We start from the raw sequence: 57,671 nt of genomic DNA, 5'->3' as shown, positions 1-57,671 counted from the left end.
ATGGGGATTCATATTTCGTGCACTTTTGTCAAATACAAGGTTACCAAATGGATCTGCCTTTTTCGCATATACAATTGAAACTTCAGCAGTTAATGCTGTTTCAACTAAGTAGGTCTTACCATTCATTTCAACTGTTCGTTTTCCCTCTTCCACAATCGTATCAACACCAACATCAACTAAAACACCACCAAGACCAACGCCACCAGCGCGAATACGCTCTGCTAATGTTCCCTGCGGAGAAAACTCAATTTGTAACCTTCCCTCGTTTAGTTGCCTTCCTGCATTTGGATTGGAGCCAATGTGAGAAGTAATTATTGATTTAACTCTTTCATTTGTAACAAGACGACCGATACCTACATCAGGAAATCCAGTGTCATTTCCAATTAAATTTAAATTTGTAACGCCTTTTTCTAAAATTGCCTGTATTAAAGATGGAGGGGATCCAATCCCTCCAAATCCCCCAAACATCAATGTCATATCATCATGGAACAAAGAAATTACTTCCTCAATTTCTTTTAATTTACCGAATGTATTTGTAATAGTTGTCATGCGATACTATGCCCTCCTTTTTGCATCATCTCTTCCACACTTTTAGAGAAAATTGAAAGTAATTCATCTAACTCGGAATATGTAGTTGTCATTGGCGGTGCTACAAGCAGTGCACTATCTTCTTTTCCTGCTTGCCCTGAAACTGCTTGGTATAACAGCAGACCATTTTTAGCTGCAACTGAAATAAGCTCTGACGCTTTTGTAAACGGTTGCAATTCTACCCCGATTAGCAACCCTTTTCCGCGCACATCAGCAATGATTGTCGATTGTTGCTGAACTTTCTGTAAGCCTTTTATTAAATACTCTCCCTTTTCTGCTGTTTTTTCAGGAAGATTATGTTTCTCCATATATTCAATAACAGCTAAAGCCGTTGCTGCAGACAATGGATTTGCACTTAACGTATGACCACTCATTACTGAACGTGATCCACGTAATATTGGTTCCATAACACGATCACTTACAACTGTCGCTGCCATCGGTGTATATCCCGCTCCTAACCCTTTACCAAGTGTCATAATATCCGGCTCTACGCCCCAATGCTCCATCGCAAACCATGCTCCAGTACGACCAAGCCCAGTCATTACTTCATCCGCAATAAATAAAATATCGTAATGGTCGCAAATCTCTTTAATGACTTTATAATAGTCTTTCGGCGGAACAACCGCGCCTCCAGCTGCTCCGATAATCGGCTCAGCAATAAAAGCAGCAATATGCTCTGCACCAATTCTTTCAATTGATCTTTCTAGTTCAGTCGCACATGCCAGCTGACAAGTTGGATATACTTTTTGAACAGGACATCTGAAACAATATGGAGCTGGTATAGTCGGATAATCTTCCAAAATAGATACGAAACGTTGTCTACGTAGTGGATGCCCAGACATCGATAAAGCACCCATCGTAATACCGTGATAACTCATCCATCTTGATAAAATTTTATGTTTCCCTTGAATACCTCGCTCTTGAAAATGCTGAATTGCAATTTTCATAGCTGTTTCATTCGCTTCCGTGCCACTATTTACAAAAAAACTCCAGTTCAAATCTCCTACACTTAAATCACTTAACTTCTTCGCTAATTTTTCAGCTGGTTCACTCGTAAACTGTGATCTATAAACGAAAGCAATCTCCTCAGCTTGCTTTTTAATAACGTCTGCAATCTCCTTTACGCCATGCCCAATACCTGCCGTAATTGCTCCTGACGAACCATCAAAATATTTATTGCCATTTTGATCATACAAATAAACACCTTTTCCATGTGAAATCATTGGATACGGCTGACCAACAAGTGGTTTAATTAAGTAATCGCGCATAGCGCTCCCCCATTTCTCCAATTTGTATATATATATGAAGAAAATTGACGTTTCTTTCATAAAAAAGAATCCTCTGCAAAAGCAGTGAATTTATCAAAAAACTATTATAAAATATACAAATGAGTGCTTAAAAATTTTTATAAAACAGAAAATTCAGAACTAAAAAACCGAAGACCAACCCTTTTCTATACGCCCAAATAACCCTCCTTTTTATATGAAATGACTACATCACCAAATGTTTTTATAGCATAATGCCAACTGTCCTTAAATGCCGACATTCTGTACACTTCGACGGAACTCCCGTTAAACTCCTTCCTATTATCCTACTTTAAATTGCATATTTTAAAACAAATTTCGACACCCACCTTACTAATCAATTCAGATTCCTATTCATTATGTAAACTTTTCAGTTTTAAACTATAAAAAAAGAACCGATTAACCACACTAATCAGTTCGTCATGACGCTCTCTTATGGGTTAATACTGTCAATTGCTAAAATAAATAGAAAAATGAAGTTTACAAATTCATCCTACAGCCTATAACACAAAACCTTTTCATAACTTCATTCACAATTACTATCGGGATATCCCTATCCCGAAGTGGCACTCCTTTCCTCAGATTCAAAGTATCTTTCCTTTATAATTTATGTAGGACAATTATCACTTTGTATGTGTATTTGCCTATAATTAAAAAAATCCCTAGTTTTCTAGCGATTTTTGGACATGTATTCAATATGTTAATTGAAATGCACTTTCAATTTGGCATTTATTTTACTTTCGTACAGTCATATGTACTGCTTTACTCTGCGAAATTCTCGTAAGCACCAGCACCTCTTTATGAAAACATATTTGTTGTCAATTTTTAATTTTCCCTTTATAAAATCATTTTTTTTGCATAACCGCTTTCTTGCTTCGCATATAGTTTTAATGATGACAAAGGAGGAATGTTCATGTCTCAATCTGAAATCGAAAAATATGGACAAGAAGTTACACAATACGAACAACTCGCACGTTACTATCAGTTTCATAATCCTAAAAAATATATAGAATTATATATGAAATATTACGATGCACTATCAAAACTTGTACAGGCGTATGAAACAAGAGACTCACAAGAAGCTGCTTTACCGTCACATATAAGAATTTTTCATGCCGATCCAAATATACCAGCGGTTGACATTTTAGTAAACGGACAAAAGGTTATTAAAAATATTTCATTTAAGCAATTCAGCCCTTATTTATCATTAGTGCAAGGTAAATACCGTATAGATATTGTTCCTGTCGGAAATGAAACTCCAATCTTTTCAGCGTTGGTACCAATAATGGGAAATCATACTTATACTCTTGCTGCAATAAATAGTGATAATCACCTACAATTACAGCCTATACTTGATAATACACATTTACCAGCTGGTCAAGCCAAAATACGGTTTGCACATTTCTCTCCAGATACCCCTGTTGTAAACGTAGATTTAAAAGATGGGGATCATTTATTTGAAAATGTACTCTTTAAACAAATAACAGATTTTTTGCAAGTTAGCCCTGGTACAGCAGATATTGAAATTTCACTCGCAGATAATAAAAACGTTTTATTGACTATACCGAAATTCAATGTTGAACCAAATGTTATTTATACAATTTCAATAGTAGGTTATTCAACTAAAGATCCTAAATTAGAAGCCGTTATACTCACAAATTAAAACAGTCTACACCATTCATTTGGTGTAGACTGTTTATTTTTGAAATGCAATTTGAAATTCTGTCCAATCGTTATCTGATCGACACATAATGGATCCATTATGTTTTTCCACAATTTGTTTACATACAAATAATCCAATACCAGTTCCTAACTTTTTAGTAGTTACAAATGGTTCAAAAATCGTTTCTACATTTTCAGCTGGAATCATTGGTCCATTATTTTTTATCACAATTCGAATAGCTTGATCTTCTTCAAATACATCAATGATAATTTTTCGTTCTTCTTTCATTGATTCAAGAGCATCAATTGAATTCATTAATATGTTTAAAAATACTTGTCTCACTTCACTCCGATAACCAACAAGCGGAATTGGATACGGTAAATTCTTTTCAATCAAAACATTCGCATTGACCAAACTCGGATATAAGAATTGTATAATGTCTTGAAACAAGTCATTAAGCCAAAACCGTTCCGATTCATTCCACATTTCTTTTTTCGATACGAGTAAAAATTGCGAAATACGAAAATTTAATTGATCTAATTCATGCGAAATAATATCTAAATACGATAAACTCGGATGATCCGCCTTTAATAATTTAACAAACCCCATAATGGAAGTAAGCGGATTACGAAATTCATGTACAAAACTAGCTGACATTTGCCCTAAAATCGTCAGCCTTTCTTTATGTGTTTCGTTAATATATTGCTGTTTTTCCTCTAAATTCTTCGATATAATTTCCGAGTATTTTAAAACGGTATAATAAATTAATTTGTCAAAACAAGTATGTATTTTTGCCATAATTGGTTTCAATTCACGAGCGCTAACATCTAATTCACACATCGCTTCGAAAAGTTCATTTCTTCCCACGTTTGCGTTATAAACAAAATCTCCAATATTCGCATCTGCTCCAGCACGTTCAATAGCAATTTTCTCACATAACGGTTGAAGATAATTTATATCTTTATCTTCCATAGTAAGTTCGATAATTAACTCTAGTAAATCCTCTCCATTTTGAACTACTTCTAGTTTAAATGGATCTTTTTCGGAAATTATCATTTTGTTTTTCCAGTTCTCTACGAATTGGTGCCTATTGTTTTTCAAGTGTGAACAAAATATTTCTTTAATATCCTTATCGATTGGAAAAACCTCCATTCCCTCCATTTCCATACGACGAATACCCTTTATATTTTGAATATTAACACAAAAAATACGATTCGTTAATAGATTTTTGTCACATTTTGTTAATTTCTGTTGATAAAATTATTTTTTCTTTCTTATTTAACTAATTGTATACAAATCCCCTTTTTCCTTCACATATTTTCATTATTTCCGTAGTCAAAACGACTTTTTTTTGCATCATTTTTAATTCTTGCGTACAATAGAAAATGAAAGGTGTGAAAAATATGGTAAATAAAAATGTGGAAGATTATCTCCAAGAAGGCATTTACGGCCAAAAGCAAAACAAACCAGAAGAACGTAATATGTATTTAACTACATTACGTGAGCGTGTGGAAATCGCTTTAACAATCGGTCAAGTAATGCAAAGTAATGTATACTCTGAAGTGGCGGGTAGCATGCGCTCTTCTCAATCATTACAACTCCTCCTAAATGGTGGCATTGCTTACCCACATTTATCAAAATACATTAAATTAGCAAACGAAAAAAATGTTCCTTTTACAATTGTTCAAAATAAAGATACAAAAACACCAATCGGTTTAGTATTAACTCATGCTACTGCTATAGATAAAGAACAAATTTATGTAGAAGATACTATTTTCAAACAAGAAATGAAGTAAAAGTTACACTTAATTAAATAGTTACTAGAAGCGTAAAAAACGAGTATGGAATCGTAAACATTTCCTACTCGTTTTTTAGTGCAAGTTTTAAGTTTTTCCACTTTATTTTTTAATACATACTAATTTCATTTCTGTCATTTCTTCTATTGCATATTTAATTCCTTCGCGTCCCGTGCCACTTTCTTTCACACCACCATAAGGCATATGATCTACTCTGAACGTTGGAATATCATTAATCATGACACCACCAACCTCTAGCTCATCAATTGCACGCATTGCTTTAAATAAATTATTTGTAAATACTCCTGCCTGTAAGCCGTAACGCGAATTATTTACTTGCTCAATCGCTTCATCAAATTCTTTAAATGTATTTACTGTCATGAGTGGACCGAATACTTCTTGGCACTGCACAGATACATGATCTGGAACATTTGTTAATACAGTCGGTTCAAAAATTCTTGCATCCTGCTTCTTACCACCACATAAAACAGTTGCTCCTTCCTTAATTGCTTCTTGAACCCACATATCAATTCGCTCTACATCTTTTTTTGAAATTAAAGCTGATACATCCGTTTCCTCAAGCAATGGATCACCAACAACAACTAATTCCATCGCTTCCTTTAGCTTTGAGAGAAATTCATGTATTTTCGTTTCATGTACAAAAATACGTTGTACTGAAATACAAACTTGCCCATTATTAACAAATGCTCCCCATTTTACACGTTCAATTATTTCATCTGTTAACTCTACATCTTCATCAATAATAACAGCAGCATTTGAGCCTAGTTCTAACGTAACTCGTTTTAGCCCAGCCTTTTGTTTTATTCCGATTCCAACTTTTGGACTTCCGGTAAAAGTAATAGAAGCAACGTAATCATTTTTGACGATTGCCTCACCAACCGTGGGGCCAGGGCCAGAAATGATATTTAAAGCTCCATTTGGCAATCCTGCCTCTTCAAATAACTCAACTAATGCATAAGATGATAATGGCGTTTGATCAGCTGGCTTTAATACAACTGTATTTCCGGCAGCGATTGCTGGTCCAACTTTATGCGCTACTAAATTTAATGGGAAATTAAATGGTGTAATAGCCCCTATAACCCCAATCGGCTTTCGGATTGTATATGCAATACGCCCATCTGCACCAGGTGCGGCGTCTAATGGCAATGTCTCACCATATATACGCTTCGCTTCTTCAGCTGCAAATTTGTACGTTTGAACAGTACGATCTACTTCTCCCCTTGCAGCACGTATTGGTTTTGCAGCTTCTTTTGCAATAATCTCTGCAAATTCTTCTCTTCTTTCATCCATTTTTTGTGCAACTTTCTCTAAAATAGTCGCACGATCATATGCAGATAATGTATTCATTTTTGTCATTGCATTTTTTGCAGCAGTAACAGCCTCTTTTACATCTTCTTCCGTTCCTTGTGCAATTTCCGCTAATGTTTCTTCAGAATATGGTGCGTATAATGGTTTATACGTGTTTACAGATTTCCAATTTCCGTTTATATATAAATGCTTTTTCATACTTCTTCTCCTTCCAAATATATGTATACAACAATACTTCACCTAGTGAAAGGTTCAACTTATGTCATTGTATCATAGCCCCTATCCCTCAAAAAACATTATGCTCAAAAAAACTCTGCTATATAGCAGAGTTTACGAGCTAATTTGCTCTTGTAACGAAATTTGTTTTTCATCTTCTAAAATAACAATCGATTCTACTATCTTTGTAACTTCTAATCTTTTTATATAATGTCCATCTAATTCTTTCACACAAAACTTATAATTTTCAATTTCAATGGAATCCTCTTCAGCAATCTCTATATTCTTCGTTAAAATCCAACCACCGATTGTATCAACACCATCATCATCAATCCCTAAACCAAATAACGTATTCACTTCACTAACAAGTACTTTTCCCTCTAGTATCGTCTTCGTTTCACTAACCTTTTGAATTTCTGGCTGCTCATCCGTATCAAACTCATCCTGAATATCTCCAACAATTTCTTCCAAAATATCTTCAACAGTAACAAGTCCAGATGTCCCACCATATTCATCTATCAATATAGCAATATGTGTTCTTTCTTTTTGCATTTTTAAAAACAAATCATGAATTGGAATAGAATCGATAACTAAAATAATTGGTCTCACATATTGCTCTACTGTCTTCTTATTAACAGCTTTATGTTGTACAAACTCAGTAAAAATATCTTTAAAATTCACAAAACCTATTACGTGGTCTTTGTCGCCATCAACAACTGGATACCTTGTATATTTTTCGCGAGACATTTTTTGCAAAGCTTCTTCAGCAGGCATTTCTTTACTTATAATATTCATTTCAGTTCGAGGTACCATTATTTCTTTTGCAATCCGATCATCAAATTCAAAAATTTTATTTACATATTTATATTCAGATTGATTAATCTCACCATTTTTATAACTTTCTGAAACTAACAACCGTAATTCTTCTTCTGAATGAACCTCATCATGCCCCTTCGGCGGTTTCAGCCCTAGCAGCTTCGTAATGATTCGAGCTGAACCATTTAATAGCCAAATGAATGGGAATGCAATACGATAAAAGAAAATTAACGGCTTAGAAACAAGCAAACTCACTTGTTCAGATTTTTGAATTGCAAATGTTTTTGGGGCCAATTCCCCTATTACAACATGTAAAAAAGTAATTAACAAAAATACTAAAGTTACAGCAAAAATGTCTGCTAGTTGAGTAGAGATATTCCAATTTGCAAAAAGCGTATCAAACATTTGCTTTAACGCAGGTTTACCAAACCACCCAATTCCTAAAGCTGTAACAGTAATTCCTAACTGACAAGCAGATAAATATTCGTCTAAGTTTGTAATGACTGTTTTGACCGATGTTGCACGATTATTTCCTTCTGCAATTAAATAGTCAATTCGTGAACTTCTCACTTTAACAATTGCAAATTCTGCTGCAACGAAAAATGCCGTTAAGGCAATTAAAACAATCACTATACTTATACTATATATGTCCAAATACTTTTCCTTACTTACTTTGTAAGCAAGGAAGCCACCTCCTACTTAATTTTATTCAAGTGAAGTAAGCATTCTAATACTCTAACAAAATTCTACATTAGCAACCACCTTTTTATATATTATATGCATACATAAAAAAGATATTTATCATTATGATAATCTAATTCATTTACACTCGTCAAATTATTCTAAATGTTACGATAAGACATTTTTATTTAAAAGAACTATTCTCCTCAACTCAATTTCGTGAAAAAACACTTTCTTTGCCGATTCCACACTTCTTTTGTCGCACTAGAAGGGAACTTACTTCATAGCTCGAAATCATTCAACAGGATATATATAGGAGGGATTATTTTGGAATATAAAACACCATTTATCGCAAAGAAATTAGGTGTTAGCCCAAAGGCTGTTGTCCGGATCGCGCAACAATTAAATCTTACGATAGAGAAAAACAAATATGGCCACTTTATTTTCACACAAGAGGATGTCGATCAAATGTTAGAACACCATCGATTTCAAATAGAGCAATCTCAAAATTCTCAATCTACTCAAAAGGCTTCCTCAAATGAAGTTGAGGAATTAAAAACTCAAGTTAATACAATTGTTCAAAACATATCATCGAATGATTTTGAGCAATTAGCTAATCAATTAAACACTATTACGAGAAGACTTGATCGAATGGAAGAACAAATGCAAGATAAGGCAAATGATGTCGTCACGTACCAACTTTTACAACACCGTCGTGAAATGGAGGAAATGTTAGAGCGAATTCAAAAGTTAGAAGCTGCCCTAACGAAAGAAGAACCCATTTATATTACTCCGGATTCAAAACCAACATATGAACGAGAAAAGAAACCGAAGCGCCGCAAAATGATTTTTAGTATATTTGGATTATAATTTTTAGACCCTTATTAAAATAATAAGGGTCTTTTTTAATGAAGAGTTATATCCTATACAAATATTATTCTCTTTATTATACATATTCACTTCGCTTTATTTCGTTAACATAATATTTTTACTGTATTCTGTAATTAATGCCTGTGCATGAGCATTCCCTTGAATCACATCACGAAATTCTTTTAAAGAATACAAATGCGTAACCCCTTTTCGAGCATGAATTCTTACTGGTACACCTTGTAAAGTATCATGAAACTGAAAAGGATTATCTATTGGTTCAATTGGAAAACCAAGTGTAAGTAAATACATATACATTCTTTTTGTTACTGCTGCAATGTACCATTCAGCTTTTGTTTCTAACGCATGTATAAATAAAATAGCTGTTAGCCTTTTGAAATGTCCTCTTCCACGAGACGTTTTCGAAATACTTAACTTGCCTATTTCATATACATTCTTCAAATCTTTTACTAAATCATTTTTAGAAAACGGATAGAAAAACTCAGAATTCGATTGTTCAGGTACCGTATACTTAATACATTCTACTGTACCAATAGGATGTTCATCTTCTATTAATAAAAATCGTGATGGATTTAAATTACGTTCTACGAACATTAAGTTTCTTTCTTCACAAAAATCTCCCCATAGTTGCTCGAACCCAAAATGTTCTTCCTTTGTTTGAACACGCTGGAACATATTTAACCGCCTTTCCCATCGCCGCTCTGTTTTTTTGATAACGCTTTCACTATCTATCATATAAGAACAAATCTTCGTATGCAACTAAAAATATTTATGACTTATTATATTCTGCAAAATGAATTAGATTCCAATTTAATCGACTTTTATCCCGCGCTCACATTCCTTTTAATAACACATTTGTAGCACTTTTCAAATCTAAATTACACTACGTTTCTTTTCATACAGCATATAATTCTTCTTAATCTAAAGAAATCCTTTATGAAAAAGGATTTCTTTTACTTCTTAATGCTTTTTAGCCATTTTTCAAAAATTTGTACCATCCCATGTTTTCCAGCTAATTTCTCTTCCCCTTGTTTCGTCTTATATGGATATAACTGCAAGAAAACACCGCATCCAGATTCAATTTTTTTACTATGCATATGGCTTCCTGGATATACACAAATGACTTCATAAATTGACCTTCGATAATAGACTCGCTTTCCATCCTGTTCTTCTACATACTTTATAGACCAGTACTTATACATTTGCTCAGTTGCTTTCGTATTTCCGACGTGCTGAAAAATATTGTACATTGGACTATACTTCACTTCAATAATAATAGAAGATTTATATACGTATTTCCCATCTTCTTTTACATAACAGTCTAAGCGAATATCTGGCTTCTTCGTATCCTCACCATTGTAAAAATTACTACCTTTACTTAATGCAATAAGAGGATGTGTTTCAATTAAGTCATTAAATGCGACATGCACCTTTATATCATCTCGTTCTAAAACTACTGTCGTTCCATCTTGTAATCCATCTACATAAAAATGTTCTTGTATTTGTTCACGGATGGAGTTTCTAGCCTCAAAACCAATTTGCTCTAAAAGTGAAATAACGATAAAAAAAGCGTAATATTCATACACTAAAAACGTTGGCTTATAAACAAATAATAATGATGGAGATTGATCCGTATATTGCGGGAGTACTTCTAAATGATGTAGTAATTGTTGATGTGGTATCGATAAATCATGTAAGTTCATGTTACTTGTTTCAGTAACTTCCCTCCAAAATGAAGAGTGCATTAACATTTGAAAGTATTGTACATTTTCATGCACAATATGCGCCAATATTTTATATTCTTGTATTTTCATTGAGCTCTTTCGTAAATCGGCTTCTTTTAGTAAATGTATATTTTTATATTTTTGCTTCTCTCTATCGGTTACTGATCCATTACGCTCAATTGTTTGTATAATCGTTTTTACAGCTTGAAACTCTTCTGATTTTTTCTTTTTTTCTCTTTCTAATATTTCAATTGTTTGACGTAAAAAACTTTTAGCTTCAATTAAATAATGATAAAATTGCATCGCTTTATATTTAAGAAATGCATTTTCCTTACTATTTTTTTGTTCCATAAACTTACGATTATAATGTTTGGCATAAGGTTTTCGTTCTGCCACTATAGTTCCTTTTCTTGTTGGCTTTCGCTCTTTTCCTTCCCATTTATATTCATTTATAAATTTTGAGCTTGATTCTATTTTCTTAAAGATTTGCTTTATCATTTTCATTTTTTGCGGTAACTTTCTAAGTAACACTAAATAAGAAGAATCCTCAATATCGCTAAGTGCAGAGAAGGTTTTTTTATAGTAACCTCTATCCAAAATCAACTCATTTAAAATTGACTTCACATAGTCTTGAATCATTTCAAATTGATCATCAAAAAAGTTTTTCGGTACGATTTGAAATGCGCCATAATACGTTGTATCTTCTATACGCACTTCAAAATGGTATAGACCACAGCGCCATGGATAAAAGAATTCTGTTTTCCCGTGTTCATATATTAATACTCTTTGTTTTTTTTCATTTATTTCATATTGAGCCTCTTTTATATTTTTCTGTCCCTCATATACTTTATTCCATATAAAAGTAATATTCATTGGGATTTCATAATTGTACTGCAATCTTATTGGTTTTAATTCTTGTACTTTATAAATACATTGAACTAATGCTGTAGTAGATGTACAAAGACGATTTAATAAAATATAATCTCCTTTCCCCTCATTTCCAATGATTAACTTTAATACAAAAGGGAGCGTTTCATTCGTATCAACGATTTTTGTTTCATAACGCCCTTCATTTTGCATATCCATACAACTCCAGTTCTCTACGTTTTTCTCGTATATATGCTAAAGAGTGTTCAAATGTAGATACTCTGTTTGCAAGTGTAGATTGCAAAAGAGGTACTAAGGTCGCCCCCCTTTTTGCTTCTTCAGAAAGTAAAGGCCCAACCATCATTTCGGTCCCTCTGATTTTCGTCAATACACGCTGCTTTATTTGTAAATCAAACCCCTCTTCTCTACTAATCATATAGGTATGGTTATTTTGAAACGGTATGTTTTGCAAATAAGTCGCAATTGCATTTGCACATCGGAAAGAAATCCCCTTAGACGCGTCATGTGATGACAATACGACATGCAACTTATCTAATAGCTCTAATTCTTCTTCAGAAAACACTTCAATCATCGCTTTATTTCTCATCCAATTTATCCGAAATTCTCCCGCCGTTACTTTCAAAGGTGGATGTAATACGACTTTCCCCTGTTCCATGCCCATCTCACAAAACGGAATTTTCTGTAACGTTATTAGGTTCGTTCGGTCTAATAATCGATCAGAGAGCTCTTTCGTTGTTTCATCAAAATTTACAGTACCTACAAATATAATATTTTCTCCAATTTCAATTGTTGATGGAATTGAATTCTCTATGTCCTGTACACCCTCATACAAGTTTAAAATACGATTTTTTGTTTCAAGTTCAAGAACAGATAGAAACGGAGTAAACCAATGCTCAATATGAGACATGTTCATTTCATCAAAAACGATTATATACAGTTGATTTGGATTTTCTTTCGCCTTCATTAACGTCCTAACTAACTTCGCTTCAGATTCAATAAAAGTACCATTTGGATGAAGGTAACCAAGTAAATCATGTGGTTCTTGATACGATGGCGAAATTGGAATCCAAACCAACTCTTCCCCATACTGTAACCCTAATGCTTCTGCATAAGTTTGCACAAAACGTGATTTCCCAACGCCCGGTATACCACCAAGAATCGTTAACATATTTGTTTTTACACTTATATGGAAATTATAAATATCCGTTTCATCCAAATATAACCCTTTATTATGCACCATACTTTGTACATACTGTAAAAAGGACGATTCACGCTCATCCCATTCCCATTCATCTTTTTGTATTTTTATATCCTCTACTTCAACTAGCTTACCTTCTTCATGCATTCGTTTTTTTAATTGCTCATATACATAATCACTTACAAAATATAATTGATCTTCTACCGCTATTTCTACATACTTCGTCCAGTCACTGCAGTTTATATATTTACATTCACGTTTCTGTTCAAAATAGGCGATTGAGCTAATTGATGACTTTAGGGATATGTTTCCGTACAGTCTTCCATCGTGCCACAATAATTCGGGAGGCTCAAAGTCTTTCGGAAATTTTGGCATAAGAAATGATAAATAACCGTTGCTAAGTTTTCGCTCTAAAGATTCTCTTTTTTTATGATTTGTAACTTTAGGTGCCGGAATCATTTTATAGCTGCTTGCTATTTCTTTCGGTTCTTCTGTACATATTAACTCCACGTATACATTTCCTCTTTCATAATAAAGACGAAACATTACTAATTGCTTTTCTAATTTCCTCTTCTTTAATTCCGAAAAGATTTTTTCATTCTTTTTATTGCTACATAACCCTTCAAATACATATGGTTCATTTGTAAATTGTTCCTGTAAAGTGAATGGTATTGGCGATAAGCAGTGTACAAAGAAATTCTCTCCACTCTTCTCTTTCTCAGCTTTTGTAAATTTCCCTAAAAATCTCATATAGTACATTCGTTTTATAAAACTTGGCTGAAGAGCTTTATGTAATTTCACCTTAGTCACCTTCTTTTTTCATACTATTCTTAGTGTATGAAAGAAACGAAAAACTAGAAATAAAAAACCTGACGTTATCCGCCAGGTTCAAAATAAAAACTTATATTAATGAGAAGGAAATGCTTTTTTCTCTTGTAAAATTGCATTATGAGCAATTTTCATTTTCGCAAGTACGTAACGTAATCGATCTTCAGCGTTTTCATCTTTACTTATTTGTAATTCCGCCAAATTTTCAACAGAACTTGCTAAATTTTCAATGACTCCTCTTAGTTCAGGATGATGATTAAAAAAAGATTCTTGCACTAATACTTTCCTTAACTCACTAGCTAAATCAATTATTCTAGACAACTGTTCTTTTTCTTCCATTCTCATCCCTCCTGAATATCTTATGTAGTAAATATTCTCTAAACAAAGAAAAAAGCCCTTTAAATCAAAAGGACTTTTTACATTTTTATATTTCCAGTTAATAACATATATATTGATGTGATAGCCGCAACAATAATTGCCCACATCACATACTTCTCTGCACCTACAAAGCAACGGTTCCCTTGTTCTTTTCTTGCAAACGTGTAAACAATAATTCCAATTCCATACACAATTGAAACGAGTAGTAAATTCTTTAAACCAGCTGCATAAAGAAGCCATACAGAGTAAATAGAAGCAATTAAAGCTAACGCTCCGTTTTTTAATTTAGCGTCTTTTAGTTCGTTTGTAATGACTAATTTAAATTGGAATAACGCTGATAATAAATATGGTAATAAAATTGATGTTGATGCAATGAAATACATAATTTGATATGTTGATTCCGAAAACAAAACGATGATAAATATAATTTGGGCAACACCATTTGAAATCCATAATGCCATGTGCGGTGTTTGCTTCTTATTTGTTTTCGTAAAGACTTTCGGAAATACGCCATCTTTTCCTGCTACATGAGAAATTTCAGAAACAAGTAAAAACCAGCCAATTAATGTACCGACAAGTGAAGCAACTAATCCGATGTTAATCGCAACTGCACCCCATGGACCAACAACGTGCTCTAATACATGTCCCATGGACGGAGTTTCTAACACAGAAAGTTCGCCTCTTGTCATAGCTCCCATTGACAGGACAGAAATTAAAATATAAATGGACATTACTAAAATAAGTCCCAATACTGTTGCCTTACCAACATCTCGACTATTCTTCGCTCTTCCAGATAATACAACCGCTCCTTCAACTCCAATGAAAACCCAAAGTGTTACAAGCATTGTATTTTTCACTTGACCAAGTATAGCGGAAAGTGAGATCGTTCCTTCTCCCCAAAAATCATGTGTAAATGTGTCCCAGCGAAAGGCTGTTACCATTACAACAATAAATAAAACGATTGGAACTAACTTCCCTATTGTTGCGATCACATTCATAATAGAAGCTTCACGGATTCCAAATAAAATTAAAAAATGAAGTGTCCATAATAAAAGTGATGCCCCAACGATAGACGCAACATTATTTCCTCCTTTGAAAATTGGAAAGAAATAACCTAATGTACTAAACAGTAACATAATTGTTGCGACATTACCTAAGATTCCTGCTAGCCAATATCCCCAAGCACTATTAAATCCAATATATTCACCGAAACCAGCACGTGCATAACTATAAATTCCACCTTCAAGTTCCGGTTTTTGTCTTGCTAAAGTTTGATATACGAGCGCAAGTGGAATCATTCCCATCGCTGTAATACACCAGCCAATTATTATTGCACCACTGTTTGCTCCTACTGCTAAATCATGCGGTAAACTAAAAACACCGCCACCAACCATTGTTCCAACTACTAATGCGATTAATGGAAAAAATCCTAACTTCTTTTCTATTTGTACCACCCCATCTGTCATTCTAGGTGTTATGTTCGTTCAACTATTAAAGTCACCTTTTTCTCTAATAGACGTTTCTCTTATATTTTTTCAGGAAAACATTACTTATTCTAAAAGAAAATGAGCAAAAATGGAATACTTTTTTGAAAAAATGTATAAGTATGCACAAAAAAACCGCTCATTTTGTAATGAACGGTCATTTCAAACATATAAATTTGTATATTTCTTGTAAATTTAACGAAGTAACTTCTCTTTTTGTAAAAATTGTTTTGCGACTTCTTCACTACTTTTACCATTTACGTTAACTTCATAATTCATTTTTCGCATTTCTTCATCTGTAATCTTTCCAGATAATTTATTTAATACCTTTTCAAGTTCAGGATATTTCTGTAACGTTTCTTTTCTTAATAATGGTGCTCCTTGATAAGGTGGGAATAACCCTTTATCATCTTTCAGCACTTTCAGTCCGTATTGCTCCAATTCACTATCTGTTGAATATGCATCAATTACGTTAACATCTCCAGATTCAATTGCGCTATAACGCAGCTTCGGCTCCATCGTTTTAACATTCGAGAACTTATAGTTATATAATTTTTGCATTCCTTTATAACCATCTTCACGATCAGCAAATTCCAATGTAAATCCTACTTTGGCTTCCTGTGCAACATTCCCTAAATCAGAAATTGTATTTATATTCTTTTGATCTGCTATTTTTTTCGGCATAGCTAGTGCATATGTATTGTTATACTCCATTGGCTTCAACATAATCATATTATATTTCTTTTCCATTCCAATGCGAGCCTGCTCATATACTTCATCACGATTTGTACTCTTTGGTTCTTCTTTCACGAAAGTAGATAAAGCTGTTCCTGAAAATTCTGGGTATATATCTACTTCCCCTGATTTCAACGCTTCAAATACAAATGCTGTTTTTCCAAGACCTGGTTTTAATTGTACGTGTAAATCTGTATCTTGTTCAATAAGCTGCTTATACATTTGAATTAAAATTTCAGGTTCTGATCCAAGTTTGCCCGCAATAACAATATCTTTCTTTTCTGTACTCCAAAGAAATGGAGAAGCAATCATTATACAAACAATACATATCGTCAATATAACACGCTTAGAAGAGCGTTTCGGTCGTTCAAGTATGCGAAGTACTATATCAAAGAATAAAGCGAGTAACGCGGCTGGTACGGCCCCTAAAATGATAAGTGCATGATCATTTCGATCTATACCTAATAGTATAAGCTTACCGAGCCCACCAGCACCAATGAGAGCTGCTAATGTAGCCGTTCCAACAATTAATACCATCGCTGTACGAATACCGGCCATAATGATAGGCAATGCAAGAGGAAGTTCTACCTTCCACAATCTTCTCCAACTATTCATCCCCATAGCTTTCGCGGCTTCTATTAGAGATTCATCTAATTCCCTTATTCCTGTATATGTATTTCGTAAAATAGGTAATAGTGCATACACAACTAATGCGATAATCGCTGGAAGTTTTCCGATTCCTACTAATGGAATTAATAGTCCGAGTAATGCAAGTGATGGCACTGTCTGCATTACTGCAGAAGTTCCTATTATAAATTCAGCCATTCGTTCTTTTCTTGTTAATAAGATGCCAAGTGGCACCGCTATAATTACTGCAAAAAATAATGAAATAAGCGATATTTGTAAATGCTCACTTAATGCAGTTAGTAATTCTATTTTTCGTTCTTGGAACGTTTGTATAAAATTAGTCACTGTTTAGCCTCTTTCCTTCATTTGTTCAACAATGTAATTGACAATATGACGACTTGTTAACGCTCCAATATATTGACCGTTTTTTTCAACTGGAACGACCTCCTCATCACGCACACGAACTAACGCTTCTTGTAAAGAAGAATGTAATGATAGCGCCTGCCCTTCTAATTGCACACTTTGATCAAGCGGCAATACATCTGCTATACTTTTCCCCTGATACCAAGTTCGTCCGCGATTTCCAATAAACTCCTCTACAAATTCATTTTTCGGATTATGTATAATTCCTTCTGGTGTATCTAGTTGAACAACTTTTCCTTCTTTCATAATACAAATGCGATCTCCAAGTGATAATGCTTCTTGCATATCATGTGTTACAAATACGATTGTTTTTTGAATCTTTTTTTGCAACTGTACAATATCCTTCTGAAGCTGTTCCCTACTTAATGGATCTAACGCACTAAATGGTTCATCCATAAGAACGATTTTCGGGTTTGCAGCTAATGCTCGCACGACACCGACACGTTGTTTTTGTCCTCCTGACAATTCATCAGGCATACGATTTCGATAAATATCCGGATCTAATCCAACCATATGTAACAATTCATCGACGCGTGCTTTAATTTCTTTTTTGCTCCATTGCCTCATTTCAGGAACAATTGCAATATTTTCAGCAATTGTCATATGAGGAAACAAAGCAATCTGTTGCAACACGTATCCTATATCCCAACGTAATTCGTTTATATTATATTGTTGAATATCTTTTCCATCGATTAAAATCGATCCTTCAGTCGTTTCGATTAAACGATTAATCATCTTCATTGTCGTTGTTTTCCCGCATCCACTCGGACCGATGAGAACAAAAAATTCTCCCTTTTTAATTTCTAAATGCAATGAATCCACTGCTTTCGTGCCATCTTCATACGATTTTGACACATGATTAAATTGAATCACAAATACAACTCCTTTAATGTTGTTTCCTTTATTTTGATGGAATATGGCATTCATTTCAAATGATACGCTTTTAAATTAAAAAAGAGCTCACATTTGAGCTCTAACGGTCGAACAATATTGTTTTCATAATAGCAGCATATTCGCGAACATACATTTTTCTCTTAGAACGAATTGGTGTTTCAGCAGCTAGTGCCTCCATCTTCATGCCTAAACGCTTTGCAATTATTTTCGTTCGATATAAATGATACGTATTACTTACAACTACTGCATGTTTCACATTATATAAATCCATACTAAACTTTAAGTTTTCATACGTATTTGTAGATTGATCTTCTATTAAAATACGACTCTCATCTATACCGTGTACCATTAAATAGTTTCTCATGCTGTGAGCTTCCGGTATATCTTCATCTTCTCCTTGACCACCTGAAACAATTACTTTCGCTTCAGGATGGGAAAATAAATACTCCACCGCTACATCCAAACGATTTTGAAGAGATAAAGACGGTCTATCTCCAAATAACTTTGCACCCAGTATAAGAACGTACGGAGAGTGATAGCTCAACTTTTCACGAGCAACTTTGTTCATTCTAAACGTCATATAAATGATGTATAGTGGCGGTAATAATAAAATGATAAGAAAGATCCATTTGTTCATAAATAAGTTTGCACTCCCTTTCTTTTTATTATACAGAAAAAGAAAGGGCGGCAGAAGTGTTTTTTAAACGATTGATTTATTAGAAACATTCGCCGCTACTTTACGTTGTGATAGTACATAATAAATAGCGATTCCTAATGAGAAGATCAATATGCAGCTTAATACGTAAAACGGAAGCATTACTCCGGCTTTAGATACACCCGCCGTAAACAGCATTAATAATACAATTCGTATTCCAGTACCAATTAGGCGAAATAAGCTGTCTACACGTCCCATTACTTCGTTTGGAATTTCCTCCATCATCAATACATTTCTCGCCACTCTTGTACCCGCATTTCCAACTGCATGAAAAATTGCAAGTCCATATAAGAAAATTACGGAAGGTTCAATAATCATTGCGGTAATTGAAATTACATAAATGAACATCGTCATAACGATTGAAACTTCTGTTTTTACATATTTCATTATGAGTGGAATACAGATTCCTGCAACAACCGCTCCGACACCGTACATCGTGCCCTCTATTGCGTATACAGAGGCATTGGCTTTAAGTATATCCGAAATATAAACTGGTATTAAATAATTTGCCATCATAACACCTATAAACGGCATATAAGTGGCCAGTAAGAACCAAAAGAGCTTAGGACGTTTTTTCATAAAGTGAATTCCTTCAAACAATTGCTTCTTAAATGTTATTTTTCTTTTCACTTCTTTTTTCTTTACGTACGGTATACATAAGAAAAGAAAAAATGCTCCAGCAAAAGTTAACATGTCTACTAACAAAATCCACTTCAAAGATACAATTTCAATTAAGAAGCTCGCAGCCGCTCCAGAAATAACTTGTGTTAACTGTCCTTGTATTTCCATCGTTCCACTTAAACTTTTATAATGTTCTGCTTGAAATATCTCTTGGTTGAACGCAAATATTGTAGGATAAAACAATAAATAGTAGAATGATCCGGCTATATAAATAAGAATATAGTGAATAGAATGATAAGGTTGCCCAGCAAATCCCCATATAACCATTATTCCGATTACGGCTATTCCGATTCCTTCGTTACATAGCAATAAAGATTTTCTTGAAAAACGATCAATACTTTGCCCAATGAATGGTGTTAATAAAAACATAATGAGGGTTGCAATGATAGAAACATAACCAAATGTTGTCTCTCCTCCACTCTCTTTAATTAACAGCCAAGGAATCGTTATCATAACAATTCCGGAACCAATAGCAGATAGACTATTGGCTCCTAGAATGTAATACAAGCGAGAATCATGATAAAGTGAGGACATATCATTCCACTCCTAGTTGTTTTTTCACCTCTTTATATACGCTCATATATGCTTTTAATTCTTTAACTACATCATGAATTAATGGTTTTGCATCTTCTCCAAGTTCACCATCTTGCACATGTAATCCATCAAGCACAACTTGTTTTGGAATTGCATTTGCATAAACACCTCTAGCGACCGTTCGCATGCTGTTTAATGCATTTATTCCACCTTTACCGCCACCAGCAACCGCTAACAATGCAACTGGTTTATGAATAAATTCACTACTACTTAAGTAATCTAAAGAGTTTTTCAGCGCACCGCTCATCGCATTATGATATTCTGGTGTACATAATACAACCCCATCCGCAGCTTTCACTAACGTTTTTAATTTTTTTACTGCCTCTAAATCACGTTGTGACTCTTCTCCATTGTATAAAGGTAACTCCTCAATTGCTAAATCATATAATTCCCCTTCAAATTGATCCGCAATATATTTTGCCACCACACGAGTTCGACCAAATTTTCTTGGTGTACCGTTAATAACGACTAGTTTCATGATTATTTCTCCCCTTTGTTTTCAAGTTCTACTTATATATTATCAGAAATTTCTATACAAAACACAATATAAAGAGTTAACTTGTTTCATAAAATAGTATGATAAACAAAAAAGAACTCATACTTTCGTATGAGTTTTGTACAATTACTTTGTTTCATCTCTCATGCTCAATGTACCTAAACTTTCATTTGCTTCAAAATGATTATATGCTTTTTCCGCTAATCTTTTCCGTTCTTCTGGTAATTCTATATATTTCATTACGTTTTCAATTATTTTTTCGTACGGAGTAAACACAATTCCTGGCCACTCTACCTCATCTTCTGGATTACTATTTTCGGAAATAATAAATTTCTTATTTGCGACTGCATAAGACACGCGAGGTGTTTCAAGAATTCCTGATAAATAAAAATGAATATTTAATATAATTTTAGCTCTAGCAATCAATTCATTTCTAACAATTCCCCACGCATTATTTTTAAAAACTATATTTAAATTCGGGGCAATCGCTTTTAGATGATCAAAAATAGCTTGTCGCCTCGGATTAAGAGCACCTATAAACAGAATATCAATATCTTCAATAATTTCATCTTCAAACGCATCTTTTTTTATTTCCAAAGTTGGAGCATAGTTCATTTCTACATGTTTTATTTCTTTTCCTACCCCTTTTTGTTTAAGCCATTCTATATTTTGTTTACTATAATCCCAAATCACTCTATCTTTTAATAATATTAAATAAAGGGGGTGCGCATATGGACTTCCTTCGTATAGCTGTTCTAAATTATAAACAATTGCATCTTTCGGAAGAAGGTTCGGGTTATATGCATATGTATGTGCTCCAAAAACAACTGTATTCTTTACATTTTCCAGTATTGTTTCTGATATAATTACTGTATTTCCCTCCTGCTCCAACCTCCACTTTAAAGCTCGCGCAACATCTATGAAACTACCGTATGTCTTTGGGCATATAAAAAGACAATAATCATATTCTTTATTCAAATAAACTTCCATTAATCTTAAATTATTTTTATATAGATCTACATCCGGATGTTTAAGTACCAACTCATTTGCATGTTTTCTTGCTACTTTATATAATCCAGCATAATAAGCAGCGATGCATCTTCTTAATTCGATTCTTTCCCGGTCCTCATCTAATACATCCATGTTTAAAAGAAGATTTGCGATACAATACGCTTTTAAATGATCACGATCATAATAATAGTCTAGTAGTGGTATCAATTCTTCATACGTATTTCCATGCACCGATTCTCCTAGTTCAATCGCCCATCGTATTAATTCCATGATTACTCCACTACTCCTTTAATCGAAAATGTATTTAATAAAATTTCGCATTATTCTCTACTATATTTGCTATATGAAATGGAATCTTTTCTTTTATCGATTCCAAATACTTTTGCGACACCGCCCCTAAATGCTTTTTATGAGGTATATAGAAAGCACTAATAGAAATTTCATAGTCAAATAAGTAATCATACACATGATAATCTACAAATAGTAGATCATCCTTTGGAAAAGGAATTTCCTTCCCTTGCAGAGCATACATCAAAGCAATATTGTTTTGAGATCGTAATCGATACAACCTTGCAAGTTGGTATAATGGTTCAGCCCGGGTTGGTCTATATTCCCAAGCTTTTTGAAAATAAAAAACAGCTAACGCTAAATATTGCTCTTCTTGCCCTTTAACAGTTTCTTTTTCATCAGCATCTGTCACTTCATTTTGTTTATTTGCTGAACGATTTGCTAACTGCTCATAACAAAATCCTATTCGCAATAACGAATAGAATACCTCTTCAACCCATCCTCCTGCTTCCACACGTTTTTTATACCATTTAATTGAATTCTCAAATTGACTTAAATGAAAATAAGTCTGAGCTAAATAAAATAAATATCTTATATGCAAATCTGGCGTTGTTTCTGGGTCGTTTATTCCCTGTAACAACAACCTCTCATCTCTTTCAAATTTATCAGCTTTGCTCCCGCCATCTCCGGGATCATTCACGACAAGAGTCTCTAACCGAGCTACCCTCGTATTGTAATTCGCTCCAACTTTTGAACGATCTATATCCCAATACTCATGAGTAACACCGACAGATTTCCATGGTAAAGAAGCTTTTAAAAGACGTGTAAGCCAATATTTAATATGAACATCATATTGTAATGTAAGATAATGATCTTCCGTTAAGCTCGTTTTATCGAAATTCGGATCAACCTCTAAAATCATATCCGCATCTAATATTAATAAATAATCTGCTTCTGGGTATGTTTTTTGCGCTAACGAAACAGCTAAGCTTCTGTTATAACCAAAGTTTTTAAACGGCTCATGATGAACCGTCCCAGGTATCTCATTTTCCTTACACCAATTTTCAATAATTTCAGGCGTATTATCCGTCGATCCAGTATCACAAATAGAAACAAAGTCTACAATTGATTTTGTTGCATTTAAACATCTTTCCATAATTCTAGACTCATTTTTAACGATCATACAAAGACATAACTTTTTTTCTTCCTTTACAGACTTCACTTGCTCATTTCCCATTTAACCACCTCATATTTTATTAACACGCTCTTCTCATATGTAACAACATTTCTTAGCTATACTGATGACATAAGCACCCTTTTACTATTTATGAAAACTTCATTTTATTTATTCTTACTTTTATGTTGGGACATATTTCATGCTTCGCTTTATATTTGATACAATCAATACAAAAAACATAATACGGGAATCCGTACATTTCAAAGTCTAAGAGGAGGTTATATTTTGTTGGATTACATTTGGCTAGATGACAAATCACCAATTTTAGAACAACTACCAAGAAACTTTAAATCTGCAGCTATATTGCTACATCCTTTTATCCAAATGCCTTTAGGATGGGAAAAGTCTGTGAGAAAAAGACCATATGAGCACATCTATCCTAGCGCTGAAGAAATCATTTATAATGGGAAATCCGTTTCTTGGAAGGAAATGATGTCTTGTAGTGGATTACATTCATACGCAGACCTAGCAATGGCCATGTTGACTTCCATTAGTGCCCTTTCAGAAGAATATAAAAGAGAGGATTTAGCTGAAAAGCTACATTCAAACTTAAAAAAAGATCTTTATTATCCAACAGAAGATTATACGTCTATATTTTTATTACACAAATTACTTAAACTCCTCGGTTCTAAAGGTGCAAAAAATCTATATTTCTCTGAACCAATTCTTGATACAAACGGATTATTACAGGTAAATAATACTACTCCATTAGATATTTGGGACATTAGCAATAATGAGTTAATTATTACTGGCGAAGATAATGAGTATGCGTTTATGAGTATATACGATTCCTTTACAACCTTATTATTAGCTAAAGAAGAAAATATAGAATATATTGTTCATTCAATGAACGTTGAAGCTATCATTTGTGACAAAAAAACGATGATTGATTGGTATTTTTAAATTAGTAATTTCTTAAACTATAAAAAAGAAACTTGCGCTTATACACAAGTTTCTTTTTAAAAACATCCTTATTTTTTCACAACTTCATGTCCACCGAACTGATTACGTAATGCTGAAACTACTTTTCCATGGAATGTATCATCTTCCTGAGAACGATAGCGCATAAATAATGACATAGCGATAACTGGTGCTGCAGCTTGAAGTTCAAGTGCAGTTTCAACAGTCCATTTTCCTTCTCCTGAAGAGTTCATTACACCTTTAATGCCATCTAGTTTCGGATCTTCTGCAAATGCTTTTTCAGTTAAGTCCATTAACCAACCACGGATAACTGATCCGTTAGCCCATACTTTTGCAACATCTTCATAATTGAAATCAAAGTCACTCTTATCTAGTACTTCAAATCCTTCAGCGATTGCTTGCATCATGCCGTACTCAATACCGTTATGAACCATTTTCAAGAAATGACCACTACCAACACGGCCAGCATAAGAATAGCCATTTTCTACTGCTAAATCTTTAAATAAAGGTTCTAATTGGTCGTAAATTTCTTTTTCTCCACCAACCATTAAGCAAGCACCGTATCTAGCTCCTTCTACACCGCCTGATGTACCGATATCTACATAATGTAATCCGAAGCTTTTTGCTTCTTCAGCACGGCGTAACGTATCTTTATAGAATGAATTTCCGCCTTCAATAACGATATCACCTTCATCTAATAATGGATATACATCTTTTAGTACTGACTCTACAACTTCTCCTGCAGGCACCATTACCCAAATTGTACGAGGAGCTTCTAGTTCAGCAATCATTTCTTTTAATGTATGACGTGCAGTAATTCCTAGTTTTCCTGCCTTTTCAACAAGCTCTTTATTTACATCGTATACAACTACTTCATGCTTGTCTTCATATAAGTGTTCAGCTAATGGAAATCCCATTTTTCCTAATCCAATTAAACCTAGTTTCATATTAATCAATCTCCTATTCTATACAAATATATTTAATATCGAAATTAGCCCAAGTGCTACTACAGATAATATAGTCTCCATTGCAGTCCATGTTAATAATGTTTCTTTCACAGTCATTCCGAAATACTCTTTAATCATCCAAAATCCTGAATCATTCACGTGTGATAAAATTAATGACCCTGCACCAGTTGCAAGTGCTAATAATTCAACATTTACACCTGGTGTGCTTGCTGCAATCGGCGCAACAATACCAGCTGCTGTCATCATAGAAACAGTTGCCGATCCAGTTGCAATTCGGATTAGTGCCGCAATTCCCCACCCTAATAATATCGGTGAAATATGTGATTCTTTCGCCATATCTGCAATTGTCGTTCCAATTCCAGAATCTAATAATACTTTATTAAATGCGCCGCCTGCACCAATCACTAACAATATGTTTGCAATAGGTCCAAGGCAATCATTTGTAAATTGTAACACTTTATCTTTTGAGAAACCTTTTGCATATCCAAGACTAAAGAAAGAGTAAATGGTTGCAATTAATAAAGCCACAATCGGATCTCCAATAAAGTGTAATACTTGTGCTAGTTGACTCGTTTTATTTAATGCAACTTCTGCTATTGATGCACCAAGCATAAGAAATACTGGAAGTAAAATTGTAAACAATGTATTCCAAAAGCTAGGAAGCTCTTTTTTATTATCTTTTTCAACAAATTGCTCCGCTATATCTAATGGTACTTCCTTATGTATACGAGCACCAATCCATTTCCCGTAAAGTGGACCTGAAATAATTGCAGTTGGAAGTCCGACAATTAACGCATATAAAATTGTCTTCCCTACATCTGCTTTAAAAATACCAACTGCCGCCATTGCCGCTGGATGCGGTGGAACAAGTCCGTGTACGACTGACAGTCCTGCTACTAGCGGAATACCAATTGTAATAAGTGATACCCCAGTTTCTAACGCAATTGTAAATACTAACGGAATTAATAGTACAAATCCAACTTGGAAAAATACCGGAATCCCTACTAAAAATGCAACGAACATCATCGCCCAGTGAACTCGTTTCTTCCCAAAACGATTAATTAATGTGTTAGCGATACGTTCAGCACCACCAGATTCGGCCATCATTTTTCCAAGCATCGTTCCTAGTGCTAAAACTATTGCTAAAAACCCTAATGTATTACCAAGCCCTAGTTTAATAGAATCAATAATCCCTGGATCTTTTGGTGAAGTTCCAATTAAAGGCATTCCCATTGCTAATCCTACACCAATTGCTGTTAAAATTAATGCGACAAATGGATGCCATTTTACTACCGTAATAAGTAAAAGTAGTATGACAACTGCCGCTAGTACGATCCCAACTACCATTTCTCCCAATCCCCCTATTGTTTACGTTGGAAAGCAGCTATACAATCAAATTCTTCTTTCAAGCGATTGTAAAGTCGTTCATACATATAAAACATTTCTAAATATATAGCCGTATTTTCTTTATTCGGTACATGGTGATGGACAATATCAATCCAATCCTTTACCTCTTCAAGAGAATCAATTTTTCCTACAGCATATAAAGCAACTGCCGCTGCCCCAAGCGCAGATGCTTCATGACTTTCAGGTACAAGCAATTCTTTTCCCATCATATCGGACAACATTTGTCTCCAAAATGCAGATTTTGCAAACCCTCCTGAAACTCGTATTTCAGTAAGTGGCCCTGTACAATCCCTGATTGCGAGTGCTACTGAATATACACTCATACAAACACCTTCCATCACTGCACGTATAAAATGTTCTCGCTTATGTTGAAGATTGATTCCAAAGAATGTACCACGAGCATTTGCATTCCAGTAAGGTGCGCGTTCTCCAGATAAGAAAGGTAAGAACAATAGCCCATCCGCTCCAGCTGGTACGCTTTCTGCATATTTAATTAATAAATCATAAGGATCAATGCCGAGCTTTCTTGCTACTTCTTGCTCTGGACTACCAAATTCATCACGTAACCATCTCAGTAATATTCCGCCGTTATTCGTTGGACCACCGATTACCCAGTGCTCATCTGTTAATGCGTAACAAAACGTTCTCCCTTTCTCATCTGTATTTATATTTGATGAGATTGTTCGAACCGCACCACTCGTTCCAATCGTAATTGCAGCCGCACCCGGTGATATCGCACCAACTCCTACATTTGCAAGAACCCCATCACTTGCTCCGATGACAATTGGTGTTTCTGCACTTATCCCCATCTTCTGTGCTAACTCTGGCTTCATACCTGATAAAATATATGTAGTTGGTACAGGGGTTGATAATTTTTCTGATGACACATGTAACATAGTTAAAACATCTTCATCCCAGTTTAATGTTTCTAAATTAAATAACCCTGTAGCAGAAGCAATCGAATAATCAACTACGTAGCGTGAAAATAATTGGTAAATCACATACTCTTTAATGGAAATGAATTTATAGGCACTTGTATATAACTCTGGTTCCTCTTCTTTCATCCATAACAATTTAGAAAGTGGTGACATCGGATGAATCGGTGTACCTGTACGTCTATAAATTTCATGCCCATTCATTTGTTGTAATAATTTTTCTGATTGCTTCGTACTTCGATTATCTGCCCAAATGATAGAACGCGTTAATGGCGTACCATTTTCATCTACTGCAATTAATGCGTGCATAGCTGTACTAATACCGATTGAAGAAATATCTTCTGGTAATACATTACCTTTTTCTATGGCAACGCTTACACTTTTGTATACAGCGGCACATATTACATCAGGATCTTGCTCAGCCCATCCTACATTCGGTTGAATAATTGGGTAATCGATTGCATGTGATGCAATGACTTTTCCTTTTTCTGTGAACACAACCGTTTTTGTACTTGTGGTACCGATATCAATCCCGATTACTCTCCCCCTTGTTTCCATGCGAATCTTCCCTTCATTACTAGCAAAATACGATTTAGTAAACCGTTTACATGAATTAGTATATAAAATATTTTTTCATTTATCAAGTTATAAAAAGAAAATTTTTTTCATACCAAAAATAAATCCCCTCATTCCATTTCACTTATATACTAAATTTAGCTTTTCCATGCGGTAAAATTACGTTATATTCGTTACGCAATACACTCTTTCCTCTCATTAACAACACATACATAATCCTCCATACGTTCTACTTATTTGCTTGAAGAAAAAGTTGAAAAGCAATATTCATTTTTAGTGGTCACGTAACATCACCATCAAGCCAAGAAAAGTAACTAACCGCAGAATGAGAATTCTGTGCATTCTACTCATATTTATTGTTTTAGGTTCACTAGTCTTTTATCTTGATAAACATAGAGCGTGGCCCCCTACTATCACTTTTTTATCTTGTAAATATATCTTGCATACTATAAAACCGAAAAGTATTTTTATTTTTCAGAAAAATAAAAACAATAACACGAAATTTATTGTATAATGTTGTAAAAAGATGTCGGAGGGATTTAATGTTAAATAAAATATCTCAATTCACAATTAAGCTTTCATCAATTCTTTTATCACTCTTACTATTATTAAATTTACCTTATTTATTTATCACTCAACAAGGATTTACCTTTCAACCAATTTATTTTTTTAATCAGACCGTTACTATGTTAAAACAAGTTTTTTCCCCTGAATCATTAGTGATTATAGGATCAGACCCGAAGTTTGGCCATTTCAAAAAAACACCATTATTTCCAACTGTTTTAGAACCTTACCTATATTCATTTACTATATTATTTTTAGCCTTTTTTCTTGCTCTCTTTTTATCATCTAGCATGGCATTTTTTTATTTTTTAGCAAAAGATTATATAAAAAAATGGATAAACCGAATTGTGTTCATATTAGAAGCTGTCCCTGATATGATGATGATGATCTGTTTGCAAATATTTTTCATATGGGTACTTCAGAAATTTGGGGAATCTCCTGTCACTATTATTTCCTTTAATGAAAATCGAGCTTATTTACTCCCTATTTTATCATTAGCTGTCTTACCTACATTACAAATGTTTCGGATGATGGTGTTATACATAACAGAAGAGCAAGGAAAACATTACGTAGAGGTTGCATATGGAAAAGGCCTTTCATCAAGTTATATACTATGCATTCATTTATTCAAAAATATATCTATCCACTTCTTCCACCATTTAAAAACGATTTTTGTTTTCTTACTTTCTAATTTATTCATTTTAGAATTTGTTTTTAATATGGAAGGCATTATTCAATTTTTATTTAATAAGGCGTTTGTTTCACCTCCAGCTGCATTTATCATACTTGTTATGATTATTTTACCATTTTATGCTATTTTCCAAATAGTCTCATTCATGATGAATAGATGGAAAAAGCAATTGAAAGGAGTATCATTATGAAATCTATTTGGAAATCAAAACGCTTTTTAATCGGCTTTACTTATCTATTCATACTTATTTCAGCTAGTTTTATTTATAGTTGGTTCTTTAAAGATAACATCCCAAAACCTCCTCAGTTACTTTACAATGACAATAACGAATTACTTGGAAAGGCCCCCTTTCCGCCATCGTTAATTCCACCTTTTGGATCTGATCGTTTTGGAGAGTCTGTTTTCTTACAAATTGTAGAAGGAGCAAAATTCACTATTTTATTAGCCATGGCAATTAGCTTCTTTCGAATTTTATGCGGAACATGTATAGGAATCCTCTTAAGTTTATTTGCTCCAAAACTCAAGAGATTTTTCCAGTCATGCTCAGAAGTTTTTTATTACATTCCAACTCTATTTATCGCATTCATACTCATCACGCCCGTTAATATTATAATCACATCAAATGCTGATGGGGTAGATCCAAATATTTCATTTACGTTTTATCAAGTACTCGTACTTATTTTCGTCGCTCTGCCTACACTTTCTTTATACATATCCTCAGAGGTTGATGAATTTATGAAACAAGATTACATCTTAAGTTCACAATTACTGGGGGCTAGTCGTTTTCATATTATAAAAAAACACTTACGAGTCTTATTACTTGACCGCTTATTTGTATTATTTATGGAACATATCGTCCAAACACTCATACTCGTTATCCATTTAGCGTTGCTTAACATTGTAATTGGCGGCATACAAATGCGTGAACTCTATGACGGAGTGCTCAAACCTGTTTCTCTATCTAATGATTGGGCAGGTCTTATTGGATTAAATCGTAATGAAATGAATCTTTCATGGTGGATTATTTTTTATACTCTCGCTTCATTCTTTATTACGATTCTATTTATTAAGCTTATGACCATCGGGATTCAAGATGCACTGAAAGCAAGAGATTCGCAAATTGTAGCAATTCAAAACGTTCCAGATCATAAAAAATTTGTTAAACATAAAGATTCCTTTTCGTTTGCAAATAAAGTAAACCTTTAATCATTTCTCATTAATGAAGTATTAATTGGCATCGATATTAGTAGAAAATAAAGAAGATGATCCCTATTAAATACAGGGATCATCTTCTTATGCTGTCTAACTTTTTTACATGTCCTTTGCTAGACTCATGTTTTTTATATTTAAAGTGAATTATTTGCAATCACAATTATGTTTTTTAAAATCAATTACCATACGCCCTTGAATTCTACCTTGTTCCATTTCTTCGAATACATTTTGTACTTTATCTAGCGAACAAGTTTGAACAACCGGCACTACTTTTCCTTCTGCCCCAAACATAAACGCCTCTTCCAAATCTTTACGAGTACCAACTAGAGAACCAACTACTTCAATTCCATCCAGTACAAGTCGTGGGATGTTTAAGTCCATTGTTTCTACTGGTAGCCCTACTGCAACTACTTTACCGCAAGCACGTACTGCATCAACTGCTGAGTTAAAGGCTACTTTAGAGACTGCTGTTACTACCGCAGCATAAGCGCCACCAAACTTCTCTTGCACAATTTTATCAGCAGGACCTTGAGAAATTGGATTGATAGTCATATCAGCACCAACTTCTTTCGCTAAGGCTAATTTATCGTCATTAATGTCTACTGCGATTACCTTTGCACCAAATACATTTTTAGCATATTGGATAGCTAAGTTACCTAATCCACCGCAGCCATAGATTACAATAGGTTGACTAGGTTTAATATCTGATACTTTAATAGCTTTATATGTAGTTACACCAGCACAAGTAATTGATGATGCTTGAGCAGGATCTAATCCTTCTGGTACTTTTACCGCATAATCAGCTGTAACGATACATTGTTCAGCCATACCACCATCCACTGAATAACCAGCGTTTTTAACTTCACGGCAAAATGTTTCTCTACCAGTTACGCAATATTCACAACGTCCACAAGATTGGAACATCCATGCAATACTTACACGGTCACCTATCTTTAGTGAAGTAACATCATCAGCTATTTTCGTAACAATACCTACACCCTCATGACCAAGAATACGGCCATCAGTGTTACCAAAATCATGATTCGCAACGTGTAAATCAGTGTGGCAAACTCCACAATACTCTACATCTACTAACGCTTCACCTGAGTGTAACGGACGTAATTCTTTTTCAATCACTTCGATGTTTGCTTTGCTGTTTTTATTAACCACTACTGCTTTCATATGTGATCTCCCCTTTAGTGTTTTAGCATTTTAATGAGTTTATCTCACAACTACTTTCTTCACTACTTTGGCTAGTTATTGTACCAAATTTAAGTGTTCAATCATCATTACATCTTCATCATAACATGACACTTCATAAACAATTTGTGAAATTATGAACAATATTTGAATTATTACATAAATCGGTCTTTATTTTAAATTTTTAAAAATGAGAGTTTATCACTGACTATAAGTAAGTCATACATTTCTAAAAGAAAATAAAGTAACAAACTTCTCATCGATAAAAAAGCTCTTCACTCAATATTTTCTATATTTAAACACTTAGTTTCACAGTAATAGCCTTTGCCACCAACATAAACTTTTTCTATTTTATTCTTGGTATTGGTTGCTAATTTAACTAATATTTCGGAAGGCGAGTGTAAAGAATAACCTTGTTCAAATACATAGACTTCTTTTTGCAAATAGTGCTGTTCATAAAGATAGCAAGCTAATGCACCGTTTGAAGTTCCAGTCGCTGCTTCTTCATTAATGTCGTATAGTGGAGCAAAATTTCTGCATATAATTCGATTGTCATTAAAAGTATATAAATGCATCCCGACAACATTATAATACTTGCTGATTTCTTTAATTTTTTCAAAATTAGGTTGCAGTGCATGTAATTGTATTTCGCTTTTTATAGGAATTAAAATATCTTTTAAGCCAGTGGAGACAATTTGAATTGGGTATTTATTGTCTATATCTTTACTATCAAAACAGTCGATGAACTCGTTTGGAGATACAACATCATAGAATCTCGGTTTATTTTGTTCCATGAATATGATGTCATCTTTTATAGTGATAGTAAGAACACCGCTGTTCGTTTCAATCGTATAGCGATTCCTGAAAAGTTTATTTAAATGCATCAGTATCGCGAAAGAGCCAATTGTGGCATGACCACATAAATCAACTTCTTCTTTTGGAGTAAAATACTCAAATTTATAATCAGCAATTTCAGATTCTGATATAAATGCGGTTTCCGCATAACCCAGTTGTTTGGCTATTTCGATTTTTTGAGTAGTGGTCAATGTATTTGTATTCTCAATAAATACCACTCCTGCTTTATTTCCGCCTTTATGCTCCTTGCTAAATGCACTTGCAACATAAACAGATATTTTCATAAGACATCTTCCTCACTTATAGTAAATTATAGTATAGAAAGCACTACATATAAATTCCATTGGATAAATTATCCCTAAAATAAGAAACAAACTATTTTTAGCATTTGAACTCTCCAAAAATAGTTTGTCTACAGTCTGAAAGCTCTTCATTTGAAGAGCTTTTTTTATATTCGCTTCATCGAAATCGTTTCACGTATACTTTGTAAATTTTTTAGAGTTTCCTCTTGTCGCTGCAACGACAACCCTACATACAAAGTATCTAATAAGCTTAACTGTGCTAATCGTGATGAACTTGCTTCTGTGCGGAATTCAGTCTCACGTGTTGATGTATATAACGTTATATCAGCAAGTTGACTTAATGCTGATTTCTTATAGCTCGTAATCGCAATAATTTTGGCTCCTCTTGCTTTCGCTACTTCTAACGCTTCAAGTAATCCTTTATTGCTACCAGAATGAGAAATACCAATAACAACTGAATTTTCCGAGAGTAAACCTGCTCCCATAATTTGAAAATGCGAATCAGTATGAGCGATACAAGAAATACCCGTTCTCATAAACTTATGATACGCATCCATTGCAATAATACCAGAGCCACCATTTCCATAAAACTCAATTCGACTTGCTTCTTGTAAGGCTCGTACAGCCTGCTCAAGTGCCGTTTCATTAAGCAAATGTAAAGTATCTTGCAGTCCTGTAATATGCGAATGAAAAACTTTTTTAGCAACAGTTACCATACTATCTTCTGCTGATACCTCTTCATGAATATTTTGCATCGGTGTATGTACAATTTCACGAGCTAATGTAATCTTTAAATCTTGAAAACCTTGCAAACCAAGGTGTTTACATAAGCGGAATATCGTAGCTTCGGAACTATTCGTAACTTCAGCTAATTCTGTAATAGATTTATGTACAACATCTTGTGGATGTTTCAAAATATGTTCGGCAATACTTCGCAATTTCGGTGATAAACCATTTAACGAAGCCTGAATCTTTCCAATCCCACTTCTTGTACCAGGCATAGCATATCCTCCCCTTCCATCGTAGCTTTATCCTGTAAAAACCGATTAGTTAAACTAATCATCAGTGGGGATGGTCCCCCACTGATTAGAGTTTCACTTTATTGTACCTAATTATCGAAAGAAGAAAAACCTATATTAGGGATTACTATAAATTTTAATTGCTCCTATGTATTCTGTCATACGATATAACAGAATTATTCATGCTTATGAATAATTCTCCCCATGTTTCACTGCGTATAATGCGGCTTGCGTACGATCATCCACTTCCAATTTAGCTAAAACGTTTGAAACGTGTGTTTTCACAGTTTGTTCTGTAATATGAAGTTCTGCTGCAATCTCCTTGTTGCTTCTTCCTTTCGCAATTTCGCGAAGTACCTCTTGCTCTCTTTTCGTTAACATTGAAAAAGGATTTTCTACTTCCTTCTTTACTGCAGAACGCCCCATTAATGCAGGTGTTACTTTCGGGTGAAAATTCGCATTTCCTTGATGTACTGCAATAATAGAAGCGACAAGTTGCTCAGGTTGTACTTCTTTTAATTGATAACCATCTGCTCCAGCTTCAAGTGCTGGTATAACATAATCTTGCTCTGAAAAACTACTTAATATAAGTACCTTTATTGTCTCATCATATTGCTTTAGACGTTTTGTTGCCTCAATTCCATCCATTTTCGGCATCGATACATCCATTAGTACGACATCTGGTCTTTCTTTTTGCATGAAATGTAATGCCTCTTCGCCATTTTCCGCTTCCCCAATAATTTCAAATTCTTCTCTCGTTTTCAAAAAGAATACAAGTCCTCTTCGAACGATATGATGGTCCTCAACTAGTAGCAGTTTAATCTTCAACCTTATTCTCCCCTTCAAATCGGCAATTGAATTTCTATTTTTGTACCCTTTTTCAGCTCTGTTATAATTTGAAACGATCCCTTCATTAACTGAATACGTTCCTTCATACTTTTCAGGCCAAGTGCTGATTCCCTTACTTGTTCTTGTATAAATCCTATTCCATTGTCTTCTATGTAAAAATGTAACTGGTTATTTTCTATTTTCAAAAGAATATGTACCTTTTCACACGAAGCATGCTTTTTACAATTATGTAGCGCCTCTTGGCTAATACGCCATAAAACTTCTTCTATTTCATCCCCAATTGAAACCATCCCATCAATTCGAACTTCCACTTGAACTCCTAATAACTTCCCGTAATTTTGAATTGCTTCTGCTAATCCTTTCTCCAATCCTTCAGGTCTTAATTGCCAAATTAATAGCGTCATCTCTTGTAATGCTTCTTGTGATAATTCCCCAATATAACTTAACATCTCTTGCAATTCTCTATCTTGCGTCATATTCAGAGTACCTTTCGCTGTTAGCATAATAGAAAATAACAATTGTTTTACTGAATCATGTAAATCACGTGCAAGTCGATTTCTTTCCGCTACCACTACATATTTACGTTCTTTCTCAACTAATTGAATACGTTGTATTGTCGTTCCAATTTGAAATGCAATTGATTCTAATAACGCTAACTCTTCCTCAGAAAAATGAGTCTTATGAGGTGCAGCCACATTTAGTAGACCAAATTTTTCTGATCCAGACCTAAGCGGAATTGTCGCATGATGTGTAACATCTTCTGTCTCTCCCCAATTACATTCAATTGCATCTTCTATTCGCTTACATTCAATAATATTAGTCGCTTTTTCCAATCTCCCATTCACAAAACGTTCTACACACCAACAGTTTCCTTCACACATCGGCTTCTTCTTTTGCCACGTAAGAGCCTCTGGTAAATTTTCGTCTACAAGCATGCTGTGCTTTCCACTTTCATCAATAAAGAATATCCACCCTGTTTGTAAATTCATTACTTGTAACAATGTATGCAACACTTTTTCTAACATATCCTGTAAGTTTGTTGCTTCATTTAATAATTCAGCAATTTCTTTTAATGCTTCTAAACGACGCATCTCTTTTTCTTCAAAGTTCATTCTCATCACCAACTACAATTATAACATTAAGAAATTTCTAAATTCTATAAATAAAAAAAGAACCGAATTCCTTCAGCCCTTTCTTTATATCAATCATTTTATTATTGTTATTCTATCCAATGTTGGAAGCAGAATTTTTGTTAACAAACGATTCTACTTTAGCTGTCCGATAAAGATTGTCCACCATGGATATGCTGTAAACCTTCAGTAGTAACAACCATATTCGCTGCTGGCATTTGCACTTGATTCTTATGGAACATAGACATTAATTCAAATCTTACTTGTCTAGAAGTTTCAAAATAATCTTCTGGCTTTATTAAACCTGTAATACAAAATTCATAGCCAACATATTTCAAGTTAGGATTTAAGTCTGTAACACCGACGTATTTAAATGGTTCAACAGCCTCATCCTCTACTCTATAAAGAGTTTGATTCAATTCTTCATTGCATATAACACATACTTCTTCTAACAATTCCTTCACTCTTGTTGGATCTTCCTGATAACTTACCGTGATGCGTTCAATTACACGCATCCATCCTTTATTAAAATTTTGTATCGTTCTAATCTCTCCGTGCGGGATGGTAAGTAGTTTTCCTGACCATTCACGAATTTGCATAAAACGAATACTAATCTCTTCAATAGTTCCTGAATTTGTTCCGTTAAAAGTTACAAAATCACCAACCCGAAATTCTTTGTCCGCTAATCTTGCAAAGCCTAATATAACATCTTTTAGCATCTGTTGTGCAGCAAAACCGATGACAACTCCAGCTATCCCTGCACCTGCAATAATACTTTTTATATCTACAAATTGGCTAATTAAATATATGATAAGACTGATGATAATGATATATCTAAAAATAGATCGAATTACACTTTGAATCGTCTGCTCTACCTCTTCATCAAAAAAGCTTGATTTCCTAAAAAACCAATCAATAATACGGTTTATTACAAAAGAAATAATGATTAAAACTAAAGCAAATAGTAAAAATCTTAAAAGTAAAAACTCTCTTACATAATTAAAAAATTCTTCAGTATACGTTAATAAGCTCATTTAACCACTTCCTTACTAATTAAAAAATTCATAATCGCCTAAGTTTGTTCCAGAAAAATCTATTATCCTAATCTAAAATGCCACTATCCTTACTATGTATTTTGACTCTATTACTAATTCACCTTAAACAGTATGTCTAGGTGTTCTTTTTCCTTTCCCTTTAAATATACCCTTTTTAATAACCTAAGGGGGAGCGAATCGTGAAATTTTTTTATACGTTAAAACTTTATTCATCTCATTACGATTTCAACTCATTTATTCATTAACTACGTAAAAAAAGAGCTGAATTTATCAGCTCTTTTATTCAATATTAATTGTTGTCTTACTACTTTTTTCTTCTTTCAATTTTGGCAATTCAATTGTCAGTACGCCATCTTTATAATTTGCTTTAACATTTTCTTCCTCAACTTGTTTAAAATTAAAGCGTCGAGTTACAGAACCTATAGAACGTTCTTTACGAATATATGTGCCATTCTCATTTTTTTCGTCTACTTCATTATGATTCGTTGCTTGGATCGTTAATATATCTTGTTCAAAATCAACTTGAATGTTTTCTTTTTGAAAACCTGGTAAATCTGCTTTCACAGTATATTTACCAGATTGCTCATGAACATCTACTTTAAAAGTATCCATGTTCAGTGGCTTAAAGAAAGCATCTGTCATCCCTTCTAATAAAGAAGGCCCAAAATCAAAAATGCCATTTTGACGTTTTGTTATCTCTGGAAATAAATTACGCATATTTTTTCCTCCTTATTATTTATGAATGAAAGATTATCTCTTTCTGCCTTTATTATAACATTTGGTCAAAAAAGGTCAAAGTTTTTGTTTGACCTTTTTTGATGTATATTTTACCAAATAAAACAAATAAGTTATATGTCATCTCTCCCCTTATAAAGAGGAATATATTTACATAATAACGAATAGTTTATTTGCTCTTTTTTTTCTTACGGAGGTTACATACAATGGGATATATTGAAGAACTTAGAAAAGTTGTCGGATCAAGACCACTCAATCTAGCAGGAGTTGCTGTAGCTGTTTTCAATGAACATGGACAAATAAAAGAGACCTTTTTTAAAGGCCTCTTTTTTCACTTCACTTCTGCATGTAAGCATGACTTAAGATGTCCAAGTGCATATTCATGCCCTTGTGCATTAAAAGATGCAACCGCCTTTTCATAAACAACAATTTTAAACCCTTTATTATAAGCATCTACTGCTGTATGAAGAACACAAATATCAGTACAAACACCTACAAGATGAACTTCTTCTATTCCTCTTTCTCTTAGCTTCATCTCTAAATCCGTTCCAGCAAACGCACTGTATCGCGTTTTGTCCATATAATATACATTCTCTGCATTTTTATATGTTTCGTACACATCTTGTAATTCACCAAACAAATCTCTTCCACTTGTACCAGCTATATTATGAGGTGGGAATAACTTTGATTCTGGATGATATACATCATTTTCTTCATGTTTATCAATAGCAAAGACAACGTAATCTCCATTTTCAATATATTGCTTCGTTATATGTACAATTTCCTTCTCAATTTCCTGTCCTGGTTTCCCGCAAGTTAAAGCACCCTTTTCCGCTACAAAATCATATGTATAATCAATATTAATAAGAGCTCGTTTCATAACCACTATCTCTCCTTCTTCTGTTTCACAGTAAACAATAGAAAATTTGTTATTACGACATCGTATGTACTATTCGACATTTCAAATGAAATACCTACATTTTTCTTCTGAAACTTACCTTAGTCCGAGTTTATCATATAATAGATAAACAATGGTAAAACAAATAGCTCCTATTAACAAGTCATGAATTTGATAATTGAGCGTTATTTGCATAAACTCTTGTATCGTAAACCAAATTACTGCCATCATTAGGCTAATCAAAATGATACGAATACACCCATTCACGTATTCAACCTCTTTCTCTGTCATAGTAGTAACAAGTGATTACTTCCTATTTAATCGTATTAGAAAATGAAATAAGTTATTCACTCTTGCCCACTTTAGTCCAAACAAAAAAGCACACTACTTTTTGAGTAATGTACTTTTTATTCTTATTAAGACGCAGGTTTTGTCTCAAATGTTGCTTGATTAAAACTAATAACCTTTCCTTTCGGGTCATTGTTTTCATACTGAACTGCAGTAATTGTATGACTACCTGTTTCCAGCGTTTTTTCTTTTAACTGCACTGTTGTCTGCGTTGTACTAGTTACTTGATGTTTATCTGTATACATTTGATCTACAAATACGAATGTTTCTTTATCACTTTGAAAATTAGAAAGTTCTAATTCAACTTGCTGAATTAACGTATCCTTTTTGATGAATACAGTCGGTATATTGCCGTTTTCAGAAGTACCATCTGGAGTAATAACTTTTACTTTCCCTTCTCCAATTGACATTGCTCCGTCAGGAAATACAACCATATTCTCATCACTTGCGTTTACAACTTGTTCTTCCTGTTTTGATTGCGCGTCCTCTTTTTCCTGTGGAGCACCGCAACCAACTAATAACAATACAGACAATCCAGTGATTATGAATTTTTTCAAAATTCATCCCCCCTGTAACTTCATTATAATTTATTATACAAAAATAACTTTTAAATTTTGAGACTACTTTCAACACTTTCATGAACAAATAGAATCTTGCTCACGATTAATGTATCATACTTTCCTTAATAGAACATTAATTTTTTTTATGAAATAAATAGTAATTTCCTCTTATCTATCATTTTAGCCCAACATATGAATTACATACCCTCAAAAATAAAAAGACATTGTTAATTCAATGTCTTTTCTATACAGCAATTAAAAAACAAACGTTGTAATCTCATCTACTTCTTTTCTTGGAAGTTTCTTCGGTTTATCTTTCGGAAATCCGAGTGAAATAACCATATTTATTTGTTTTTCAGGCTCAACTTGTAAATATTGGCGCAGTTCATCTTGAGCTAGCAATACTGGCCCTGTCATTGGACAAGTACCAAGTCCCTTTGCATGTGCAGCTAACATTAAGTTTTGTGCCGCTAAACAGCTACTCTTAATGCCTTCTTCCTCCCAAACTGAATTTGGAACAAAAGCAATTGGATCAAATATCTTTTCACGGAACTTTGATTCATATGGTGTTGCCAAACATACGATTAATACTGGTGCCTCCGAGAAAGCTGTTGCATATGGTCCGAAAGAACGTGTAAGTAATTTCCCTGCTTTCTCTTCTCCATTTTCTGCTGCTTTTGCCGCAAGTTTATGTAATGCATCCCACGTCATTTGTTCAATTTCTTTAATCTTCTCTCGATTCATGATAACTAAGAATTCCCACGTTTGTGAATTCGTATCACTTGGTGCGTAACGAGCACAATCAATTATTTCTTTTATATCATTAGTAGATACTTCTTGATCTGTAAACTTTCTAACACTTCGTCTTCCGTGAATTACTTCTTTAAAATCTTCATAATTCATATATTAAATCCCCTTTTTACAGCGTTTTCAAAACTTGTCCTATGCTTGAATTATATCATGAAAAAAAGCCGGAAGAATACCAGCTTTTTTCTTCATGATTAATTTGTCACTTTAAACAAACGAATACTCTCTTCGTATGCAGCTTGTAGTTTTTTCGTAATTGGTCCTCTTTCACCAGCCCCGAACTGTTCATCACCAATTTGAACGACTGGGAATATTTCAAGTGGCGTCGCTGTAAAGAAGCACTCCTCAGCGTCATATACTTCTTGTAATGAAAACTCTCGTTCCTCTACATCGATATGTAACTCTTTCGCTAATGTAATTACATAGTGACGTGTAATACCATGTAAAATGAAATGATCCGCTGGATGTGTAATCAACTTATTATTCTTCACGATAAAGAAATTGGAATGACACGCTTCAGTCACAATACCATCTCGTACTAATATTGCTTCTTGATACCCTTGTTCATTTATTTTGTTTTTGATCATGATATTAGGAAGCAAATTTAAAGATTTTATATGGCAAAACTTCCACCTGATGTCCTCTTCTACTGTCACCTTAATCCCTGCCTCCATTGAAGCAACTGGTCTTGGGAACGAAACAAGATTTGCAAAATATGTCGGTTGTAAATCTGATTCATATACATGATTGCGCGGTTGTGCACCTCTTGATATTTGTAAATATACATTCCCATCTTCTTGAAATTGATTTTTTTCAATCATTTGATATAACTCTTCTACTAATTCTTCCTTCGTAAATGGTGGAATTAGTTTTATTTCTGCCATAGAGTTAAAGAATCGTTCCAAATGTAAATCTAATAAATGAGGCTTGCCATCGTATAGTCTAAATACTTCATAAATCCCATCACCAAATTGGAAGCCTCTCTCTTCTAATGCTACCATCGGCTGTTCTTCTTTCGTATTAATCATTCTCCCATTAAACAAGATCCAATCTTTATGAGTAGCTTTCATTCTTCCCCACTCCTTTATCACATGATTGATTTTATTGTACAACTTATGACACCCTGAAAGAAGGAATTTTCTGTATTTTCACAAACTAAAAATACATCACTTCGTAAAAGTGATGTATTTTATCATTTATTTAAGGAAATATTTTTCAATATCATCTAACATAAGGTTCGCAGCTTTAATACCGCCTGCTGTATTCCAGATTACCTCATCCACTTGGAATACTTTATTATTTTTAGAAGCCTGTAGTTGCTTAAAGAGTGGATCTTCTGTCCATTCCTTCGCTAACGAATTTCCTTCATTATTCTTATCTGCATCTTTATCAGACGTGAAATAGAATAAGTAGTCTCCGTCCATATTTGGAATCTGCTCTTTTGTAATTCCTTTTATCGCAAAATCATCTTTATCTTGTAATGGTGGTCGTTTAAATCCAATATCATTTAAAACAACGCCCGAGAATGAGTTTTTTTGATAAATACGAACATCACCTGGCACGAAACGAATAATAGAAACTTTAGAATTCAATTTATCGCCTAACTTCTCTTTCATTCCTTCAATGCGTTTTTTATAATCATCAAGAGCTTTTTGCCCTTCTTTTTCTTTATTTACAGCTTTTGTATAAAGTGTAAAGTTTTCTTTCCAATCACCGCGTAATGTTTCTGCATAAACAGTTGGTGCGATTTCTTTTAGCTGATCATATATTTTTTCATGACGCATTTTATTTCCGATAATTAAATCTGGCTTAAGCTTCATTACAGCCTCTAAATTAATATCACGTTCAGTTCCTACAACTTCCGTGTTTTTTAACTCTTTCGCTAAATGAGGATACCATTCATCACCAGCACGTGGTTTCGTAGTCCCCACTGGCGTTACGCCCACAGCTAGGAGAGCCTCTGCGCCTTCATTTGTTAAAACAACAACTTTTTTAGGTGTACCATTTACTGTCGTTTCACCCATTGCATGCTTTACCGTATATGAATCTTTTGCTTTCGCTGATATATTATTTTCTTTTTTCTCTTCTTTACTACATCCTGCAATTACAACCATGAGTATCATAATGCAGAACATAATTAGTTTTTTAGTATGTATCATATGTCCTCCCTAGATGAAATCGATTATCATTAACATTTAAAGATTAATGTATCTTACATACATTGTCAATGTATATCAGAAAACTTTTTTAATATATACTATTTAGATTCTATCCGCTTTTCTAATGTTTCTTTTTAAAACATAGTGTATAAGTATGAAAAAAATGTTGTTATTAAAATGCGTATCCTTGTTATACATAACAAGGATACGCATCCATATTGCACTATCATTTCAATTCCTAATATTGAGTATACTTAATATACGCTGGGTCATTATATACCCACTGATTTCCACCAAGGTTTAACCAACCATTTTCATTTATATATACTAAATAAGATTCTGGAGAATTTAATTGGCGGATAACTGCAGATGTAGTTGATGGACCACTTCTTAAATTTACATTCATCCCTTGTATATATGCAACCCCAATCGGGCTTCCATCACTATTGCTTGTCTTTACAAAATTAATGTAAGAAGAATCATTATACACCCATTGTCCATTCCCCAAATCTAGCCATCCGTTACTTTCTTGATATACAACGTAAGATTCTGGAGAATTTAATTGACGAATAACTGAGGAAGAAGTTGATGGACCATTTCTTAAATTTACATTTTTCCCAAGAACATAAGCGATTCCCTTCGTTTGAGGTACCGGTTGTGGGTTAGGAGGTTGTGGATTTGGAGCTACTCCAAAAATAGCTGCTATTCCATTTGCATACGCTTGACTTAGATCTTCAATAAATTGTGGATTTTTTAATAAATTTGCATCAAAAGCTGTATCAATAAAAGCAGTCTCAGTTAAAATTGCATCCATTGCGGTTTCTCTTAATACCGCATAATTTTCTTTTTTTGCTCCTCGATCACGAAGACCATATTTTGTTAATACAGGATTGACAGCTGTATGCATTTTTTGTTGCTTTGCATATGCAGTGCTGCTATTGGATAACGCATTATAAATATAACTTTCAAAACCTGTACCCCCGCCGCTATTAATATGAAATGAAATAAAATAATCCGCACTGAAAGCATTAGCAATATTAGCACGTTCAGATAAAGAAATAAACACATCACTATCACGTGTCATTTTAATTGTAATTGGGTAATTTACCGTTAAAATGTCTCGAACGCGTCTAGCAATTTGAAGTGTTAAGTTTTTTTCTACTAAACCATTACCAACAGCACCAGAATCATATCCACCATGCCCTGCGTCTATAACAAGTTTCATTTTATTGCCCCGCCCCTTTCTTGTAATATGTTTGCATTTCTACTCGTCCTATTTTATGTGAAATGTACAAATTCTGTTACAATTGCAAATAAAAAAACCGCCTTATGTAAGGCGGTTTCTATCATCTTGCTTTAACCAATTTAAAATAAATATATACGATTGATAGTGAACATAACGTATGCAAAATAAAATAAATAAAAGTGCTATTCCAACACCACTATAAAGTAAACCGAACTTTAAAAAAACATTTACAAGTGGTGGAAAGTTTATTAGATTTTGTAATGTACTAAGCATACAAAACATAATGAAAAAGACAGGGACGTATTGTAATTCATACGGCTTTTTTTTCTTAATCATTCTTTTCCGAATGATTATATGACATAATTCTGCTACTATAAAGCACCCTCCAATTAATACAAGACCAGAAGTCATCGTCATACATCCACCTGCCTTATATTTATTGTATCGCATAAATAATCATCGTTATATTTTCTTTACATACTCTTCTTCTTCTGAAGTAAAACCAAAACTCTCTATGAAAGACTTCGCCTTTTCTGTTAATTTCTCTTGTAGCACTTTTATTTCTTTCACATTTCTTTGTTTCATCATTTCTTCAAATGTAAAATACGTATTTGTACCATAACCGTAACCTTGGTAATCAAAATGAATAATTAGCTGTGATAAAACAGCCCGTTCCTCTTGTACACTATAATCTATTACACCAATATATGTATCATCAACTTTCACACAGTACTGTACCTTTTTCTCACCTAAACTATGCGATTTAAACATTTCTTTAACAACGCTTTCATTTTCTACAGTAACTTTCTCAAACGTAATCATATGTTGTCCATCCTTTTACTATTATTGTATCAATAATACTTCCTATTTATGAAAAAAACCTTAAGACCGTATGCGATCTTAAGGTTTTTCTAATTAAACTAAGCTATACGCACGTTTTGTTTCTTCATGGAACTTATTCGTATCGTATTTATGCTCAACATAAATTTGGTGCCATACCATAAACGCAAGTACAGTCCAAATTTTACGGCTATAATCGCCTTTATCTGCACAATGTGCTTCCAGTAAGTTTAATACATACTGTTTGTCGATTAAATGCTCTGTCTTACTTTCGTTTATAATATTTATAGCCCAATCATGCATTTCGTCTTTTAACCAGTGACGAATTGGTACTGGGAATCCAAGTTTTTTACGATCTAATACGTGATCTGGAACGATTCCGCGTGCTGCTTCACGTAAAATAGCTTTCGTAGTTCCGTTAGCAATCTTAAATTCAGTTGGAATTTTAGATGCAACATCGAATACTTCTTTATCTAAGAACGGTACACGAAGTTCTAATGAGTTTGCCATTGTCATTTTATCAGCTTTTAATAAAATGTCACCGCGTAACCATGTGAACATGTCAATGTACTGCATTTTACTTACATCATCATAATCTTTAATCTCGTTATACAATGGTTTCGTGATATCCATATAGTTAACACTTTCATTGTAATACTTCATTAATTCAGCTTTTTCTTCTTCACGGAAGATTTTAGCATTTCCATAGTAACGCTCTTCAATTGGTGTACATCCACGCTCTAGGAAGCTCTTACCTTTAAATCCTTCTTTAAGAGCACCACTTAATGCTTTTAGAACGCTCTTACCTGGACTAGGGATGTAAGAGAACATTTTTAGTGAGTTTGGCTCACGGTAAATGTTATAACCACCAAATAGCTCGTCTGCGCCTTCACCAGAAAGAACAACTGTTACATGTTTACGTGCTTCTTTCGCAACGAAGTACAATGGTACAGCTGCTGGATCAGCTAAAGGATCATCCATATGCCAAATGATTTTTGGGAACTCATCCATAAATTCTTTCGCTGAAATGAATACGTTATGGTTTTTAACGCCTAATTTCTCAGCAGTTTCTTTCGCAACATCAACTTCACTGAAACCACGTTGCTCAAAACCAACAGAGAATGTTAAAAGATTTGGATTCATTTCTCTTGCGATAGAAGCGATGATAGATGAATCGATACCACCAGATAAGAATGAACCTACTGGTACATCACTACGCATATGCACTTTTACTGAATCATATAACACATCACGAATTGCTTGGATATGCTCCTCTTTCGTTGCACTTGAAGCGTTGAAATAAGGTTTCCAGTAGCGATGGATTTCCATCTCTTTACCGATTTCTTTTACGAAATAATGACCAGGCTCGATTTTATTAACATCAATTGTTAAAGTTTCTGGCTCTGGACCATATTGGTACGTAAAGTAATGTTGTAGTGACGTTGGATTAACGCCTTTATCTTCCATCACATGCATAATACTTTTCTTCTCAGATGCGAAGAATGTAGTATCACCTTGTTGTGCGATGTATAAAGGTTTAATACCGAAGTGATCACGTGCACCGAAAAGTTTCTTTTCTTCACGATCCCAAATCATAAATGCAAACATACCACGAAGGTAATCTACACATTTTTCTTTCATATGTGCATACAATGCAATGATAACTTCTGTATCAGATTGCGTTGCAAACGTTGCACCTTTTTCAAGTAACATTTCACGTAATTCTACATAGTTGTAAATTTCACCATTAAAAATAATTACATATCGATCATTTTCATAAGTTAGCGGCTGATGTCCTGCCTCTAAGTCAATGATGCTTAAACGGCGGAAGCCAAATTGTACATGTTCATCACGAAAATATCCTTCGTCATCTGGACCACGGTGGAAAATCATCGTGTTCATATTTTCAAATTGATGTTTTTCTGTTTCTGAAAACTCTCTAGGGTTTTCACATAAACATCCTACAAAACCACACATACTTCTTACCCTCTTTCAGTTTTCATTCTGTCTCTATACTACTATATCAACCCTATTTATACTAGCATAATCAACTGAATATGGCGACCAAAAACTATAAAAAAATCACTCCATTTCACATTTTTAACAATTTTTTATGAAAACATGAAAACTAGGCACTCACCTTTCTCCGCTTTTGTCATATGATATTGCAAATTGATTTCTAGGAGGGAATACCATGAGTGAAGAAAAAAAAGATTCTTCTCGCCCACCGGTTCGTAATTACTTAAAGCAAATTGATGATTTCTTCGAGCAAACACCTCTTCGCAATGTAATCGCTGATTTAAATCATTTTTTCCAAAAAGGAAACCGTTTATTAACATTCCCTGTAGATTTATATGAAGTTGGTGAAGAACTCGTTGTTACAGCTGAACTACCAGGTATACAAAAAGAACAAATCCAAATTGAAATACAAAGTGAATACTTAAAAGTCTCTGTAAAAGAAGAGATACTTGAAGAGGAAGAAGAACAAACATCCCATAACTATTATCGCCGAGAACGTTCCATTTCAGAAGCATCAAGATTGATTAAATTGCCGTATTCAATTAATAAAAAAGCGGCAAAAGCTTCTTATCAAAACGGCGTATTAGAAATTCGGGCGCCGAAACTTCCCCAGCAACATGACATTTTATCGATAGACTAATGCAAAAAAATAAGGGTGCTATGCACCCTTATTTTCAACCCACTAATCGCTTCATATCACGTATAATGTCTTCGTATGGCGTATTACTAATGCCACTATACTTTTTCATTACTTTTCCGTTTTGATCAATTAAATAAAATGATGTACCATGCATGACCTGACCGTTCTCCGGCTTATCTACAAGTGATTGGAAATTATCTTTTGAAAACTTTGTAATATCTTCTAACGAATACCCCGTTAATAAATTCCAGTTACTAGTATCCTCTGTAAACTTTTGAATAAAAGCTTTCAGATTTTCTGGCTTATCAAGGTCTGGATCTACACTAAATGAAACAAACTGAACGTCTAATTTCTCTTCTTTTGCCATCTTTTGAAGCTTGGCCATATTTGCAGTCATTGGTGGACAAACTGTCTGACAATTTGTGAACATAAAATCTGCAACCCAAACTTTCCCTTTTAAATCTTTTGTACCAAATTGCTTTCCATCTTGATTTGTAAATTGGAAGGTTTCTAAATCCCAATTTAATGGTTTACGAAGCTTTGAACCTGATTCACTACATCCAGCAAGTACAAAGAGACAAAATACAACCATAAGACCAATTATTTTTTGATAACGCTTCATTTATAAACCTCTTTTCTCTATCCTAAATTTAAATAGGTTATGTTTATAATAACAAAAGTTAACACTACGAGAAAATTGTTTACTACATTTGTTCACGAAATCGTACGAATTTACGTATGTTACTTTTTTATTTCAAGCGAATTACTAGACAAAATATATTTTTTTACTATTCTTTCTCTAAATAAAAGTGATAAAACTAATTTTTATTGTTACTTTTGTAAATACCTCTCCCTATTTTTTAACAATTCCTTAAACATTAATCCATGTTTTACACTGTATTCCTTAACAACATTTCGGTACAATACAAATACAACGATTTTAAATGAGGTGATGTTCATGGCAAAGCGCTATGAAAATATGGATAATGTTAGTACAAAAAAATCAATTCGCTCTTTTTTACGCTGGCGTAAAGAACGAAAGCAAAACAAAAAAGATTTTTCTTTCTTAGTAGAACAATCACCCGTTAAACAAAGTGCATTTTTGCAAAGTAATGTTGAAAAAACGACTATCACATGGATTGGGCATTCCACTTTTCTTATCCAAACGAATGGACTTAATATATTAACAGATCCAGTATGGGCTAATAAATTAAAGCTAGTTCCAAGACTTACAGAACCTGGACTCTCTATAGAAGCATTACCTAAAATTGATATTGTCCTTATTTCACATGGTCATTATGATCATTTAGATTTTTCAACTCTTCGTCAGTTGAATGATGATGTTCTATATCTTGTACCTATTGGATTAAAAAAATTATTTACTCGTAAGAAATTTAAACATGTAGAAGAGTATAAATGGTGGGAAAGTACGATAATTAACGAAGTTTCTTTTCACTTCGTACCCTCTCAGCACTGGACGAGAAGATTCTTATTTGATATGAATACGTCTCACTGGGGTGGATGGATTATTGATAATGAAACGACTATGGAAACCATATATTTTTGTGGTGACAGTGGCTATTTCCAAGGTTTCAAAGAAATTGGTGAACGCTTTTTAATTGATATTGCTCTTATGCCCATTGGCGCTTATGAACCAGAATGGTTTATGAAAGTATCTCATGTTTCACCTGAAGAGGCCGTGCAAGCTTATTTAGATTTAAACGCTACGCATTTTATACCAATGCATTACGGAGCTTTTGCACTCGCCGATGAAACACCTCGTGAAGCAATAACTAGACTTCGAAATAATTGGAATTTGCGCATGTTACCGTGGGAACAACTGCATGTACTCTTTTTAGGTCAAACTTTTATTTATAGTAACGCAACAAATAATAAGCAAATAAACGAAAAAATTGAAACTTTACATGTGTAACGTAATGACTGATTTTCTATATCCAGCATATAATATAGAAAATCCTATAGTGAAACTTTAATTAGTGGGTTTTCTTCATCCCCACTGATTATTTGCCTTCACCAATCAAGCTTTTACGGGCAGCCCGCTACCTAACCTCTTTGCTCCAGCTAAATTTGAGGTAGAGAGTTTTACTGTCCACAAATAGCGGGATAAAGGGTGTTTTCTATGAATGAATATTTACAGACTCGCTATATCATTAGCGGTAGTGCCTGTGTAGCTCTTCTTATTTCTTACTTTCTATTTACATAAAAAAGCTACTTGAAATATATTTTCAAGTAGCTTTTTTATTACTCTGCTAAATACATAAATCCGATTGCGCCCGGACCTGTATGAGTACTAATAATAGGCGTTGTATAGAAAATTTCTGATTGAGCAAATCCACTTACTTTTTCAACCGCCGCTTTCATACTTTCAGCTAAAGGAATTGCTTTCGCATGCGGAATTGCAACAGCTTTTACGACTTTTCCAGCCGTATCTTGCTCAAATAACTTAGCTAATGTTTTTACAATTTGGCCTTGGCTACGAACTTTCGTTACAGGATTATAAACACCGTCTTCAAGACTAGCAATTGGCTTTATATTAAGTAGAGAACCGATAAACGCTTTTCCTTTACCGATACGTCCACCCTTCACTAAGTTTTCTAATGTATCCACTACTACATATAAACGAGTATTCTTTCTTACTTCATCTACACGTTTTAAAATTTCTTCTAGTGAGCGTCCGTCATTTGCCATTTTTGCAGCTTCAATTACTTGATATGCTAAAGCATGTGTAATAAATTGAGAATCAACAACTGTTACTTTTGTATCAGTCATTGATGCAGCGCTATTTGCAGTTGCTACAGTACCGCTCATTCCACTTGTCATATGGATAGAAAGGACTTCGCTTCCATCTTCCCCTAGCTTGTCATACATTTCTACAAATGTACCCATAGCTGGTTGTGATGTTTTTGGTAATTCCTCTGATTTAATCATTTCTTCAATAAATTCGTCAGGTTGTAAATCAACGCGATCTAAATATGTTTGTCCATTTACAGAGATTGATAATGGTAAAACATGAATGTCATACTTTTCGATTACGTCTTGTGATAAATCTGCCGTTGAATCTGTTACAATTTTAATTTTTTGCATACTATACTTCTTCCCTTTCCAATACGCTCTCCTTGTTATTATACTAGTATTCCCATTGCTTTCAACAATTTGGAACGAAATTTCATCAAATTAATTATATTTTCATATCTAAAATGAAAAAGACAGAGTTTACTAACCCTGTCCGTACTTCGTATCATGCATTTTTTTCAAGGGTATTTGTTTTATATACATTTAAATAATCATTCCACTTCAAACAATTTTGTAAATATTCACGGAAAGAATACGAAAATCTTGGGTGTTTTTGTTTTTGAATTTTTGCAATAAATAATTGAAGACGAGACTGAATTAGAAACGATAATGGATGCTGTGCCTGTAGGACAGGGATTTCGAATATTTTAATGCAATCCCCTGTTGAATGAGTGAAATAAAAACTTTTCGTAATCACAATATCAATCCTCTTTTTCATTGGATTTTTGAACTTCCTCTACTTTGCGCTGTAACACGTTGTTTAAAGTGGAGTAAAATCAGACTTATATGATTTCTGTAGTCCTTATGGCTAGAAGATTTATACTCTATTCATCTCCACCTAATTCACCTTCCCGCCCTAAATATCTCTGAGACGGGAATCTCATTATCCATCAATTGTTTAATACATTTAGTATAAGCTTATAAAAGCGCAAAGTTTGTCTAAATTTTGGAGATTCTATAATTTTTTTCTTCTATATATTGTATACGTTTATAGCTATAGTATAACAAATAAATAAAAAAGTGCCTTTATAACGAGGCACTTTTCGACTGCATTTCTTCTCTTTTCTTTTTCCTCTTACTAACAACCTTTGATAACGCAATACTTACTTCATAAATACAAATAAGCGGCACTGCAACTAAACTATGAGATAAAAAGTCTGGCGGTGATATACAAGATGCAATGATAATTAATGCTACGTAAGCATACCTTCTTATTTTTATTAAAAATTCCGCCGTAAGTATTCCAATACTAGTTAAAAACATTACAACGACTGGCAATTCAAAAATCACAGCAAATGGAACTGTTAAATTAAGTACAAAATGAAAATACTTTTCTGTCGTAAACATCGTATTAAACATTTCATTACCTATCGTAGTTAAAAAGTGAAATAGAAACGGCATTACAATAAAGTATCCAAAACATAAACCTGCAATAAATAATATAGACAATACCGGTATATACATTATTGTCATCTTTTGTTCATTTGGATGTAAACCCGGTTTTACAAATAACCAAATTTGTATAGCAGCAAAAGGAATTGTACAAACGATAGCAAATACTGTAGCAATCGAGAAAAAAATCCACAATACATCACTTGGACCGAGAACAGTTAATTTCATTGGTAAATCTTTTACAAGCCAAAAATAAATATCCTTTGTAAAAGTAAATCCAATAATTAAAAATAGTACAAAGGATAACACCGTATATATTACTCTTTTTCGAAGCTCAACAATATGTTCTACTACGCTCATTTCCCGATTTTCCATCTCGTTCACCACACTTTATTTATCCATTACAAGGAAAATACACTACATTTTTTCTTTCTTTTCCTTTTCTTGAAATGCGTCATCTGTCAATTCTTTCGTTGATTTTTTAAACTCTTTTAACGTTTCCCCTAAAGCCTTCCCGATTTCCGGCAATTTTTTAGGTCCAAATAAAATGAGTACTGCTACTAAAATTAAAATTAACCCTGGAAAGCCAATATTTGAAAACATTTCCCCATCCCCTTTATTAGTAGTTTCCTTGTCCTACTATTACATAATTTTATTTTGTCAAAAAAGTTTGAAAACGTCAACAAATCCATTGTCTTTTGTCAAAAAAATTCAAAAATATAATCAATTATACAAATTTCATTTTCTATTGCTCTTGTGTATGATATGGTAAGGGAAATGACATATTATTTTATGATAGTAGAAAGGATTTGCATTATGACTGAAAAAATGACACGAATGACCCAATTTGTAAAAGAAGAAATTGCAAATGCAATTACACATGGTATCGGTGCCATTTTAAGCATCCCTGCCTTAATCATATTGATTATTCATGCTTCTAAGCACGGTACCGCATCAGCCGTAGTTGCATTTACTGTTTATGGTGTAAGTATGTTCTTACTGTACTTGTTTTCAACATTGCTACATAGCATTCATCATCCTAAAGTAGAAAAAATATTTACTATTTTAGATCATTCAGCCATTTACTTATTGATTGCTGGCACGTATACTCCTTTTCTACTTATTACACTTCGTGGCCCATTAGGATGGACGTTGCTTGCTATAATATGGACACTAGCAATCGGAGGTATCGTCTTCAAAATTTTCTTTGTACGTCGCTTTATTAAGGCATCAACGCTATGTTATATCATAATGGGATGGCTCATAATCGTTGCTATTAAACCACTTTATGAAAATCTAACTGGACATGGTTTTTCACTACTTTTAGCAGGTGGCATTTTATATTCTGTCGGAGCTATATTCTTCCTTTGGGAAAAGCTACCTTTCAACCATGCCATATGGCACCTGTTCGTTTTAGGTGGTAGTGCGATGATGTTCTTCTGTGTACTCTTTTATGTCTTACCTACAGCATAATAAAAAGGATTCAGCTTACGATAAGCTGAATCCTTTTTTATTACTTATGTAATTGTGATGCAATAACTTCCTGTGTATGCTTCGTTAATTCTTTAATATCCATATTCGCATAATCTTCAGGTGTAATCGGCTTAGAAATTGTTACTGTTGCATGAGCTGGCTTCATACGATTTCCATTCGCTTCAAACATCTTATATGTACCATCTAACGTTACAGGTAAAATTGCTACACCTGACTTTACTGCAAGATGAAAACTACCAGCCTTAAACTCTCCAACTTCGCCACCCTTACTTCTCGTTCCTTCAGGGAAAATTACGATAGAATGTCCATTCTTTAATAGTTCAATTCCATCTTTAATCGCTTGAAGAGATTGACGACGATCGCTACGATCCATAAATACACAATTCATCAGTTCCATCCAAGTTGGTACAACTGGGAACTTTTTAATCTCTGCTTTTGAAACGAATCCAATTGGTTTATTTAAGTAACCTAGTAAAACAGGGATATCCATATTACTTTGGTGATTACTTACAACTAGCACTGGCTTGTCTTTCGGAACATTTTCAAGTCCTTTCACTTCTACTGCCCCTCCAGCTACACGTACCATTTTCTTACCAAACCAATTTGTCGTTTTATACACAGCATTGTCTTTTTCTTTTGGCGCCATCGTATTTACTTGTCTTTTAAGACGCCACATTCTCGGTGTAATCGCAATTACGATTAAAATTAAATAAAAGATTTTAAAAAACGTTTGAATCATACAGAACCCCCACCTATTATCATTCCGACCTTCATTATACTAGACAAACGAAGGAAAAAGAAGAAAAAAAGTCCAAACAGCAAGTGTTCGGACTTTTTAAGCATTCTATATTAGAAACGTTTTGCTAATTCACGAGCATTAGCAATTGCTGCTTCTTTAATTTCTTGTGCTTTTTCAGGGTTTGCATTCATGCCTTCAACTGCAATATATTCAGTATCATTCACACCGACAAATCCTAATACAGTCTTTAAGTGATTACGACCGAAGTCTACAGCTGCGTATGCTCCTTCAGAATATACGCCACCTGTTGCTTGAATGTGAAGTGCTTTTTTACCTTCTAATAAGCCGACTGGACCATTTTCAGTATATTTGAATGTTTTACCTGCGATTGCTACGTTATCTAAGTATGCTTTTACTACTGGTGGATAGCTAAAGTTCCACATTGGAGTTACGAATACATAACGATCTGCATTCATAAATGTTTCTAAGTTTGTGTTCATTGCTGCTACTTTTTGTTGTTGAACTTCAGTTAAAGCTTCAAAGCCTTCACCTACTGCAAATTTACCCCAAGCAGCAAATACATCTGCATCAATTGCTGGTACTGTAGTGTTGAATAAATCAATTGTTACAACTTCGTCTTGTGGATGTTCGTTTTTATAAGCTTCGATGAAAGCTTCCCCTACTGCCATTCCGAAAGAACCTTCTGCTGAATTTGGATTTGCTGTAATAAATAGTACTTTTGTCATTGTATTCTCTCCCTTTTTTCTCTTTATCTTTAATTCAAGATTTGTTTTTTAAAAGTTAATAACTTACCTTATGTAAGTATAATATAAAAAGTTTTAATCAATGTCAATAAAAAATAGCTACTTTTTTTTCGTAAGTTAATGATTTACTTTGTTTCCTTAAAATTTAGTATACAGATATTACAAACTCTTTCATATAAAAAGGCTACCTCTACAACCTATAGAGATAGCCTTCTATTACATATTATTTTTGAAATACATGTTTTACTTTTTCAGCTGGAATATTACTTCCACCTCTACCTTTTACATCTTCAATCATCATTGTAATGACCATATCTGGCGAATTTAAATCAAATGCAGCGAACCAACCTAGTTCTTTTCCTTCGGCCTCTTTTGATACTTTTAATTCCGCTGTACCTGTTTTTCCAGCAAGAGTCATACCATCAATTTTAGCAATTTTCCCTGTACCATCTGGATCATTAATTACTTTCGTCATTGCAGTTTTTAATATATCCTGATTTCCTTTAGAAATTACATTTTCTTTCCAAGCTTTTGGTTGTTTATCTGTTTTAATAATATATGGTGACGGAATCGTTCCATCATTTACAATTGGCGCATACGTTAAAGCTAAATGAAGAGGAGTCATTAATACTTGTCCTTGTCCATATCCCGTATCTGCCATTTGAATATCATTTTTAATGCCGTCATTTGCAATTTTAGAAGCAGGGAATCCATATTCAATTGGTAGTTTCTCATCGAATCCGAATTTTTTTGCTTCACTCATAAACTTGTCTTTTCCGATTTTCAAAGCTTCTTGTGCGAAGTAAATATTATCCGAGTATTTCATCGCCTTATCAAGATCAATCGGATTTGCATCTTTCACACGCGTTACATAGTAATTACCCCAAGAAGAATCTTTTGTCCATTTTAATCCTTCAATTTTCAACTCTTCTTTTGGATCAATTGTTTTCGTTTCAAGACCAATTGCAGCTGTAATAGGTTTAAATACAGAACCTGGTACCGACAATTGTGTAAAGCGATTTGTCATTGGTTTTTTCGGATCATTATTCCAAGCTTCGCGTTGTGCCTTCGATGTCCCTCGTGCAATTATATTAGGATCATATGCTGGACTACTTACTAGTGCAATTGTTTCTCCACTTTTCGGATTAATTGCTGCACTTGAACCAGCTTCGCCCTTCATTTCATTATACGTTTTTTCTTGAACAACACTATCAATAGTTAAAGTTACATTTTCTCCATCAACAGCATCTGTTTTTGCCAAGTTTTTAATTTCTTTTCCTTGCGCATCTTCTACAAAGACACGGCCACCTTTTTTACCGCGTAGCTTTTCCTCTAATACTTGCTCTAAACCAGCTTTACCAACTGGGTCATCAGCTTGATAGCCTTTCTTTTGTAGCGTTTTTAAATCTTCAGCATTTACCTTTCCAATATAACCAGTCAGATGAGCTGCCGCTTCCCCTAACGGATATGTACGAACATTTACAGGTTTTGTTGAAACACCTGGTAAATCAATGTACGTATTTTGTGTTGCCCCTTCAGGCAAAATTCCAATTGGTACGAGATACCCTGGTTTTACCCATTTAGCAGCTAATTTTTGATCAATTTCTTCTACAGACATATTTAATAACTTCGCTACTGTTTCTTTCGTTTGCGGAGCAGTATCGCCTAACTTTTCAGGAATCAATCCGATTTCAGAAGCTTTCCCATTCGTTGCAACACCTTTTCCATTACGATCGTATATTTCACCACGTTTTGGCTGTGTTGTCTGCATACGCACTTTACTATCTTTCGTCATGCCTGGGAAAATAAAATCAGGAGTCCAATCTATTTTCCAAGATTCTTTATCTCCATCTTTTTCTTTCACCATTTTTGCTTCATGACCAAATGTAATTTTACCACCAACTGTATCCATGCTTACTTTAAAAGGAACAGGGCCTTCATCTTTTTTATCTTCTTTTACTTCCCCTGTTTCTACCTTTAAGTCTTTCACTTCGATACCAGAATAAATTTTTTCATATTTCTCAGTAAACTCTTTCTTTGAAATATCTTTTTTTGCATTTTTTGATAGTTGATCATACATATCTGCAAATTTTTGTTTATTCCACGCTTTTACATATGTATCAAACGCTTCTTGTGGTTTTTCTTCTTTACCACATCCAACTAACATGAATGTTAAGCAAAGAAAAAGAATCCCCCATATCTTTCTCAATCGATTCTCCTCCTCTTTCTATATTAGTACTTTTGAAAATTTTAGCATTTTTACATGCTACCTATCATTATAGCACTATCGAATCTCATCTATAAACTTATATTGGTGAATATAAATAAAAAGATTGATGCGAATTCTCACATCAATCTTTTTTATTATTGTTGTTTCTCATATACATGGTAATAATACGTATATGGGTTTTTTTCATCCGTTAAACCTTTTTCTACAAAAATCTCTTTCCAATTTGTCATATCTATTTCTGGGAAGAATGTATCTCCTTCAAATGCATGATGGATTTTTGTTATATATAACTTGTCTACATAAGGTAAAAAGAGGTCGTAAATTTGCGCTCCACCAAAAATAAAAATCTCTTCTTCATTTTTACATAGTTCAAACACTTCTTCTACAGAATGAACAACTTCACAACCTTCAACATGATACCCTTCATTACGAGTTACAATAATATTACGTCTTCCAGGCAGTGGTCTACCAATCGCTTCATAGTTCTTTCTTCCCATAATAAGCGGGTGACCCATCGTTGTTTTCTTCACGTATTGTAATTCACTCGGTAAACGCCAAGGTAAATTATTATCTTTACCAATTACTCTATTTTCGTCCATAGCGACCATAAATGAAACAATCATTTTTTCATCTCCTCTACAATTATACTGCAACCGGTGCTTTAATTGCTGGATGCGGATCGTATCCTTCAATCGTTAAATCTTCCATTTCAAAATCGAAAACAGATTTCACATCTGGATTTAATGTAAGTTTCGGGAATGGACGTGGTTCACGTGCCAATTGCTTTTCTACTTGTTCAAAATGATTTGTATAAATGTGT

General features: G+C 33.9%; 56 protein-coding genes and 1 pseudogene (2 of these 57 running past the window's edge). 10 read left to right on the top strand and 47 right to left on the bottom strand.

The genetic code is table 11. From position 1 onward, the window contains the following. Both atoD and ACTL4X_RS11065 read right to left on the bottom strand, forming a co-directional pair. Positions 1 to 549: the 5' portion of an acetate CoA-transferase subunit alpha gene (gene atoD / locus ACTL4X_RS11070; protein WP_441395027.1), read on the bottom strand. 150 nt of this gene lie to the left of the window's left edge; only the first 549 of its 699 coding nucleotides appear in the window; the start codon lies at positions 547 to 549; the stop codon falls past the left edge of the window. Next, positions 546 to 1,856, bottom strand: coding sequence for an aspartate aminotransferase family protein (locus tag ACTL4X_RS11065; RefSeq protein ID WP_001205882.1), 1,311 nt, complete (start codon positions 1,854 to 1,856; stop codon positions 546 to 548). Before ACTL4X_RS11065 ends, atoD begins: the two co-directional genes overlap by 4 nt. 949 nt (positions 1,857 to 2,805) lie before the next feature. Between ACTL4X_RS11065 and ACTL4X_RS11060 the strand changes: the two genes are divergently transcribed. Then, complete coding sequence (locus tag ACTL4X_RS11060) at positions 2,806 to 3,555, top strand: DUF4397 domain-containing protein (protein ID WP_441395026.1); 750 nt, start codon at positions 2,806 to 2,808, stop codon at positions 3,553 to 3,555. A gap of 33 nt (positions 3,556 to 3,588) precedes the next feature. Here ACTL4X_RS11060 and ACTL4X_RS11055 read toward each other — a convergent pair whose 3' ends face one another. Next, the gene (locus tag ACTL4X_RS11055; RefSeq protein WP_000425086.1) at positions 3,589 to 4,722 is read right to left on the bottom strand and encodes a BA2291 family sporulation histidine kinase; all 1,134 of its coding nucleotides are present in this window, start codon (positions 4,720 to 4,722) and stop codon (positions 3,589 to 3,591) included. A 236-nt stretch (positions 4,723 to 4,958) separates the two neighbouring features. Between ACTL4X_RS11055 and ACTL4X_RS11050 the strand changes: the two genes are divergently transcribed. Next, positions 4,959 to 5,351 (top strand): YueI family protein, encoded by a 393-nt coding sequence (locus ACTL4X_RS11050; protein WP_000247558.1) that lies wholly within the window; start codon positions 4,959 to 4,961, stop codon positions 5,349 to 5,351. Positions 5,352 to 5,453: 102 nt separating this feature from the next. Here ACTL4X_RS11050 and ACTL4X_RS11045 read toward each other — a convergent pair whose 3' ends face one another. Together ACTL4X_RS11045 and ACTL4X_RS11040 are read right to left on the bottom strand one after the other, a co-directional pair. Beyond that, positions 5,454 to 6,878, bottom strand: a complete 1,425-nt coding sequence (locus ACTL4X_RS11045; protein ID WP_441395025.1) for an aldehyde dehydrogenase family protein — start codon at positions 6,876 to 6,878, stop codon at positions 5,454 to 5,456. A 132-nt stretch (positions 6,879 to 7,010) separates the two neighbouring features. After that, entirely contained in the window at positions 7,011 to 8,366 is a 1,356-nt protein-coding gene (locus tag ACTL4X_RS11040; RefSeq protein WP_000356254.1) for a hemolysin family protein, read from the bottom strand. A gap of 354 nt (positions 8,367 to 8,720) precedes the next feature. Between ACTL4X_RS11040 and racA the strand changes: the two genes are divergently transcribed. After that, the gene (racA, locus tag ACTL4X_RS11035) at positions 8,721 to 9,263 is read left to right on the top strand and encodes a chromosome-anchoring protein RacA (RefSeq protein ID WP_000456023.1); all 543 of its coding nucleotides are present in this window, start codon (positions 8,721 to 8,723) and stop codon (positions 9,261 to 9,263) included. A gap of 96 nt (positions 9,264 to 9,359) precedes the next feature. Here racA and ACTL4X_RS11030 read toward each other — a convergent pair whose 3' ends face one another. The 12 genes from ACTL4X_RS11030 to ACTL4X_RS10975 form a co-directional block, all read right to left on the bottom strand. Further along, positions 9,360 to 9,956 carry a hypothetical protein gene (locus ACTL4X_RS11030; RefSeq protein WP_000487796.1) on the bottom strand — a complete coding sequence of 199 codons (597 nt, stop codon included), beginning with the start codon at positions 9,954 to 9,956 and terminating at the stop codon, positions 9,360 to 9,362. A 278-nt stretch (positions 9,957 to 10,234) separates the two neighbouring features. Then, positions 10,235 to 12,085 carry a hypothetical protein gene (locus ACTL4X_RS11025; protein WP_001178731.1) on the bottom strand — a complete coding sequence of 617 codons (1,851 nt, stop codon included), beginning with the start codon at positions 12,083 to 12,085 and terminating at the stop codon, positions 10,235 to 10,237. Further along, positions 12,075 to 13,892: an AAA family ATPase gene (locus ACTL4X_RS11020; protein WP_000766187.1), complete on the bottom strand. Its 1,818-nt coding sequence runs from the start codon at positions 13,890 to 13,892 to the stop codon at positions 12,075 to 12,077. Before ACTL4X_RS11020 ends, ACTL4X_RS11025 begins: the two co-directional genes overlap by 11 nt. A gap of 105 nt (positions 13,893 to 13,997) precedes the next feature. After that, on the bottom strand, positions 13,998 to 14,258 hold the full coding sequence (locus ACTL4X_RS11015; protein WP_000391445.1) for a hypothetical protein: 261 nt from the start codon (positions 14,256 to 14,258) through the stop codon (positions 13,998 to 14,000). Positions 14,259 to 14,335: 77 nt separating this feature from the next. Continuing rightward, a complete protein-coding gene (locus ACTL4X_RS11010; protein WP_000129444.1) occupies positions 14,336 to 15,763 on the bottom strand; it encodes a basic amino acid/polyamine antiporter in 1,428 nt (475 codons plus the stop codon). A gap of 213 nt (positions 15,764 to 15,976) precedes the next feature. Next, positions 15,977 to 17,488 (bottom strand): ABC transporter permease/substrate-binding protein, encoded by a 1,512-nt coding sequence (locus tag ACTL4X_RS11005; protein ID WP_000181014.1) that lies wholly within the window; start codon positions 17,486 to 17,488, stop codon positions 15,977 to 15,979. Between the two features lie 3 nt (positions 17,489 to 17,491). Then, entirely contained in the window at positions 17,492 to 18,439 is a 948-nt protein-coding gene (locus ACTL4X_RS11000; RefSeq protein ID WP_000614069.1) for an ABC transporter ATP-binding protein, read from the bottom strand. A gap of 100 nt (positions 18,440 to 18,539) precedes the next feature. Further along, the gene (locus ACTL4X_RS10995; protein WP_001045715.1) at positions 18,540 to 19,097 is read right to left on the bottom strand and encodes a YdcF family protein; all 558 of its coding nucleotides are present in this window, start codon (positions 19,095 to 19,097) and stop codon (positions 18,540 to 18,542) included. Positions 19,098 to 19,160: 63 nt separating this feature from the next. Then, positions 19,161 to 20,390 (bottom strand): MFS transporter, encoded by a 1,230-nt coding sequence (locus ACTL4X_RS10990; protein WP_000097165.1) that lies wholly within the window; start codon positions 20,388 to 20,390, stop codon positions 19,161 to 19,163. Between the two features lies 1 nt (position 20,391). Continuing rightward, positions 20,392 to 20,928, bottom strand: coding sequence for an NADPH-dependent FMN reductase (locus tag ACTL4X_RS10985; protein WP_000780355.1), 537 nt, complete (start codon positions 20,926 to 20,928; stop codon positions 20,392 to 20,394). A gap of 144 nt (positions 20,929 to 21,072) precedes the next feature. Then, on the bottom strand, positions 21,073 to 22,227 hold the full coding sequence (locus ACTL4X_RS10980; protein WP_086693016.1) for a DNA-binding protein: 1,155 nt from the start codon (positions 22,225 to 22,227) through the stop codon (positions 21,073 to 21,075). 34 nt (positions 22,228 to 22,261) lie between these two features. Beyond that, positions 22,262 to 23,482, bottom strand: coding sequence for a glycosyltransferase (locus ACTL4X_RS10975; protein WP_000526219.1), 1,221 nt, complete (start codon positions 23,480 to 23,482; stop codon positions 22,262 to 22,264). A gap of 225 nt (positions 23,483 to 23,707) precedes the next feature. Between ACTL4X_RS10975 and ACTL4X_RS10970 the strand changes: the two genes are divergently transcribed. Then, positions 23,708 to 24,385 carry a DUF2711 domain-containing protein gene (locus ACTL4X_RS10970; protein WP_000888154.1) on the top strand — a complete coding sequence of 226 codons (678 nt, stop codon included), beginning with the start codon at positions 23,708 to 23,710 and terminating at the stop codon, positions 24,383 to 24,385. Between the two features lie 68 nt (positions 24,386 to 24,453). Here the strand turns inward: ACTL4X_RS10970 and gnd are convergent, their stop codons facing one another. From gnd to gntK, 3 genes are read right to left on the bottom strand one after another with little or no spacing between them, the layout of a single operon-like run. Continuing rightward, entirely contained in the window at positions 24,454 to 25,350 is an 897-nt protein-coding gene (gene gnd / locus ACTL4X_RS10965) for a phosphogluconate dehydrogenase (NAD(+)-dependent, decarboxylating) (RefSeq protein WP_000765995.1), read from the bottom strand. Between the two features lie 18 nt (positions 25,351 to 25,368). Further along, positions 25,369 to 26,718, bottom strand: coding sequence for a GntP family permease (locus ACTL4X_RS10960; RefSeq protein WP_000260208.1), 1,350 nt, complete (start codon positions 26,716 to 26,718; stop codon positions 25,369 to 25,371). Between the two features lie 14 nt (positions 26,719 to 26,732). Beyond that, positions 26,733 to 28,271, bottom strand: a complete 1,539-nt coding sequence (gntK, locus tag ACTL4X_RS10955; RefSeq protein ID WP_000450008.1) for a gluconokinase — start codon at positions 28,269 to 28,271, stop codon at positions 26,733 to 26,735. 560 nt (positions 28,272 to 28,831) lie between these two features. Here gntK and ACTL4X_RS10950 point away from each other — a divergent pair. Together ACTL4X_RS10950 and ACTL4X_RS10945 are read left to right on the top strand one after the other, a co-directional pair. Beyond that, positions 28,832 to 29,734, top strand: coding sequence for an ABC transporter permease subunit (locus tag ACTL4X_RS10950; RefSeq protein WP_441395024.1), 903 nt, complete (start codon positions 28,832 to 28,834; stop codon positions 29,732 to 29,734). Beyond that, positions 29,731 to 30,750 carry an ABC transporter permease gene (locus tag ACTL4X_RS10945; protein ID WP_000836565.1) on the top strand — a complete coding sequence of 340 codons (1,020 nt, stop codon included), beginning with the start codon at positions 29,731 to 29,733 and terminating at the stop codon, positions 30,748 to 30,750. Before ACTL4X_RS10950 ends, ACTL4X_RS10945 begins: the two co-directional genes overlap by 4 nt. Before the next feature lie 150 nt (positions 30,751 to 30,900). On the opposite strand, the gene adhP is transcribed toward ACTL4X_RS10945, so the two are convergent. The 7 genes from adhP to ACTL4X_RS10910 all read right to left on the bottom strand — a co-directional run bounded on the left by adhP (position 30,901) and on the right by ACTL4X_RS10910 (position 37,883). Beyond that, complete coding sequence (adhP, locus tag ACTL4X_RS10940) at positions 30,901 to 31,938, bottom strand: alcohol dehydrogenase AdhP (RefSeq protein WP_000649120.1); 1,038 nt, start codon at positions 31,936 to 31,938, stop codon at positions 30,901 to 30,903. Positions 31,939 to 32,231: 293 nt separating this feature from the next. Then, positions 32,232 to 33,095, bottom strand: a complete 864-nt coding sequence (locus ACTL4X_RS10935) for a PhzF family phenazine biosynthesis protein (RefSeq protein ID WP_000704346.1) — start codon at positions 33,093 to 33,095, stop codon at positions 32,232 to 32,234. Positions 33,096 to 33,259: 164 nt separating this feature from the next. Next, positions 33,260 to 34,114, bottom strand: coding sequence for a MurR/RpiR family transcriptional regulator (locus tag ACTL4X_RS10930; RefSeq protein WP_001119642.1), 855 nt, complete (start codon positions 34,112 to 34,114; stop codon positions 33,260 to 33,262). A gap of 204 nt (positions 34,115 to 34,318) precedes the next feature. Next, positions 34,319 to 34,960, bottom strand: coding sequence for a two-component system response regulator CasR (casR, locus tag ACTL4X_RS10925; RefSeq protein ID WP_000694623.1), 642 nt, complete (start codon positions 34,958 to 34,960; stop codon positions 34,319 to 34,321). Positions 34,961 to 34,974: 14 nt separating this feature from the next. Beyond that, complete coding sequence (gene casK / locus ACTL4X_RS10920) at positions 34,975 to 36,072, bottom strand: two-component system sensor histidine kinase CasK (protein ID WP_170879395.1); 1,098 nt, start codon at positions 36,070 to 36,072, stop codon at positions 34,975 to 34,977. 179 nt (positions 36,073 to 36,251) lie between these two features. After that, entirely contained in the window at positions 36,252 to 37,145 is an 894-nt protein-coding gene (locus ACTL4X_RS10915) for a mechanosensitive ion channel family protein (RefSeq protein WP_000055427.1), read from the bottom strand. Between the two features lie 300 nt (positions 37,146 to 37,445). Further along, positions 37,446 to 37,883, bottom strand: coding sequence for an Hsp20/alpha crystallin family protein (locus ACTL4X_RS10910; protein WP_001245055.1), 438 nt, complete (start codon positions 37,881 to 37,883; stop codon positions 37,446 to 37,448). 224 nt (positions 37,884 to 38,107) lie between these two features. Here ACTL4X_RS10910 and ACTL4X_RS10905 point away from each other — a divergent pair. Further along, a pseudogene (locus ACTL4X_RS10905) lies at positions 38,108 to 38,203 on the top strand (DNA mismatch repair protein MutT); the annotation flags it as partial. A 29-nt stretch (positions 38,204 to 38,232) separates the two neighbouring features. Here ACTL4X_RS10905 and ACTL4X_RS10900 read toward each other — a convergent pair. The 10 genes from ACTL4X_RS10900 to asnB all read right to left on the bottom strand — a co-directional run bounded on the left by ACTL4X_RS10900 (position 38,233) and on the right by asnB (position 46,736). Then, positions 38,233 to 38,781 carry a cysteine hydrolase family protein gene (locus ACTL4X_RS10900; RefSeq protein WP_000816764.1) on the bottom strand — a complete coding sequence of 183 codons (549 nt, stop codon included), beginning with the start codon at positions 38,779 to 38,781 and terminating at the stop codon, positions 38,233 to 38,235. Positions 38,782 to 38,895: 114 nt separating this feature from the next. Further along, positions 38,896 to 39,090, bottom strand: a complete 195-nt coding sequence (locus tag ACTL4X_RS10895; protein WP_033689167.1) for a hypothetical protein — start codon at positions 39,088 to 39,090, stop codon at positions 38,896 to 38,898. 125 nt (positions 39,091 to 39,215) lie between these two features. Further along, the gene (locus tag ACTL4X_RS10890) at positions 39,216 to 39,704 is read right to left on the bottom strand and encodes a hypothetical protein (RefSeq protein WP_086693020.1); all 489 of its coding nucleotides are present in this window, start codon (positions 39,702 to 39,704) and stop codon (positions 39,216 to 39,218) included. Between the two features lie 258 nt (positions 39,705 to 39,962). Beyond that, positions 39,963 to 40,610 (bottom strand): nitroreductase family protein, encoded by a 648-nt coding sequence (locus tag ACTL4X_RS10885; RefSeq protein ID WP_001105288.1) that lies wholly within the window; start codon positions 40,608 to 40,610, stop codon positions 39,963 to 39,965. A 98-nt stretch (positions 40,611 to 40,708) separates the two neighbouring features. Continuing rightward, on the bottom strand, positions 40,709 to 41,584 hold the full coding sequence (dat, locus tag ACTL4X_RS10880; protein WP_086693022.1) for a D-amino-acid transaminase: 876 nt from the start codon (positions 41,582 to 41,584) through the stop codon (positions 40,709 to 40,711). 126 nt (positions 41,585 to 41,710) lie between these two features. Next, positions 41,711 to 42,673 (bottom strand): ABC transporter substrate-binding protein, encoded by a 963-nt coding sequence (locus ACTL4X_RS10875; RefSeq protein ID WP_000581989.1) that lies wholly within the window; start codon positions 42,671 to 42,673, stop codon positions 41,711 to 41,713. A gap of 238 nt (positions 42,674 to 42,911) precedes the next feature. Then, a complete protein-coding gene (locus ACTL4X_RS10870; protein WP_000779891.1) occupies positions 42,912 to 43,898 on the bottom strand; it encodes an N-acetylmuramoyl-L-alanine amidase in 987 nt (328 codons plus the stop codon). A 102-nt stretch (positions 43,899 to 44,000) separates the two neighbouring features. Further along, positions 44,001 to 44,330, bottom strand: a complete 330-nt coding sequence (locus tag ACTL4X_RS10865; RefSeq protein ID WP_000200455.1) for a hypothetical protein — start codon at positions 44,328 to 44,330, stop codon at positions 44,001 to 44,003. Between the two features lie 51 nt (positions 44,331 to 44,381). After that, a complete protein-coding gene (locus ACTL4X_RS10860; protein ID WP_000627524.1) occupies positions 44,382 to 44,741 on the bottom strand; it encodes a GNAT family N-acetyltransferase in 360 nt (119 codons plus the stop codon). A gap of 93 nt (positions 44,742 to 44,834) precedes the next feature. Then, positions 44,835 to 46,736 carry an asparagine synthase (glutamine-hydrolyzing) gene (asnB, locus tag ACTL4X_RS10855; RefSeq protein ID WP_000333816.1) on the bottom strand — a complete coding sequence of 634 codons (1,902 nt, stop codon included), beginning with the start codon at positions 46,734 to 46,736 and terminating at the stop codon, positions 44,835 to 44,837. 217 nt (positions 46,737 to 46,953) lie between these two features. Between asnB and ACTL4X_RS10850 the strand changes: the two genes are divergently transcribed. Beyond that, the gene (locus ACTL4X_RS10850; protein ID WP_001288085.1) at positions 46,954 to 47,418 is read left to right on the top strand and encodes an Hsp20/alpha crystallin family protein; all 465 of its coding nucleotides are present in this window, start codon (positions 46,954 to 46,956) and stop codon (positions 47,416 to 47,418) included. 34 nt (positions 47,419 to 47,452) lie between these two features. On the opposite strand, the gene ACTL4X_RS10845 is transcribed toward ACTL4X_RS10850, so the two are convergent. Further along, the gene (locus ACTL4X_RS10845; protein WP_000833335.1) at positions 47,453 to 48,040 is read right to left on the bottom strand and encodes an SCO family protein; all 588 of its coding nucleotides are present in this window, start codon (positions 48,038 to 48,040) and stop codon (positions 47,453 to 47,455) included. 336 nt (positions 48,041 to 48,376) lie between these two features. On the opposite strand from ACTL4X_RS10845, the gene ACTL4X_RS10840 reads away from it, so the two are divergent. After that, a complete protein-coding gene (locus ACTL4X_RS10840) occupies positions 48,377 to 49,351 on the top strand; it encodes an MBL fold metallo-hydrolase (RefSeq protein ID WP_001129633.1) in 975 nt (324 codons plus the stop codon). Positions 49,352 to 49,680: 329 nt separating this feature from the next. Here ACTL4X_RS10840 and ACTL4X_RS10835 read toward each other — a convergent pair whose 3' ends face one another. The 4 genes from ACTL4X_RS10835 to ACTL4X_RS10820 form a co-directional block, all read right to left on the bottom strand. Next, positions 49,681 to 50,523: a DegV family protein gene (locus ACTL4X_RS10835; RefSeq protein WP_001169470.1), complete on the bottom strand. Its 843-nt coding sequence runs from the start codon at positions 50,521 to 50,523 to the stop codon at positions 49,681 to 49,683. Between the two features lie 154 nt (positions 50,524 to 50,677). Continuing rightward, entirely contained in the window at positions 50,678 to 50,929 is a 252-nt protein-coding gene (locus tag ACTL4X_RS10830) for a DUF2535 family protein (RefSeq protein ID WP_000629012.1), read from the bottom strand. Positions 50,930 to 51,258: 329 nt separating this feature from the next. Beyond that, a complete protein-coding gene (tatC, locus tag ACTL4X_RS10825; RefSeq protein ID WP_000431523.1) occupies positions 51,259 to 51,999 on the bottom strand; it encodes a twin-arginine translocase subunit TatC in 741 nt (246 codons plus the stop codon). 42 nt (positions 52,000 to 52,041) lie between these two features. Further along, positions 52,042 to 52,227: a twin-arginine translocase TatA/TatE family subunit gene (locus ACTL4X_RS10820; RefSeq protein WP_000492443.1), complete on the bottom strand. Its 186-nt coding sequence runs from the start codon at positions 52,225 to 52,227 to the stop codon at positions 52,042 to 52,044. A 213-nt stretch (positions 52,228 to 52,440) separates the two neighbouring features. On the opposite strand from ACTL4X_RS10820, the gene trhA reads away from it, so the two are divergent. After that, a complete protein-coding gene (gene trhA, locus ACTL4X_RS10815) occupies positions 52,441 to 53,097 on the top strand; it encodes a PAQR family membrane homeostasis protein TrhA (protein ID WP_000136889.1) in 657 nt (218 codons plus the stop codon). A gap of 40 nt (positions 53,098 to 53,137) precedes the next feature. On the opposite strand, the gene ACTL4X_RS10810 is transcribed toward trhA, so the two are convergent. The 5 genes from ACTL4X_RS10810 to ACTL4X_RS10790 all read right to left on the bottom strand — a co-directional run. Next, positions 53,138 to 53,857, bottom strand: coding sequence for a lysophospholipid acyltransferase family protein (locus ACTL4X_RS10810; RefSeq protein ID WP_000616577.1), 720 nt, complete (start codon positions 53,855 to 53,857; stop codon positions 53,138 to 53,140). Between the two features lie 110 nt (positions 53,858 to 53,967). Beyond that, entirely contained in the window at positions 53,968 to 54,603 is a 636-nt protein-coding gene (locus ACTL4X_RS10805; protein ID WP_000170032.1) for an FMN-dependent NADH-azoreductase, read from the bottom strand. A gap of 241 nt (positions 54,604 to 54,844) precedes the next feature. Beyond that, positions 54,845 to 56,830, bottom strand: a complete 1,986-nt coding sequence (pbpC, locus tag ACTL4X_RS10800; protein ID WP_086693026.1) for a penicillin-binding protein 3 — start codon at positions 56,828 to 56,830, stop codon at positions 54,845 to 54,847. A gap of 155 nt (positions 56,831 to 56,985) precedes the next feature. Beyond that, on the bottom strand, positions 56,986 to 57,474 hold the full coding sequence (locus ACTL4X_RS10795; RefSeq protein ID WP_000637205.1) for a dihydrofolate reductase: 489 nt from the start codon (positions 57,472 to 57,474) through the stop codon (positions 56,986 to 56,988). 19 nt (positions 57,475 to 57,493) lie between these two features. Further along, positions 57,494 to 57,671, bottom strand: partial view of a thymidylate synthase gene (locus ACTL4X_RS10790; protein ID WP_000679609.1) — the 3' end only. It continues 779 nt past the right edge of the window; the window shows 178 of its 957 coding nt (coding positions 780-957); the start codon falls outside the window, past its right edge — the gene reads right to left on this strand; its stop codon occupies positions 57,494 to 57,496.

This window comes from Bacillus sp. RE35 (assembly GCF_052146655.1).
GTDB classification, from domain to species: Bacteria; Bacillota; Bacilli; order Bacillales; family Bacillaceae_G; genus Bacillus_A; species Bacillus_A cereus.
Note: the sequence above shows the minus strand (reverse complement) of the source record. Positions and strands in the feature narration are given on the sequence as shown.

What these genes read in the sequence shown, in the direction of transcription:
- ACTL4X_RS11065 (WP_001205882.1), bottom strand. Translation starts at nt 1,856, where the DNA reads ATGCGCGATTACTTAATTAAACCACTTGTTGGTCAGCCGTATCCAATG.
- ACTL4X_RS11060 (WP_441395026.1), top strand. Translation starts at nt 2,806, where the DNA reads ATGTCTCAATCTGAAATCGAAAAATATGGACAAGAAGTTACACAATAC.
- ACTL4X_RS11055 (WP_000425086.1), bottom strand. Translation starts at nt 4,722, where the DNA reads ATGGAAATGGAGGGAATGGAGGTTTTTCCAATCGATAAGGATATTAAA.
- ACTL4X_RS11050 (WP_000247558.1), top strand. Translation starts at nt 4,959, where the DNA reads ATGGTAAATAAAAATGTGGAAGATTATCTCCAAGAAGGCATTTACGGC.
- ACTL4X_RS11045 (WP_441395025.1), bottom strand. Translation starts at nt 6,878, where the DNA reads ATGAAAAAGCATTTATATATAAACGGAAATTGGAAATCTGTAAACACG.
- ACTL4X_RS11030 (WP_000487796.1), bottom strand. Translation starts at nt 9,956, where the DNA reads ATGTTCCAGCGTGTTCAAACAAAGGAAGAACATTTTGGGTTCGAGCAA.
- ACTL4X_RS11025 (WP_001178731.1), bottom strand. Translation starts at nt 12,085, where the DNA reads ATGCAAAATGAAGGGCGTTATGAAACAAAAATCGTTGATACGAATGAA.
- ACTL4X_RS11015 (WP_000391445.1), bottom strand. Translation starts at nt 14,258, where the DNA reads ATGGAAGAAAAAGAACAGTTGTCTAGAATAATTGATTTAGCTAGTGAG.
- ACTL4X_RS11010 (WP_000129444.1), bottom strand. Translation starts at nt 15,763, where the DNA reads ATGACAGATGGGGTGGTACAAATAGAAAAGAAGTTAGGATTTTTTCCA.
- ACTL4X_RS10995 (WP_001045715.1), bottom strand. Translation starts at nt 19,097, where the DNA reads ATGAACAAATGGATCTTTCTTATCATTTTATTATTACCGCCACTATAC.
- ACTL4X_RS10990 (WP_000097165.1), bottom strand. Translation starts at nt 20,390, where the DNA reads ATGTCCTCACTTTATCATGATTCTCGCTTGTATTACATTCTAGGAGCC.
- ACTL4X_RS10985 (WP_000780355.1), bottom strand. Translation starts at nt 20,928, where the DNA reads ATGAAACTAGTCGTTATTAACGGTACACCAAGAAAATTTGGTCGAACT.
- ACTL4X_RS10980 (WP_086693016.1), bottom strand. Translation starts at nt 22,227, where the DNA reads ATGGAATTAATACGATGGGCGATTGAACTAGGAGAATCGGTGCATGGA.
- ACTL4X_RS10975 (WP_000526219.1), bottom strand. Translation starts at nt 23,482, where the DNA reads ATGGGAAATGAGCAAGTGAAGTCTGTAAAGGAAGAAAAAAAGTTATGT.
- gnd (WP_000765995.1), bottom strand. Translation starts at nt 25,350, where the DNA reads ATGAAACTAGGTTTAATTGGATTAGGAAAAATGGGATTTCCATTAGCT.
- ACTL4X_RS10960 (WP_000260208.1), bottom strand. Translation starts at nt 26,718, where the DNA reads ATGGTAGTTGGGATCGTACTAGCGGCAGTTGTCATACTACTTTTACTT.
- gntK (WP_000450008.1), bottom strand. Translation starts at nt 28,271, where the DNA reads ATGGAAACAAGGGGGAGAGTAATCGGGATTGATATCGGTACCACAAGT.
- ACTL4X_RS10950 (WP_441395024.1), top strand. Translation starts at nt 28,832, where the DNA reads ATGTTAAATAAAATATCTCAATTCACAATTAAGCTTTCATCAATTCTT.
- ACTL4X_RS10945 (WP_000836565.1), top strand. Translation starts at nt 29,731, where the DNA reads ATGAAATCTATTTGGAAATCAAAACGCTTTTTAATCGGCTTTACTTAT.
- adhP (WP_000649120.1), bottom strand. Translation starts at nt 31,938, where the DNA reads ATGAAAGCAGTAGTGGTTAATAAAAACAGCAAAGCAAACATCGAAGTG.
- ACTL4X_RS10935 (WP_000704346.1), bottom strand. Translation starts at nt 33,095, where the DNA reads ATGAAAATATCTGTTTATGTTGCAAGTGCATTTAGCAAGGAGCATAAA.
- ACTL4X_RS10930 (WP_001119642.1), bottom strand. Translation starts at nt 34,114, where the DNA reads ATGCCTGGTACAAGAAGTGGGATTGGAAAGATTCAGGCTTCGTTAAAT.
- casK (WP_170879395.1), bottom strand. Translation starts at nt 36,072, where the DNA reads ATGCGTCGTTTAGAAGCATTAAAAGAAATTGCTGAATTATTAAATGAA.
- ACTL4X_RS10915 (WP_000055427.1), bottom strand. Translation starts at nt 37,145, where the DNA reads ATGAGCTTATTAACGTATACTGAAGAATTTTTTAATTATGTAAGAGAG.
- ACTL4X_RS10910 (WP_001245055.1), bottom strand. Translation starts at nt 37,883, where the DNA reads ATGCGTAATTTATTTCCAGAGATAACAAAACGTCAAAATGGCATTTTT.
- ACTL4X_RS10900 (WP_000816764.1), bottom strand. Translation starts at nt 38,781, where the DNA reads ATGAAACGAGCTCTTATTAATATTGATTATACATATGATTTTGTAGCG.
- ACTL4X_RS10895 (WP_033689167.1), bottom strand. Translation starts at nt 39,090, where the DNA reads ATGACAGAGAAAGAGGTTGAATACGTGAATGGGTGTATTCGTATCATT.
- ACTL4X_RS10885 (WP_001105288.1), bottom strand. Translation starts at nt 40,610, where the DNA reads ATGAATTATGAAGATTTTAAAGAAGTAATTCACGGAAGACGAAGTGTT.
- dat (WP_086693022.1), bottom strand. Translation starts at nt 41,584, where the DNA reads ATGAAAGCTACTCATAAAGATTGGATCTTGTTTAATGGGAGAATGATT.
- ACTL4X_RS10875 (WP_000581989.1), bottom strand. Translation starts at nt 42,673, where the DNA reads ATGATACATACTAAAAAACTAATTATGTTCTGCATTATGATACTCATG.
- ACTL4X_RS10870 (WP_000779891.1), bottom strand. Translation starts at nt 43,898, where the DNA reads ATGAAACTTGTTATAGACGCAGGGCATGGTGGATATGATTCTGGTGCT.
- ACTL4X_RS10865 (WP_000200455.1), bottom strand. Translation starts at nt 44,330, where the DNA reads ATGACTTCTGGTCTTGTATTAATTGGAGGGTGCTTTATAGTAGCAGAA.
- ACTL4X_RS10860 (WP_000627524.1), bottom strand. Translation starts at nt 44,741, where the DNA reads ATGATTACGTTTGAGAAAGTTACTGTAGAAAATGAAAGCGTTGTTAAA.
- asnB (WP_000333816.1), bottom strand. Translation starts at nt 46,736, where the DNA reads ATGTGTGGTTTTGTAGGATGTTTATGTGAAAACCCTAGAGAGTTTTCA.
- ACTL4X_RS10850 (WP_001288085.1), top strand. Translation starts at nt 46,954, where the DNA reads ATGAGTGAAGAAAAAAAAGATTCTTCTCGCCCACCGGTTCGTAATTAC.
- ACTL4X_RS10845 (WP_000833335.1), bottom strand. Translation starts at nt 48,040, where the DNA reads ATGAAGCGTTATCAAAAAATAATTGGTCTTATGGTTGTATTTTGTCTC.
- ACTL4X_RS10840 (WP_001129633.1), top strand. Translation starts at nt 48,377, where the DNA reads ATGGCAAAGCGCTATGAAAATATGGATAATGTTAGTACAAAAAAATCA.
- ACTL4X_RS10835 (WP_001169470.1), bottom strand. Translation starts at nt 50,523, where the DNA reads ATGCAAAAAATTAAAATTGTAACAGATTCAACGGCAGATTTATCACAA.
- tatC (WP_000431523.1), bottom strand. Translation starts at nt 51,999, where the DNA reads ATGGAAAATCGGGAAATGAGCGTAGTAGAACATATTGTTGAGCTTCGA.
- ACTL4X_RS10820 (WP_000492443.1), bottom strand. Translation starts at nt 52,227, where the DNA reads ATGTTTTCAAATATTGGCTTTCCAGGGTTAATTTTAATTTTAGTAGCA.
- trhA (WP_000136889.1), top strand. Translation starts at nt 52,441, where the DNA reads ATGACTGAAAAAATGACACGAATGACCCAATTTGTAAAAGAAGAAATT.
- ACTL4X_RS10810 (WP_000616577.1), bottom strand. Translation starts at nt 53,857, where the DNA reads ATGATTCAAACGTTTTTTAAAATCTTTTATTTAATTTTAATCGTAATT.
- ACTL4X_RS10805 (WP_000170032.1), bottom strand. Translation starts at nt 54,603, where the DNA reads ATGACAAAAGTACTATTTATTACAGCAAATCCAAATTCAGCAGAAGGT.
- ACTL4X_RS10795 (WP_000637205.1), bottom strand. Translation starts at nt 57,474, where the DNA reads ATGATTGTTTCATTTATGGTCGCTATGGACGAAAATAGAGTAATTGGT.